General features: G+C 43.1%; 46 protein-coding genes and 1 tRNA gene (1 of these 47 running past the window's edge). 23 read left to right on the forward strand and 24 right to left on the reverse strand.

Features of this window, described 5'->3' with window-relative positions; genetic code table 11:
- From ABWP91_RS15190 to ABWP91_RS15215, 6 genes are all read right to left on the reverse strand, one after another.
- The coding region (locus tag ABWP91_RS15190) for a fimbrial biogenesis chaperone (protein WP_353243958.1) at positions 1-445 on the reverse strand (445 nt) is incomplete at its 3' end.
- Between the two features lie 57 nt (positions 446-502).
- Complete coding sequence (locus ABWP91_RS15195) at positions 503-1,033, reverse strand: fimbrial protein (protein WP_353243959.1); 531 nt, start codon at positions 1,031-1,033, stop codon at positions 503-505.
- A gap of 604 nt (positions 1,034-1,637) precedes the next feature.
- Complete coding sequence (glnG, locus tag ABWP91_RS15200; RefSeq protein WP_353243960.1) at positions 1,638-3,104, reverse strand: nitrogen regulation protein NR(I); 1,467 nt, start codon at positions 3,102-3,104, stop codon at positions 1,638-1,640.
- 9 nt (positions 3,105-3,113) lie between these two features.
- Positions 3,114-4,163, reverse strand: coding sequence for a nitrogen regulation protein NR(II) (gene glnL / locus ABWP91_RS15205; RefSeq protein WP_353243961.1), 1,050 nt, complete (start codon positions 4,161-4,163; stop codon positions 3,114-3,116).
- A gap of 155 nt (positions 4,164-4,318) precedes the next feature.
- The gene (gene glnA / locus ABWP91_RS15210; RefSeq protein ID WP_219245394.1) at positions 4,319-5,728 is read right to left on the reverse strand and encodes a glutamate--ammonia ligase; all 1,410 of its coding nucleotides are present in this window, start codon (positions 5,726-5,728) and stop codon (positions 4,319-4,321) included.
- Between the two features lie 347 nt (positions 5,729-6,075).
- Complete coding sequence (locus ABWP91_RS15215) at positions 6,076-7,014, reverse strand: PadR family transcriptional regulator (RefSeq protein ID WP_353243962.1); 939 nt, start codon at positions 7,012-7,014, stop codon at positions 6,076-6,078.
- Positions 7,015-7,446: 432 nt separating this feature from the next.
- Here ABWP91_RS15215 and typA point away from each other — a divergent pair, with 432 nt between their 5' ends.
- A complete protein-coding gene (gene typA, locus ABWP91_RS15220; protein WP_353243963.1) occupies positions 7,447-9,270 on the forward strand; it encodes a ribosome-dependent GTPase TypA in 1,824 nt (607 codons plus the stop codon).
- Positions 9,271-9,318: 48 nt separating this feature from the next.
- Here typA and abgT read toward each other — a convergent pair whose 3' ends face one another.
- The 3 genes from abgT to ABWP91_RS15235 all read right to left on the reverse strand — a co-directional run bounded on the left by abgT (position 9,319) and on the right by ABWP91_RS15235 (position 13,687).
- Positions 9,319-10,845 (reverse strand): p-aminobenzoyl-glutamate transporter, encoded by a 1,527-nt coding sequence (abgT, locus tag ABWP91_RS15225; protein WP_225820126.1) that lies wholly within the window; start codon positions 10,843-10,845, stop codon positions 9,319-9,321.
- A 78-nt stretch (positions 10,846-10,923) separates the two neighbouring features.
- Entirely contained in the window at positions 10,924-12,372 is a 1,449-nt protein-coding gene (locus ABWP91_RS15230; RefSeq protein ID WP_353243964.1) for a M20 family metallopeptidase, read from the reverse strand.
- Positions 12,365-13,687 carry a M20 family metallo-hydrolase gene (locus ABWP91_RS15235; RefSeq protein ID WP_353243965.1) on the reverse strand — a complete coding sequence of 441 codons (1,323 nt, stop codon included), beginning with the start codon at positions 13,685-13,687 and terminating at the stop codon, positions 12,365-12,367. The genes ABWP91_RS15230 and ABWP91_RS15235 overlap by 8 nt, the downstream gene beginning before the upstream one ends.
- 263 nt (positions 13,688-13,950) lie before the next feature.
- On the opposite strand from ABWP91_RS15235, the gene ABWP91_RS15240 reads away from it, so the two are divergent.
- The 4 genes from ABWP91_RS15240 (at position 13,951) to fabY (ending at position 17,094) form a co-directional block, all read left to right on the forward strand.
- A complete protein-coding gene (locus ABWP91_RS15240) occupies positions 13,951-14,862 on the forward strand; it encodes a LysR family transcriptional regulator (RefSeq protein ID WP_353243966.1) in 912 nt (303 codons plus the stop codon).
- Between the two features lie 180 nt (positions 14,863-15,042).
- A complete protein-coding gene (gene yihX / locus ABWP91_RS15245) occupies positions 15,043-15,657 on the forward strand; it encodes a glucose-1-phosphatase (protein ID WP_353243967.1) in 615 nt (204 codons plus the stop codon).
- Between the two features lie 61 nt (positions 15,658-15,718).
- Positions 15,719-16,156, forward strand: coding sequence for a D-aminoacyl-tRNA deacylase (dtd, locus tag ABWP91_RS15250; RefSeq protein WP_353243968.1), 438 nt, complete (start codon positions 15,719-15,721; stop codon positions 16,154-16,156).
- A gap of 23 nt (positions 16,157-16,179) precedes the next feature.
- A complete protein-coding gene (fabY, locus tag ABWP91_RS15255; RefSeq protein ID WP_353243969.1) occupies positions 16,180-17,094 on the forward strand; it encodes a fatty acid biosynthesis protein FabY in 915 nt (304 codons plus the stop codon).
- 66 nt (positions 17,095-17,160) lie between these two features.
- Here the strand turns inward: fabY and ABWP91_RS15260 are convergent, their stop codons facing one another.
- Positions 17,161-18,933: a translocation/assembly module TamB domain-containing protein gene (locus ABWP91_RS15260; RefSeq protein ID WP_353243970.1), complete on the reverse strand. Its 1,773-nt coding sequence runs from the start codon at positions 18,931-18,933 to the stop codon at positions 17,161-17,163.
- A gap of 111 nt (positions 18,934-19,044) precedes the next feature.
- Positions 19,045-20,433 (reverse strand): uracil-xanthine permease family protein, encoded by a 1,389-nt coding sequence (locus ABWP91_RS15265; RefSeq protein ID WP_353243971.1) that lies wholly within the window; start codon positions 20,431-20,433, stop codon positions 19,045-19,047.
- A 236-nt stretch (positions 20,434-20,669) separates the two neighbouring features.
- On the opposite strand from ABWP91_RS15265, the gene gltS reads away from it, so the two are divergent.
- The gene (gene gltS, locus ABWP91_RS15270; RefSeq protein WP_353243972.1) at positions 20,670-21,884 is read left to right on the forward strand and encodes a sodium/glutamate symporter; all 1,215 of its coding nucleotides are present in this window, start codon (positions 20,670-20,672) and stop codon (positions 21,882-21,884) included.
- Positions 21,885-21,981: 97 nt separating this feature from the next.
- Here the strand turns inward: gltS and recG are convergent, their stop codons facing one another.
- Genes recG through gmk form a run of 5 tightly spaced genes read right to left on the reverse strand, consistent with a single transcriptional unit; the run spans position 21,982 to position 27,891 of the window.
- Positions 21,982-24,063 (reverse strand): ATP-dependent DNA helicase RecG, encoded by a 2,082-nt coding sequence (gene recG / locus ABWP91_RS15275; RefSeq protein WP_353243973.1) that lies wholly within the window; start codon positions 24,061-24,063, stop codon positions 21,982-21,984.
- 15 nt (positions 24,064-24,078) lie between these two features.
- Positions 24,079-24,792, reverse strand: coding sequence for a tRNA (guanosine(18)-2'-O)-methyltransferase TrmH (trmH, locus tag ABWP91_RS15280; RefSeq protein ID WP_353243974.1), 714 nt, complete (start codon positions 24,790-24,792; stop codon positions 24,079-24,081).
- Positions 24,793-24,797: 5 nt separating this feature from the next.
- Positions 24,798-26,915 carry a bifunctional GTP diphosphokinase/guanosine-3',5'-bis pyrophosphate 3'-pyrophosphohydrolase gene (gene spoT, locus ABWP91_RS15285; protein WP_353243975.1) on the reverse strand — a complete coding sequence of 706 codons (2,118 nt, stop codon included), beginning with the start codon at positions 26,913-26,915 and terminating at the stop codon, positions 24,798-24,800.
- 19 nt (positions 26,916-26,934) lie between these two features.
- Positions 26,935-27,210, reverse strand: a complete 276-nt coding sequence (gene rpoZ, locus ABWP91_RS15290; protein ID WP_004262665.1) for a DNA-directed RNA polymerase subunit omega — start codon at positions 27,208-27,210, stop codon at positions 26,935-26,937.
- 57 nt (positions 27,211-27,267) lie between these two features.
- Positions 27,268-27,891 (reverse strand): guanylate kinase, encoded by a 624-nt coding sequence (gene gmk / locus ABWP91_RS15295; RefSeq protein ID WP_353243976.1) that lies wholly within the window; start codon positions 27,889-27,891, stop codon positions 27,268-27,270.
- A gap of 323 nt (positions 27,892-28,214) precedes the next feature.
- On the opposite strand from gmk, the gene ligB reads away from it, so the two are divergent.
- Positions 28,215-29,921, forward strand: a complete 1,707-nt coding sequence (gene ligB, locus ABWP91_RS15300) for an NAD-dependent DNA ligase LigB (protein WP_353243977.1) — start codon at positions 28,215-28,217, stop codon at positions 29,919-29,921.
- Between the two features lie 24 nt (positions 29,922-29,945).
- On the opposite strand, the gene ABWP91_RS15305 is transcribed toward ligB, so the two are convergent.
- On the reverse strand, positions 29,946-30,560 hold the full coding sequence (locus tag ABWP91_RS15305) for a trimeric intracellular cation channel family protein (protein ID WP_353243978.1): 615 nt from the start codon (positions 30,558-30,560) through the stop codon (positions 29,946-29,948).
- Positions 30,561-30,703: 143 nt separating this feature from the next.
- On the opposite strand from ABWP91_RS15305, the gene ABWP91_RS15310 reads away from it, so the two are divergent.
- Positions 30,704-32,011, forward strand: coding sequence for a YidR family protein (locus tag ABWP91_RS15310; protein WP_353243979.1), 1,308 nt, complete (start codon positions 30,704-30,706; stop codon positions 32,009-32,011).
- A gap of 295 nt (positions 32,012-32,306) precedes the next feature.
- On the opposite strand, the gene ABWP91_RS15315 is transcribed toward ABWP91_RS15310, so the two are convergent.
- Entirely contained in the window at positions 32,307-32,627 is a 321-nt protein-coding gene (locus tag ABWP91_RS15315) for a YceK/YidQ family lipoprotein (RefSeq protein WP_353243980.1), read from the reverse strand.
- A 390-nt stretch (positions 32,628-33,017) separates the two neighbouring features.
- Between ABWP91_RS15315 and ABWP91_RS15320 the strand changes: the two genes are divergently transcribed.
- Positions 33,018-34,676: a putative transporter gene (locus ABWP91_RS15320; protein ID WP_353243981.1), complete on the forward strand. Its 1,659-nt coding sequence runs from the start codon at positions 33,018-33,020 to the stop codon at positions 34,674-34,676.
- A 345-nt stretch (positions 34,677-35,021) separates the two neighbouring features.
- Here the strand turns inward: ABWP91_RS15320 and ABWP91_RS15325 are convergent, their stop codons facing one another.
- Both ABWP91_RS15325 and ABWP91_RS15330 read right to left on the reverse strand, forming a co-directional pair.
- Complete coding sequence (locus tag ABWP91_RS15325) at positions 35,022-36,278, reverse strand: valine--pyruvate transaminase (RefSeq protein ID WP_353243982.1); 1,257 nt, start codon at positions 36,276-36,278, stop codon at positions 35,022-35,024.
- 205 nt (positions 36,279-36,483) lie between these two features.
- The gene (locus ABWP91_RS15330) at positions 36,484-37,047 is read right to left on the reverse strand and encodes a DNA-3-methyladenine glycosylase I (protein ID WP_353243983.1); all 564 of its coding nucleotides are present in this window, start codon (positions 37,045-37,047) and stop codon (positions 36,484-36,486) included.
- Positions 37,048-37,249: 202 nt separating this feature from the next.
- On the opposite strand from ABWP91_RS15330, the gene glyQ reads away from it, so the two are divergent.
- From glyQ to ABWP91_RS15385, 11 genes are all read left to right on the forward strand, one after another.
- Complete coding sequence (gene glyQ / locus ABWP91_RS15335; protein WP_004262647.1) at positions 37,250-38,158, forward strand: glycine--tRNA ligase subunit alpha; 909 nt, start codon at positions 37,250-37,252, stop codon at positions 38,156-38,158.
- A 9-nt stretch (positions 38,159-38,167) separates the two neighbouring features.
- Complete coding sequence (glyS, locus tag ABWP91_RS15340; RefSeq protein ID WP_353243984.1) at positions 38,168-40,237, forward strand: glycine--tRNA ligase subunit beta; 2,070 nt, start codon at positions 38,168-38,170, stop codon at positions 40,235-40,237.
- A 220-nt stretch (positions 40,238-40,457) separates the two neighbouring features.
- Positions 40,458-40,534 (forward strand) — tRNA-Pro (locus ABWP91_RS15345).
- A gap of 241 nt (positions 40,535-40,775) precedes the next feature.
- Positions 40,776-42,341, forward strand: a complete 1,566-nt coding sequence (locus tag ABWP91_RS15350; protein WP_353243985.1) for a ShlB/FhaC/HecB family hemolysin secretion/activation protein — start codon at positions 40,776-40,778, stop codon at positions 42,339-42,341.
- Positions 42,342-42,946: 605 nt separating this feature from the next.
- On the forward strand, positions 42,947-44,554 hold the full coding sequence (gene dppA, locus ABWP91_RS15355; RefSeq protein WP_353243986.1) for a dipeptide ABC transporter periplasmic-binding protein DppA: 1,608 nt from the start codon (positions 42,947-42,949) through the stop codon (positions 44,552-44,554).
- 168 nt (positions 44,555-44,722) lie between these two features.
- Complete coding sequence (dppB, locus tag ABWP91_RS15360) at positions 44,723-45,742, forward strand: dipeptide ABC transporter permease DppB (RefSeq protein ID WP_353243987.1); 1,020 nt, start codon at positions 44,723-44,725, stop codon at positions 45,740-45,742.
- A gap of 10 nt (positions 45,743-45,752) precedes the next feature.
- Complete coding sequence (gene dppC / locus ABWP91_RS15365) at positions 45,753-46,655, forward strand: dipeptide ABC transporter permease DppC (RefSeq protein WP_353243988.1); 903 nt, start codon at positions 45,753-45,755, stop codon at positions 46,653-46,655.
- A gap of 12 nt (positions 46,656-46,667) precedes the next feature.
- Positions 46,668-47,648: a dipeptide ABC transporter ATP-binding protein gene (gene dppD, locus ABWP91_RS15370; protein ID WP_353243989.1), complete on the forward strand. Its 981-nt coding sequence runs from the start codon at positions 46,668-46,670 to the stop codon at positions 47,646-47,648.
- Complete coding sequence (gene dppF, locus ABWP91_RS15375; RefSeq protein WP_353243990.1) at positions 47,645-48,649, forward strand: dipeptide ABC transporter ATP-binding subunit DppF; 1,005 nt, start codon at positions 47,645-47,647, stop codon at positions 48,647-48,649. Before dppD ends, dppF begins: the two co-directional genes overlap by 4 nt.
- Before the next feature lie 197 nt (positions 48,650-48,846).
- Entirely contained in the window at positions 48,847-49,545 is a 699-nt protein-coding gene (locus ABWP91_RS15380) for a HAMP domain-containing protein (protein ID WP_353243991.1), read from the forward strand.
- Between the two features lie 169 nt (positions 49,546-49,714).
- On the forward strand, positions 49,715-51,199 hold the full coding sequence (locus tag ABWP91_RS15385) for a M16 family metallopeptidase (protein WP_353243992.1): 1,485 nt from the start codon (positions 49,715-49,717) through the stop codon (positions 51,197-51,199).
- 52 nt (positions 51,200-51,251) lie between these two features.
- On the opposite strand, the gene ABWP91_RS15390 is transcribed toward ABWP91_RS15385, so the two are convergent.
- Positions 51,252-52,253, reverse strand: a complete 1,002-nt coding sequence (locus ABWP91_RS15390) for a serine hydrolase domain-containing protein (RefSeq protein ID WP_353243993.1) — start codon at positions 52,251-52,253, stop codon at positions 51,252-51,254.
- A gap of 40 nt (positions 52,254-52,293) precedes the next feature.
- Positions 52,294-53,175, reverse strand: a complete 882-nt coding sequence (locus tag ABWP91_RS15395) for a LysR substrate-binding domain-containing protein (protein ID WP_353243994.1) — start codon at positions 53,173-53,175, stop codon at positions 52,294-52,296.
- Positions 53,176-53,260: 85 nt separating this feature from the next.
- Between ABWP91_RS15395 and ABWP91_RS15400 the strand changes: the two genes are divergently transcribed.
- Positions 53,261-54,322: an NAD(P)H-dependent flavin oxidoreductase gene (locus ABWP91_RS15400; protein WP_353243995.1), complete on the forward strand. Its 1,062-nt coding sequence runs from the start codon at positions 53,261-53,263 to the stop codon at positions 54,320-54,322.
- A gap of 43 nt (positions 54,323-54,365) precedes the next feature.
- On the opposite strand, the gene yhjD is transcribed toward ABWP91_RS15400, so the two are convergent.
- Both yhjD and ABWP91_RS15410 read right to left on the reverse strand, forming a co-directional pair.
- Positions 54,366-55,355 (reverse strand): inner membrane protein YhjD, encoded by a 990-nt coding sequence (gene yhjD / locus ABWP91_RS15405; protein WP_353243996.1) that lies wholly within the window; start codon positions 55,353-55,355, stop codon positions 54,366-54,368.
- 172 nt (positions 55,356-55,527) lie between these two features.
- Positions 55,528-55,932, reverse strand: coding sequence for a DUF1090 domain-containing protein (locus tag ABWP91_RS15410; RefSeq protein ID WP_353243997.1), 405 nt, complete (start codon positions 55,930-55,932; stop codon positions 55,528-55,530).
- Positions 55,933-56,166: 234 nt separating this feature from the next.
- On the opposite strand from ABWP91_RS15410, the gene ABWP91_RS15415 reads away from it, so the two are divergent.
- Positions 56,167-57,009: a 23S rRNA (adenine(2030)-N(6))-methyltransferase RlmJ gene (locus ABWP91_RS15415; RefSeq protein ID WP_353243998.1), complete on the forward strand. Its 843-nt coding sequence runs from the start codon at positions 56,167-56,169 to the stop codon at positions 57,007-57,009.
- A 138-nt stretch (positions 57,010-57,147) separates the two neighbouring features.
- Positions 57,148-57,671 carry the beginning of a glutathione-disulfide reductase gene (gene gorA, locus ABWP91_RS15420; RefSeq protein WP_353243999.1) on the forward strand. The gene runs 829 nt beyond the window's last position, so 524 of the gene's 1,353 nt are visible here — the first part of the coding sequence; the start codon lies at positions 57,148-57,150; its stop codon lies off the right edge, out of view.

Genomic DNA, 57,671 nt, shown 5'->3' on the forward strand with positions numbered 1-57,671 from the left:
ATGTCAGCTTTTTTTGTTGTTCTTCAAAGTTCACGTCTTTAATCGCGAAAGGGCGGTAAATCAATTTCATTTGTGTTTTAAAAGCAATTTGCAAAGAGTTTTCCGTGCGCTCAGTGGCAGGAATGGTTTTAATATTTAGCCAAAATAAAGATTCTTTATCTTTAGGTAAGGTATTGGCCGTCAAAAAAATACGCAGCGCATTGGTTTTATCGGCATTTAACCGGAATAGTGGCGGTGTAATAGTAAAATCCGATTGTTTTTTCTCGTCGATACCATCAATCCACGATTGAATTAAGTAGGGAATTTTATCGGGGTTTTCGACACTAATACTGACATCTTTATTCCCTTCATTATAAATAACGCGAGTACCGCCAATAATGACGCCAGCGTTAGCCGTTTGCATAAATAAGAATAAAGATAGAAAAAAACAAATTAAGCGTTTCATATTATCACCTAGTAATACAGGAATAAGGTTTAAGTCCGTTTAAACCTTAAAGTCCAATTAGTTATAATTGATTGTGAACGTTGCTGTTGAGTTTGCTTGGCCGACACCAACTGCGTCAGACATCGCAATATAGCGAGCCGTAAAGTCCAAATTGTTAACTGTATTTTCTTTTAATGCATAAGCACTAGACTCAGTAAACAGTGGAACGGTTGAACCAGTTACATCTTGAATTTGAATACCGACATTTTTAGCGGTTGTATTTGCCGTAGGGTCAGTTAACTGGAGCACATTGTTGTCTCCTGCGTAACTAATAGCATCAAATTTAACCGTTGCGCTTGTCACTGTTTGTGGGCAATTTTCTAATTTGATGGTGAATTTAGTTGCGGCAGCCGTACTTCCCGTACTTGGTAATGCGGTTTTTGAAACTTTGCCTAAGTTCACTGTAAATACATCTGAGCCTGTTGCCAGTTCACATGCTTGGTCAGTAATTTCACCAGTAAAATTAATAGTACCGTCAGCGGCTAATGCATTATTAATAGCAAAAATAGACGACGTCGCAATTAACGTTGCGATAATATTCTTTTTCATTTATGACTCTCCAAGGAAGATATTTTATTTGATGTTATTGAGGGGGATTTAAATATCGCCTTTCTCAATTGATATATTTTGTCGTTTATTTTGATAATAAACAATATGCGAGTAATTTAGGTTTAATTGTTTTGTTTTTTGGATTTACGGGAGGTTTGTTTGGTGTTCACATTATGGGTTGGGTGGTTTTTAACTAAGTTTTTTAAAAATCAAATTTGCTAAGGTTTGTTTTTAAAGTAGTAATGAAAATAAAAATTAAATGTTTAAACTAATTTTTAAATGGCGTTTATATTTTATATTTGACGCATAATGTGTTCGTGGGGGATTTAATAATCACGCTGGGCTAAATAAGATGTGCGATTTCCCTGGAAGGAATCATTAATGTATTGTATTAAATTGAATATCTTATTTCAATGCTCAATATAAGGAATAAAACTGGAGCTAGATTATCTAAAATAGAGGGTGTTTATTTTTTCTAATATGAAACCTTAATATATCTCGGTCGTGATTTTAGTTTTTAACTAATAAAAAGGCGTAGAGTTCTCCTCTACACCTTTTTAAATAATAGCCAAAATCAAGTGAAGTGAATTAATTTTATTGCGGGTTATTCAATACCCAATTCTTTTAATTTACGGGTTAGGGTGTTTCGTCCCCAACCTAATAGGCGAGCCGCCTCTTGTTTATGCCCGTCAGTGTGCTTCAGTGCGCAGTTAAGCAGAGTGCGCTCTAATAGCGGCACTGTTTGTGTTAATAAATCGTCTTTTCCAGCGGATAACGCGTGATCAGCCCACTTTTCCAATAATTCAAACCATTGTGTATCTGAGTTGGCTTGGTGCACAGGCAACGTTACGGGTTCATTGCTCTTTAGCTTATTGGCTTCCGTTTTTTGTATTGGGTGCTCTTCTAATAAATCATCGGGCAAATCTTGCGGTAAGATTTCTTGGCTTGCCGCCATGACAGTCAGCCAGCGGCAGACATTTTCCAATTGACGCACATTCCCTGACCAATAATAGCGTTGTAGAATTTTTTCACTATCTGGGTGCAATACCTTGCTTTCTACCCCTAACTCTTTTGCGGTATTTTGCAAAAAATAGTGGGCGAGGCGCGGGATATCTTCCGTGCGTTCCCGTAATGGGGGAAGTTGTACTCGAATCACGTTTAATCGGTGAAATAAATCCTCACGGAATAAACCTTCTTTCACCCGTTTTTCAAGATCTTGGTGGGTGGCGGCAATAATCCGCACATCCACTTTCACAGGGGTATAGCCACCAATGCGGTAAAATTGCCCCTCAGCAAGCACGCGCAATAACCGTGTTTGTACATCAAGGGGCATATCGCCAATTTCATCTAAAAATAATGAACCGCGGTTGGCTTGCTCAAAGCGCCCTTGGCGAACTTGGCTTGCCCCCGTGAACGCCCCTTTTTCATGACCAAAAAGTTCTGATTCGATGAGATCTTTTGGAATAGCCGCCATATTCAAGGCAATAAAGGGCTCATTAACGCGTGGGCTATGTTGGTGCAAAGCGTGGGCAACGAGCTCTTTCCCTGTTCCAGATTCACCGTTAATTAGCACACTGATTGATGAGCGAGATAAACGGCCGATAATACGGTACACCTCCTGCATTGCAGGCGCTTCACCTATCATGGTGGATGAAACAATCGGCGCTTTTTGCTTTGTTTCGCGCCCCGTGTGGTTCTGTTCACGGCTATGATTTAACGCACGTTCAACTAATGCCACGGTTTCATCGATATCAAACGGTTTAGGCAGGTAATCAAAGGCACCAGATTGATAGGCATTAACGGCAGCATCGAGGTCTGAGTGAGCCGTCATAATGATGATCGGTAAAAGGGGGTGTGATTGTTTAATGGTATTGAGTAGCTCAATACCATTAGTTCCGGGCATGCGAATATCGGATAACAAAACATCAGGGAGTGCGTTTTCCAATGCAGCAAGCACCGCATCAGCACTATCAAAGCAGGTACAGACAAATTCTGCATTGTTGAGTGCCCGCTCTAGAACCCAGCGAATGGAACTGTCGTCATCCACGACCCAAATTTTTCCCTGTGACATGGTTATCCCCTATTTTTTGATGGGTAGATAAATAGAAAACTCAGTGTGCCCCGGCCAACTGGTAAACTCGATTTTCCCTGCATGTTGATCCACTAAACTTCGCGCAATTGACAGCCCAAGCCCTGTTCCATCGGGCCGTCCACTCACCATTGGGTAGAACAGCGTATCTTGGATAGCCAGTGGAATACCTGGTCCGTTGTCTTCAATATCAATACGCGCCGCTAACCGATAGCGCTCCCCTTGTAGCATGACTTGAAATGCAGTGCGTGTGCGTAGCGTAATATGCCCTCCAGTATCTGAGAGAGCTTGCAGTGCATTACGGGTGACGTTCAGCAATACTTGCTCAATTTGGTCAGGGTAATATTCTAAATCGGGCAAACTCGGGTCATAGTCGCGAGTTAAGGTGACGTTATCGGGCTTTTCGAGGGAAACTAAGCGCGTCACATTTTCCATAATATGGTGAATACTTTGCTGGGTTTTGGGGCCCGGGTACTGCGGCCCAAGTAACCTGTCGACCAAGGCTCTTAAACGGTCGGCTTGCTCAATAATCACTTGAGTATATTCATTTAATTGTGGGTCAGGTAGCGCTTTGGACAACAACTGCGCGGCGCCTCGCAATCCCCCCAACGGGTTTTTAATTTCATGCGCCAGACCGCGGATCAATTCACGTGCCGCAAGCTGTTGTGCATTTTGTACCAGCTCTTGGCTAAGGCGTCGCTGGCTATCGAGTTGCGACAACTCGACTAAAATAAATTGTTCTGAAAATGGCTGTGCGCTGAACGACATCACATGGGAATGGTTGTTAAACACCAACGTGACTTCGTTTTCCGTAAAACTGTGGCCTTCTTTTAAGCTACTGAGCATCAATTCATCATTAAGCGAGCAATAGCTAAATAACAGTGGAAGGGGCGTCCCGTACAGTTTGCGCTGACTTTGGGTTAGGATTTGCAAGGCGGCATGATTGGCGTAATGGATAACCAAATCGTAATCCAAAATAAGCACGCTATTAATGAGGGAGTCGAGGATTTGTTCGGGTGCTGGCAAATGTTCGGTTTTCATGTAATGTTGCTCCTGCACTATTTTGGTGCATTATACCTGATAGACCAAACAACCGATATTTGATTTTGCATCTTTGGTGCAGTAGAGAGAAAAGGCCCCATCGAAAGATGGGGCAAGTGCTTCACGGCAACAAAGACTATCAGTGGAACGGCGTGTTACACACTGTAGTACATTTCAAATTCGAGAGGGTGCGGTGCCATACGCACACGTTGGATGTCGGCACGCGTTAATTCAATGTATGCATCGATAGCGTCATTCGTAAACACACCACCACGGGTTAAGAACTCGCGATTTTTATCCAGCTCAGCCAGCGCTTCGTCTAAAGAGCCTGCAACAGTTGGGATTTCTTTCGCTTCTTCCGGTGGTAAGTCATACAGGTTTTTGTCCATTGCATCGCCTGGGTGGATTTTATTGATGATGCCATCAAGACCTGCCATTAACTGCGCAGCAAACGCTAAGTATGGGTTAGCCGCTGGGTCAGGGAAGCGCACTTCAATACGGCGTGCTTTGGTGCTAGCAACCACTGGGATACGAATAGATGCAGAACGGTTACGCGCTGAGTAAGCCAGCATAACGGGTGCTTCAAAGCCCGGAACTAAACGTTTGTATGAGTTAGTTGTTGGGTTGGTAAATGCGTTCAGTGCACGTGCGTGTTTAATGATACCGCCGATGTAGTACAGCGCCATTTCAGATAAACCGCCGTATTTGTCACCCGCAAACAGGTTCACGCCATCTTTTGATAAAGACATATGGCAGTGCATACCTGAACCGTTATCACCCACTAATGGTTTCGGCATAAATGTCGCTGTTTTGCCGTAGGCATGCGCAACGTTGTGCACGACATATTTATAAATCTGAGTCTCATCCGCTTTTTTGGTCATGGTATTAAAGCGGGTAGCGACTTCGTTTTGGCCTGCGGTTGCCACCTCATGGTGGTGAGCTTCAACAACTAAGCCCATCTCTTCCATTGTGGTACACATTGCAGAACGCAGGTCTTGTGATGAGTCAACCGGTGGCACTGGGAAGTAACCACCTTTAACCGCTGGACGGTGGCCTTTATTACCGCCTTCGTATTTTGTGCCTGTGTTCCATGCTGCTTCGATATCATCGATATGGTAGTAGCTGCCGTGCATGTTATTGCCGAAACGAATATCATCAAAAACGAAGAATTCAGGTTCTGGGCCAAATAACACGATGTCAGCGATACCGCTTGAACGCAGGAAATCTTCCGCACGTTTAGAAATGGAACGCGGGTCTCTGTCATAACCTTGCATAGTACCCGGCTCTAAAATATCGCAACGGATAATTAAGGTCACATCAGCAAAGAATGGGTCTAACATTGCGGTAGATGCATCAGGCATCAGTACCATGTCAGATTCGTTGATGCCTTTCCAGCCACCAATGGATGAACCGTCGAACATCTGGCCTTCTTCAAAGAAGTCTTCGTCAACTTGGTGAGCAGGGATAGTGATATGTTGCTCTTTACCTTTAGTGTCGGTAAAACGCAGATCAATAAATCTTACATTGTGCTCTTTAATTAACGATAAAACATGTTCAGCGGACATTCTCGGCTCTCCTGGTCGGGTCTAATCAACAAATCGCATCATATTTTGCGTTTGTTGGTTTGTCTGGCGTGGCGGTGGTGATTAATCACGCTGCTCGCTCACTATGGATACTATTAAGCGAAAAGCATGCCAACTTTTAAAAGAAGAGTAAATACTGATTGTTACGAAGGAATGTCAATCGATTGAGTTAAAATTAGGTGTAAATTGCACTGTATTGGTGCGATATTGTAATGAGCTGCATTATTTTGGTGCATTCAAGTAAGGGGATAGAGAAAAAAGACCAGCTTTGTGCTTAATAATAAGCCCAAAGCTGAATTGGCTGACATTATTTAACGCGTGAGGATATGTTATTCATCATCACTGTTGGTTAGTAATGTATTTACTTCTTCAATTTGTTTCACTGCATCATTGATAATGGAAGCAATTTGACGCGTTTGTTCTTCATTCAGTTGCTTCAGAACCATTTTGTGGCGCAGCAGGGCTTTAAAACGGCTGACCGCCATTTCGATGTCTTCTGCTAAATTGCTGCCTTGCTGCATATCACGAGCTTTTGCTAGCTTGCGAGCAATCACTGCTTCCGTTTCTTTATTCTGTGCCAAGTGCGCAGCGCCTTCTGGCGTAATCGTAAAACTTTTGCGATTGCGCTCAACAATTTGAGACTCTAAAAAGCCTTGTTCTTCCAACAGTGTTAATGTTGGATAAATAACACCCGGGCTTGGGACATAGAGGCCATTTGAGGCTTCTTGGATGTCTTTGATAATTTCGTAGCCATAGCTCGGTTTTTTCGCGACTAATGAAAGCACCATGATGTGGAGATCGCCGTGGTCGAATAAACGACGCAGGCCTTTGCCTCTTCCTCGACCTTTTTGGCGTTCATCGCCGTGTCCATGACGGCCTTCGCCATGACAACGTTCGCCGTGTCCGTGTCCATGACGGCCTTCGCCATGACAACGTTCGCCGTGTCCGTGTCCATGACGGCCTTCGCCGTGGCAACGTTCGCCGTGCCCGTGTCCATGACGGCCTTCGCCATGACAACGTTCGCCGTGCCCGTGTCCGTGACGGCCTTCGCCATGACAACGTTCGCCGTGCCCGTGTCCGTGACGGTCATCACCATAATAATGGTCACCGTGGCTGCGATGCTCACCTCCGTGGCAACATTCATCATGGCCATGACGGCGTTCATTGTGACCGTGACGGCTTTCGCCATGGCAACAGCCATCGTGGTGGCCGCGCTGATTTTCGTCGTGGCGCGCATAATATACATGACGACAAGATTTAATTAGCATATAGTTACTCCTTAGTTTGTAACTTTAGATATATCGAATTCATTTTATGGTTTAACTATATTTAGATATATCTAATTAGTCAATTTAGATATATCTAAATAACATAAAAAGACATTAAAAATGGCGGTTAAGAAAGAAAGTCTATTTTTTGTTCTTTTTTTGGGCTGCTAATATTAAGTTTTTAGCGTATTATTCTGTCACTTCGTGGTTTCGCAGAGATGATGCTCATTATTTTGTGAGGGAATCTGGCACTGTTACGCAACTGAATGTTTTTTCGTTAAAAACTTTTTATACAGTGATGGGTTTCACATTTATTCCACTTGTGCGGAAAAACGTGTAAAATAACAGCAAATTAACGTAGAAAGTATGTTTGGGTAATTAGAATACCGCAAAAAACATATTCCTTTCCTGTCAATTAAACGGTAAAAATCCTTGTCAATTCAAAACTTAAGAAACATCGCCATCATCGCTCACGTTGACCATGGCAAGACAACACTGGTTGGTAAATTATTGCAACAGTCAGGTACGTTCGGTGAACGTGAAACTGTCGATGAGCGTGTTATGGACTCCAACGACTTGGAGAAAGAGCGTGGTATTACCATTCTTGCTAAGAATACTGCAATCCAATGGAATGGTTATCATATCAATATCGTAGACACCCCAGGCCACGCCGATTTCGGTGGTGAGGTTGAGCGCGTAATGTCTATGGTTGACTGCGTTCTGCTGGTTGTTGATGCGATGGATGGCCCAATGCCACAAACGCGTTTCGTAACGCAAAAAGCGTTCGACCACGGTTTGCGTCCAATTGTTGTTATTAACAAAGTTGACCGCCCAGGCGCTCGTCCTGATTGGGTTGTTGACCAAGTATTCGACTTATTCGTGAACTTAGGTGCAACGGATGAGCAACTCGATTTCCCTATCGTTTATGCTTCTGCATTAAACGGTATCGCAGGTCTTGACCACACTGAAATGGCTGAAGATATGACTCCGCTGTACGAAGCTATCGTAGAGCACGTCGCGGCACCAGCAGTTGATGTCGATGGTCCTTTCCAAATGCAAGTTTCGCAGTTGGATTACAACAGCTACTTAGGCGTTATCGGTATCGGCCGTATCAAACGTGGCGTGGTTAAACCTAACCAACAAGTGACTGTTATCGATAGCGAAGGTAAAACTCGCAACGGTAAAATCGGTAAAGTATTAACGCACTTAGGTTTAGAGCGTATCGATTCACAACAAGCTGAAGCGGGCGATATCGTTGCACTGACAGGTTTGGGTGAACTGAACATTTCTGACACTATCTGCCAAGTGGGTAGCGTTGAAGCATTGCCTGCGTTAGCGGTTGATGAGCCAACAGTTAGCATGTTCTATTGTGTTAACACCTCACCATTCTGCGGTAAAGAAGGTAAATTCGTGACTTCACGTCAAATCCTTGACCGCCTGAATAAAGAACTGGTTCACAACGTTGCGCTGCGTGTTGAAGAAACCCAAGACCCTGATGCATTCCGTGTATCAGGTCGTGGTGAGCTGCACTTATCTGTTCTGATCGAAAATATGCGTCGTGAAGGTTTTGAGCTGGCAGTATCTCGTCCAAAAGTTATCATTCGTGAAATCGATGGTCGTAAACAAGAACCATTCGAGCAAGTCACTTTAGACGTCGAAGAACAAAACCAAGGTGATGTCATGAAAGCGTTAGGTGAGCGTAAAGGCGACCTGCGTGACATGATGCCAGACGGTAAAGGCCGTGTGCGTCTTGACTACATCATCCCAAGCCGTGGTCTGATTGGCTTCCGTACTGAGTTCATGACAATGACTTCAGGTACTGGCTTACTGTACTCAACATTCAGCCATTACGACGATGTTCGTCCAGGCGAAATCGGTGGTCGTCAAAACGGTGTTCTGATCTCTAACGGTCAAGGTAAAGCAGTTGCTTACGCGCTGTACAGCCTGCAAGACCGCGGTAAATTATTCTTAGGTCACGGTGCTGAAGTGTATGAAGGCCAAATCATCGGTATTCACTCACGTTCTAATGACTTAACCGTTAACTGCTTAACCGGTAAAAAACTGACTAACATGCGTGCGTCAGGTACCGATGAAGCAACAACACTGTCACCACCAATTAAAATGACTCTGGAACAAGCGCTTGAGTTTATTGATGATGACGAATTAGTTGAAGTGACTCCGCAGTCTATCCGCCTGCGTAAACGTCACCTGACTGAGAACGATCGCCGTCGTGCAAGCCGTACTAAAGAAGACTAATTTTTAGATAAATTAGACAGTGAAAAGGCGCCTATAAGGCGCCTTTTTTTATGGATTGAGCTGCGGGTAAACTCCCGGCCCGATAGGTAGGCCAGCAAAGTACCAACCGACCAGTAATAGCATCCAAACAATAAAAAATACAATTGGATACGGCAATATTAAAGTGTAATAAGTTCCTAGCTGAGCATTTTTATAGTAGCGTTGCAAAAAGCCTAAAAAGAGCGGAAGGAACGGTGACATCGGCGCAAGGGGTAAAACAGCGGAGTCAGCGATACGGAACACAATCTGTGCGAAAGCAGGGTGAAAGCCAAGTAGCACAAACATCGGCACAAATATTGGCGCCAGTATTGACCAAATGGCAGAGCCACTGGCGATAAACATACACAGGAAAGCAGATAAAAACATTAAGCCGATAAATGCAGGTACACCCGTCATTCCCAAGTTTTCGAGCAAGTCAGTTAAACCAATCGCCATGAATTTCCCCATATTGCTCCAGTTAAAGAATGCAACGAACTGAGAAAGCGGGAAAACCATCACAATGAAACCTGCCATGCTCTTCATTGGGTCAACTAATAAGTCTGGAATATCATTTGGCTTTTTGATTTGTTTGGTTGATACACCATAGGTAATGGAAACGACGAAAAAGAAAATAATAATGACAGGAACGATACCCTTGATAAACGGCGAAGGGATCACGGTATCCGTCACTGGGTCACGCAGTGGTGCGCCTTCTGGGGCGACCATGAGCGCAACTAAACCGATAAAGATTAATGCAGACAAGCCACTCATCAATAACCCACGGTTTTGAATTGGCGTCAATTCTTCGAGTCGGTCATGTGACGTGCCTTCCCACACGGGTAAGCGGGGCTCTATAAATTTGTCTGTCAGTAGCGCACCTGCAATGGTTAATACAATCACTGATGTGGCCATAAAATACCAGTTATCGATAACGCTGACATGTAGATTCGGATCAATCATCATTGCCGCTTCTGTACTGATCCCTGATAACAGGACATCGGTGGTGACAATCAATAAGTTTGCGGTAAAACCCGAGGCGACCCCAGCAATTGCAGCTAATAGGCCAGCTACAGGGTGACGACCTACTGCGATAAAAATCAAGGCTCCCAGTGGTGGCATGACAACTAACGCTGCATCTGAAGAGATATGGCTGAAAAAGGCGATAAACAGCACCATATAACTGGCGTAGCGTTTATTAATACCTGATGCCATTTTGTACATCAATGCTTGGAGTAAACCGACTTTTTCAGCTAATCCAGCCCCAATAACTAATGCGAGAATGGCGCCGAGAGGGGCAAAGCTACTAAAGTTTTTAACGATATTGGGTAAAATCCATTGCAACCCTTCCACGCTTAATAAGTTTTTGACGCTGACCATCTCGTCATTGGCGGGGTTTTTAACGGATAAATCAAACCAAGATAATACTGCCGTTGCAATCATCAGCACGGCGATTAAATAAACGAACAAAATGAACGGATTTGGAATTTTGTTTCCCACGCGTTCTATCCAGCGAAAAATTGCCCCGGGGCTTTTGTGCACAGTTGTTGAGTCGCTCATAGGGTTTCCTTGTGTCTATCTTCATTGTTATTGTTATGACTTATGGGCGGGTAAACCCCGCCAGTATTAAGGAACTGCTTATTTTAATTTTGACGGTTTAATATCTTTGGGAATAGGGCATTGATAAGGGGTAGCTTGCCTTTGCTGCGCAAATTCAGCTTTTGCTTGTGCTAATAAATCGGGCTTCAAGAACAACTCAAGGGCGCTAGAAGCCATGATTTTCCCCGCAAGCAGCATCCCTTTATGGGCAATAGAGGTGCGCCCTTGTGCCACTAATTGCCAAGTATGCAGTGCGGTACCAAAGGCAAAGCAGGGGCTAAAGCATTGAACGGTAGGGACAACCCAACTGACATCACCCACATCGGTTGAGCCGTACATCAACTCTTTGGACTCAACATAAGGCAGCACTTCATCCGTGAGCACTTTATTGCCCTGTCTTTCACACCAACGTTCGCCTTCTTCACCGCCACTGCGGGCAGCATTGAGCTTGGCATTGCGTAAATCATCTTTCGTCAATGTATTGTGAATTTGCTCAGCAAATTGACGTTCTTTATCGGTATATTCAGGGATGCCAAATTCAGTAATGTGGTTAAACATGGCGTGTTCTAGCGTCCGATTAGGCACATAATTTGAGCACGCTTTATCAAAACGCACTTCTAACTGCGTCCCCGTCATCAGGGCTGCCCCTTGTGCAATATTAATCACACGTTGGTAAATATCTTGTGCTTCATCAAGTTGCGGAGCGCGGACAAGGTAGAGGGCTTCTGCATCAGCTTGCACGACATTTGGGGATGCGCCCCCCGTGTTGGTGACGGCATAGTGTATTCGAGCTTCTTGAATAATATGCTCGCGTAAAAACTGTACGCCAACATTCATCAATGTGACGGCATCAAGGGCGCTTCTACCAAGGTGTGGGGAGTTTGCTGCGTGGGAAGCAATGCCTTTAAAGCGAAAAGCCGTTTGAATATTAGCAAGGGATTGCACATTAAAGACGCCACTAAATGATTCTGGGTGCCATGTAATAGCGGCATCAATATCATCAAACAAACCTTCTCTGACCATGAATGTTTTACCTGAACCGCCTTCTTCCCCTGGGCAGCCGTAAAACCGTACCGTACCGGATAAATTATTGTCGCTCAGCCAAGCTTTGACGGCAAAAGCGGCCGATAATGCGGCGGTGCCGAGTAAGTTATGTCCACATCCATGACCATTACCATTTTCTACTAAGGGATTTGGTTCGCTGCAAGCTGCGTGTTGGCTTAACCCTGCGAGTGCGTCATATTCACCCAATAATGCAATGATAGGTGAACCGGAGCCATAGCTGGCGATAAATGCTGTTTCAATATCACCGACCCCTCTTTCAACGTGGAAGCCTTCTAACTCTAACGCGTCAGCCAGTAAATTAGCAGAATAGGTTTCTTCAAAACGGGTTTCAGGGTGATCCCAAATATTGTCACTCAGCGCCGTAAACTGGGCGCGGTGATTTTCAATATAATCACCAATAAATGATGTGAATTGTTTATCCATTTTTAGCTCCGAATTCAGGGAGATGCAGGGCGATGGTCGACAGCGTTTTTACTGCCGTTGTCATCACGTCTTCATCAAAATCAAAGCGCTCGTTATGGTGACCTGCGCTAAGGTTTGTGCCAAAAATCATGTAAGTGGCTTGGCCTCCATGCTCTTTTACGCGCTCCATAAAATAGGTCGCGTCTTCCGAGCCCGCAGCTTGTGGGCGGTTTTTGACGATAGAGGTTAATTCAGGAAGGTGGTTTTTTGTTAAATCACAAATAAAATCAACCCATTGTGTGCTTGGATGGCTGCTTTGTGCCGCGCCCATCAGTTTGACATCAAAGGTGACATCTTGCATTTTTGCGGCACCTTCAATGATATTCATCGCTTTTTTGTAGACAAACTCGTTGATTTCATTGGTTTCACCGCGCGTTTCAACTTTTAGCAACGCCGTATCTGGAATGACATTGCGGCCAATACCTGCTTGTAATACACCCACATTAATTCGTGAACTTCCTTCACTGTGGCGCGGGATACCATATAGGCCGAGGGTTGCATGAGCTGCGGCAATTAACGCATTTTTGCCATCTTCAGGTTTTGCACCCGAATGCGCTGCAACACCTTGATAGGTCACATCAAACTTTGTTGTCGCTAAAAAGTTTTTACTGCCGCAGACGACTTCGCCTTTTGGCACACCTGTACCGATATGGATAGCCACAAAGAAATCGACATCATCAACCACGCCTGCTTCCATCATGGATTTAGCGCCACGAGTACCTTCTTCCGCAGGTTGAAAGATAACTTTGATGCGACCAGACAGCTTCGCCTCATATTGTTTGAGAATACGAGCAAGCCCAAGGCCAATGGCGGTATGCCCATCGTGGCCACACGCGTGCATCATGTGCGGGTTACAGGACGCAAAACCTTCATTATGTGGACGGTGTTGGCATGAGTGTTCTTCATTTAAATCAAGGGCATCCATATCGACACGAAAGGCCAGTGTTGGGCCTGGACGACCAGTATCAAGTGTGGCAACGATACCCGTGAATCCCCCTGAAAAGTGGGGTAGCCATTGAGTTAAAGCGCCTTGTTCAATCGCTCTTTTTTCTTGTTCTGCTAATTTTTCTTCAGAGGGAAGCCCCATTCGCGCATCTGCTTTAACAACTTCTTTGCCCAATTGCAGTTGGTAACCTAGTTGATGCAGTTCTTCGGTAACAAGCGTTGCTGTACGAAATTCAAACCAACCTGATTCTGCATATTGATGAAAATCACGCCGCCATGCTTGTAATTGTTGTGCCATCTGCTGGATGGTGCTATCTAAGTCAGTATTCATTTTGTATCTCTTTTAGTTATCACAAGAAAAGTCAGTACAGGGATGTTGAAATAGGGGTGTGTATGGGTTTTGAAATTAAAATTCGTTTAATTTTAAAAAGTAGTATATTAATTTGCTTTAGTTATTTTAATTTATAAAAAATTGTTTAATTTACTGAATGTTAATTTTTTGTTTCTCTATTTTCTGACTGTACACAATCAAATTAGAGTAAAAAAGATACAATTATCTTTGGCTATATAACTAAAAGTTATCGAGGTATTGATATGGCACCACCCATAAAATTAAATCAGCTCAGGGCATTCGTTGAAATTAGCCGCCATGGCAGTATTCGAGCCGCCAGCCGTTTTCTACAGCTTTCTCAGCCTGCATTGACTAAATCCATTCGTGAATTAGAGAGCAGCTTGGGGGCTAAACTGTTTATTCGCAGTAACCAAGGGATTTATTTAACGGAATGTGGGGAGGGTTTTTTACGCCGTGCGAGTTTAATTCTTGAAGAATTACGGGTCGGGCAAGAAGAGATTTCACAGCGTATCGGGTTGATTGGTGGAACGGTGAATATCGGTGTTGCAGGCAGTATTGCTCGTTCGTTAATGCCAAAAGTGGTGACTCAATTTCATCGTGACTATCCCAATATCAAATTGCGCATTATGGAGGGGCAATTATTAACGATGCTAACTCAATTGAGGCAAGGGGAACTGGACTTCACGATTAACACTTATTACCCCGGTAGCTTGGATGCAGAGTTTAATTTTGAGCGGCTAATGCAAAAAGAATACAAAGTGATTATGCGCAAAGATCACCCCTTACGGCATGCTAAATCGCTTACTGAGCTCGTGGACTGTGATTGGACGATGCCTACCCCAAAGGGCACATATTACAAGCAGCTCGCCGATGTGTTTTCCATGATGGAGCAGCCCATGGATTTTAGTGTGACTTGTGAAACCTTAATTGGTTGCTTAAGTTTAGTCGCACAAAGTGATTTTTTGACCATTGTGTCAATAGATACGGTGGATGAACCTCTCTTTGAGCAGCGGTATATCGCATTGGATTTAATCGAAAAGTTACCTTATGCGACATTTGCCCTCGTGCAGCGTCGGGATGCAACGTTGACTCCCGCAGGGGAGCATTTAGCGCGGTTATTCCGTATTTATTGCCGTAATCACGAACCTGCATAAACGTGATAAATAGTTTCAGTATTGTATTTACAGTAAAAATAGTTAGATCAGCTGCGATTTTTTGGTTTAAGTGCTCAATCGATAAATTGACAAAATAACGTGAATTATCACCAATTAGGGCTGTTCAGTTGGACGAATAATGATTAAAGTAAATTTAGTGAATAACAAAGAGGAAAATTTATGCTGTATATCTTCGATATGGGTAATGTGATTATTGATATCGACTTTAATCGTGTGTTTGATAAATGGTCTGAACTGAGCGGGACGCCAAGTGAAGAAATCAAATCACGGTTTACTTTTGGTAATATCTTTCAATTACATGAGTGTGGGAAAATTTCAGATATAGAGTTTGCAGAGCTACTTTGTGAAGAAATGGGGATCACGCTGAGCTTTGAAGATTTTGCTGAAGGCTGGCACGCTATTTTTATTTCGTTAAGACCAGAAGTGATTGATATTATGGAACGCCTACGTGAGCAAGGCCACCGTGTTGTCGTCTTATCGAATACCAATCGTCTACATTTAGACTACTGGCCAGAACACTACCCAGAAATTGCAGCTTCCTCCGATTTTCTTTATTTATCCCAAGATTTAGGCATGCGTAAGCCTGATCCTGAAATCTTCAAATATGTTCTGCAATCTGAAGAGTTTGACGCGGCAGATGCGGTTTTCTTCGATGATGTAGAGGAAAATGTTAAGGCGGCTCAAGCCCTTGGTATCCATGGCGTTCATGTCGTGAATAAAGATACTGTTCCTGAATATTTCCGTACTTACGATTTTAGTGCTGAAGTTGAATAACATTTGATATTGATGATGGAGCAACGGTTAACGTTGCTCCATCTTTTTGTGCAGAGTAATCATGATTGCATTAATTCAGAGAGTCACTCACGCGAGTGTTGTTGTTGATGAACAAACGGTTGGGCAAATAGACACTGGTTTATTGGTTCTGCTTGGCGTCGAAAAAGACGATGACGAGCAAAAAGCAAAACGCTTATGTGAAAAGGTACTGGGCTACCGTATTTTTAGTGATGAACAAGGGAAGATGAACCTGAATGTTCAGCAAGCAGGGGGCAGTTTACTGGTTGTTTCACAATTCACGTTAGCGGCGGACACCAAAAAAGGCATGAGACCCAGTTTTTCTGGGGGGGCAGAGCCTGAAAAAGCCGATAAACTGTACCAATATTTTGTGGAACAAAGCCGTCAACAGGGCATCACAACCCAAACGGGGCAATTTGCTGCTGATATGCAAGTGAGCTTAACCAATGACGGCCCTGTGACCTTCTGGCTGCAAGTGTGATTCCATTTTAAAAGGGGGAGCCGATGTACCATTTACGTACACCGAAAGATGAAATTGAATTTGCGACTTATTACCACTTTCGTTGGGAAATGTTGCGAAAGCCCTTTAATCAACCCCTTGGTTCTGAAAAAGACGGTTATGATTTAACGGCTCACCACCAAATGGTGGTGGATGATAAAAACCGTATTTTAGCGATTGGCCGTTTATATATTAATGCCGATAACGAGGGTGCAATTCGCTTCCTCGCCGTGAACCCTGTCATGCAAAGTAAAGGGCTGGGTAAGCTGATTATTATGGCGTTGGAGTCGGTTGCACGGCAAGAAGGCGTAAAACGCATTGTTTCGAGCGTGCGTGAAGAAGCCGTTCCTTTCTTTAATAAGATGGGGTTTGAAAATAGGGGGCAAGTTGCAGGGCAACTTAAAACGCCTGTGCGTCATTATTTAATGATCAAGCCGATTGAAACCCTAGACCAAATTCTGCATCGCCCTGATTGGTGTGGTGAGTTACAGCAAGCATGGTATAAATACATTCCGTTAAGTGAAAAAATGGGTGTTCGCATCGAACAATACACAGGAACCCGTTTTATTACGACGATGCCAGAAGCGGGTAATCAAAATCCCCATGAAACCATTTTTGCAGGTAGCCAATTTTCACTTGCTACATTAACAGGCTGGGGGTTGATTTGGCTGTTAATGCAAGAGCACCAACTTGGTGGTGACATTGTGTTAGTGGATGCCAATATCCGCTATGGTAAGCCAGTGAGTGGTAGGCCAACAGCCATTGCAGACTTAGCGAATATGAGTGGCGACCTCGACCGCTTAGCGCGGGGTAGTAAAGCACGCGTAAAACTAAAAGTGGAAGTGAGCAACCCAGACAACCAGGTTGGTGCAGTGTTCGCCGGGGTGTATATGGTGTTGCCTGTCGAGAAAACAAAATAGAACATATTATTGTCGGTTGAATAATATGTAGAGGGCAGGTCATATGACCTGCCTCTTACTTGTTCGCTATTGAGCCATTAAAGCAGGAACTTGTGGTGTTGCATCTTGTGACACTGGCGTTGTTTCCATATTTGGTACGTCTTCTTGTGTTTCCACTGAAGAGGTCACAACCCCTTTTACTACCGTGCGATATGAGCGCTTACCTTGAAGTGGCACCGCCATCAGTTCGCCATTTAAACTTTTGGCAACTGAAGGTGCGAGGAAATCGCCCTGTAGTGTTGCATCAAAATCCCCGACAACTTGCGCTGGGAAACCTGACCATCCCCATTGATTTAAATCGATTAAATCAATATTAGTCCCTGAGGCACGCAATAAAAACGGGACTTTTTTCGGTTCTTGTTTCACTAATACACCAATCTTGCTGATGCCTCTTTCCGTACTGACTGTCAAACTCGCTGCCGCAGAAGATTTCCCACTTTGACGTATTTCTAAGAATGGGCGACGAACTAAAACTTGGTTAATTGTGCCGCTATCGGCGTTGAATGTCGCCTTTCCGCTCCAAACTCCCCATTGTTTTTGCTTGATGAGGTCAACATCTTCAATGTTGCCACTTAAGGCCGTGAATTCGAATGGGAACTCTGGCTGGATATTCATCAGCAATGATTGAGAGACCGTGAATTTTTTGATGGATAAGCCAGATAACCAAGATGGCGCGGGCTCAGCAAAAAAAGTGAGCCATGTTTCTGGTAAGGTATATAAAATGCCGCCTAGCTTACCTTCATTAATGGTAAGAAGTTGGTCATTACGTTGCCAAACACCACTTAAATTAAATACACCTTTGTTATAGTAACCTGAGAGTTTATTGATGTTGAGTTTGTCGCCATCAATGTTCAAGTCACCAATTAGCGTGCTGAGCTGCTGGTCTTTGATGACCAACTGGTCAACGTTAAAACTGGTTTTACTTTTGGGGCTTGTCCAACTGCCTCTGACCAAACTGAGTTGATCGATTTCTGTACTCAGCCCTGAAAGCGCCCAGTCTTTACCTTGAATATCAACATTGGTTAATTCAAGGTTTTTGATTTGAATGGTTTTATCGCTATTAATCACATCAAATAATGAATCGAAATCAACACTGTTTTCCCAGCCAACCTTATTCATTGCCAATGAGTCAATCGTAATTGCCCCATCAGCAAATACTTTACCTTCACCCGAAATATAGCCGTTATTTAGGTAGGCACTCGCTTTGCTGATTTCTGTGACTTGCTCTTGCAGCTTTCCAGTTAGCGCTACATTTTTAAACGGTAATTCATTGATGTTTAATTGATTGGAGGTAAAACGAAAATCACCATAGCCAAACGGGTGATTAACGGTGGGTTTCCATGGCGTGATCCCCCCCGTAAAGCCTGCGGCGGAAATGGTTTTATCGCCTTGTTTCAGGGTTAATTGGCTATTTTCAAATTGCAGTATACCCGCCGAAATAGGCAGCGGTGTTGACTCAGGGGATACGGTGGCTGAAAGTTCACCTTGTGTAATAACGAAGCGGTGAATTGCTGTGCCACTGAAAATATTGCGCCAATTCACATCAACCACGATTTGGCGTGCATCTAAGGATAAATCTTTGTTTTGTGAAGTTAATTTAACATCTTGGAAGATGAATTCCCCAGGATTGGAAAATTCATGACCCATAATCCCTACATGGATATCGTAGTCAGTAAATTTGCTAAGGAATTGGCTCGAATAGGAAGCGCCCCATCGCGTTTGTAACCCAATATAGGCGGCGATAAACAATAGCAGCAGTAGCAATAATGTATAGGTAACAAATTTAATTAACCATTTCACAGCTAACTGCTCCTCAAATTTGTGGGGAAATGCGTTTAATATCGCGACAATTTAAGGATAGCATACAGAAGAACCGCCAGAATATTCAACTCTAGCGGTTTAGATGAAAGATTATTTTTCGAGTGGGAAAACTAAATTCAGCACAATTGCGGTTAATCCGCCTGCGGCAATACCAGAAGAAAACAAGGTTTTCAGCCAATCAGGGGCAAATTGCAGAATTAACGGCTGTTGTGAAACGCCCATGCCAACAGCAAGGGACAGCGCGATAATCATAATCGCTCGGCGGTTGAGTGGCTCACGGGAAACAATACGCACGCCAGATGCTGCAATGGTACCAAACATCACAATAGTTGCACCGCCAAGAACAGGCTCAGGGATTTGCTGTACAAAACCCGCAACAGCAGGGAATAGCCCCAGCAAAACAAGCATTAATGCGACGATATAACCCACATAGCGGCTAGCCACACCCGTTAACTGAATAACCCCGTTGTTCTGACCAAAACAGGAATTAGGGAAAGTATTAAATACGGCAGAAACCATTGAATTTAAGCCATTTGCTAATACACCGCCCTTAATGCGTTTCATATAAAGTGGGCCGCGGACAGGTTGTTCAGAAACGTCAGAGGTTGCGGTGATATCACCAATGGTTTCCAAAGAGGTCACCATAAAGATTAAAATCAGTGGGACTAACAGATTCCAGTCAAATGACAGCCCGTAATAAAAAGGCTCTGGAACGGTAATAAAGGATTGGTTTGGCTCAGTCGGTTGTGCATTTGGCAACATATCCATCCACCACGCGGCAAGGTAGCCTACCGCCATTGCAATTACCAGCGAAGCAACGCGTAAATACGGATTTTTTTGGCGATTAAGCAAAATAATGACCGCAAGAACGATGCCTGCCAAAATTAAATAGTCGGGGGAACCAAAGGTGTTATCACTAATTGCGCTATAGCCACCGCCAATGGAGGTTAGCCCAACTTGGATCAGCGATAACCCAATAATCATCACGACGACACCAGACACCAGCGGGGTAATGACGCGGCGTGCTAAATGCAAGAAGCGAGATAAAATGACTTCAGTGAGTGCAGCAACTAATAACGTACCAAATAATGCCGCCATCATTGCCGGGATATCCGCTCCACCTTGTTTGAGTGCAACACCGCCCATGATTAAAGGTGCAACAAAGTTGAAACTGGTTCCTTGAATAGATAACAACCCTGAACCAATCGGCCCCCACGCTCTAATTTGAATCAACGAAGCAACACCAGAAGCAAATAGAGACATGCTAATAATGCGTTGCGTATCGTGTGCAGGCAAGCCGAGGGCTTGGCAGATGAGCATGGCAGGGGTGATGACAGCAACAAACATCGCGAGAAGGTGCTGCCCAGCAGCGAATAATGCTTGGGGAAGCGGTGGCCTATCTTCTAATTTATAGATGAGCTCGCTCTGGGTATTTATGGTTGATTCTGTATTTTGTTTTTCAGACGTTGCTGTATTCATTGCCTTCATTTCCCACCAACAAAAAACGCATTGTAAAGCGACTAAATTAAAAAGCAATCGTTTGCGCAAAATAAATATTGTAAATAGTTAAACTAAGTTCATCACATTTTTATATCTTTTAACTTGTATTTATAACAGTTTTTTTTTCTAATCTGTTCACCTGTTTTTGGCGTTTTAAGGAAGATATTAACGTCTTACTAATATTTTATAATTTTAACAATAGTCGAGGTACGTAAATGTATCATCTTGATGTCTACGGGACTTTGGTAGCAGCAACACTAGTACTACTGCTTGGGCGGAAACTCGTTAAAACCGTTCCTTTTTTAGAAAAATATACAATTCCAGAGCCTGTTGCAGGCGGATTGTTAGTTGCTTTTAGTCTACTTTTGCTGAAGCAAATGTTTGACTGGAGCTTATCTTTCGACTTATCACTGCAAGAACCGATGATGTTGGCTTTCTTTGCCACCATTGGTTTAAATGCCAACCTAGCGAGTTTGAAAGCAGGTGGTAAAGCCCTGTTTATCTTTATTTTTGTGGTTGTTGGTTTATTGCTTGTCCAAAATACAGTGGGGATTGCCCTTGCTAAACTACTGGGGCTAGACCCATTGATGGGGTTACTTGCTGGTTCAATCACTCTCTCTGGTGGCCATGGTACGGGCGCGGCATGGGGTAAAATCTTCTCCGAGAGTTATGGTTTTAAAAGTGCAACTGAAGTCGCAATGGCATGTGCAACATTTGGGTTAGTCTTAGGTGGATTGATTGGTGGCCCTGTTGCACGTTTCCTAACACGAAATATTCCAACGCCGGGTACCTTAGAAGACGATAAAGATGTACCAACAGCGTTTGAAAAACCACAATCAGGTCGCATGATAAGCTCAATGGTACTGATTGAAACCATTGCCTTAATCGCGATATGTTTATTGGTGGGTAGCTACCTTTCTGGTTTATTAGCGGAAACTGTTTTTGCTTTACCAAAATTTGTGTGTGTTCTTTTTGTTGGGGTGATCCTCAGTAATGGCTTATCCATACTAGGTTTTTATCGGGTGTTTGACCGAGCTGTTTCCGTATTAGGTAACGTCAGTTTATCGCTATTTTTAGCCATGGCATTAATGAGCTTAAAATTATGGGAATTAGCATCATTGGCGATTCCAATGATTGTCATTCTTGCGGTACAAGCCTGTGTGATGGCAGGGTATGCAATTTTTGTCACTTTCCGTGTGATGGGTAAAAACTATGACGCAGCCATCTTAGCAGCGGGGCATTGTGGTTTTGGTCTAGGTGCGACGCCAACGGCGATTGCCAATATGCAAGCCGTAACGGATAGATTGGGGCCATCTCACTTAGCATTCTTAGTTGTGCCAATGGTTGGTGCATTCTTTATTGATATTGTGAATGCTATTGTCATCAAATTGTATTTGATGTTACCCATTTTCCCGACAATTGCGGGATAATTTATATTCTAATCATTGATAGTAAAACAGGTATTGCCGTGAATAAGTTCACGGCAATTTTCGTTTAAAGGGAAGTATTCAGAAGGTTGATTGCAGCTTAAGCATGTCCATATTGCTCGCGCTCAGGCAGCCAGCGTTCAATAATTTGTTGAGCATTCTCAGGGTATTGTTGTTGAATATGGCGGGCGATCCGTTGCACTTCTGGCAACATATATTGATCACGAAGTAAGTCAGCCACTTTAAATTCAGCATTACCTGTTTGTCTCGTGCCTAATAACTCCCCTGGTCCACGAATTTCTAAGTCCTTCTGGGCGATGACGAAGCCATCATTGCTATCACGTAAAACTTGTAGGCGTTGTTTTGCAGTATGTGTGAGAGGCGTCTTGTACAAAAGAACACAGTGAGAAGCTATCGCGCCACGACCTACGCGACCTCTTAGCTGGTGAAGCTGTGCAAGGCCTAAACGTTCAGGGTTATCAATAATCATTAGACTGGCATTCGGGACATCAACTCCGACTTCAATAACAGTGGTCGCCACTAATAATTGAATTTCATTATTTTTGAATGCCGCCATAATGCTTTGTTTTTCCGCAGGCTTCATTCGCCCGTGGACTAAACCCACTTTAAGCTCAGGGAGCGCAAGCGCCAATTCTTCGCTGGTTACCTGAGCCGCTTGCGCTTCTAATAGCTCGGAATCTTCGATGAGCGTACAGACCCAATAGGCTTGGCGACCTTCATCAATACAGGCTTGTCGTACACGTTCGATAATATCATTGCGCCGTGTATCAGGAATGGCGACGGTCGTGACGGGCGTTCGCCCTGGCGGGAGTTCATCAATCACCGAAGTATCTAAATCTGCATAGGCGGTCATCGCCAATGTACGTGGGATTGGCGTAGCGGTCATAATGAGTTGGTGAGGGTGAAACCCTTGCTGTTCTCCTTTTTCACGCAGAGCAAGGCGCTGATGGACGCCAAAACGGTGTTGTTCATCAATGATAACCAACCCAAGAGCATGGAACTTAACTTGCTCTTGAAAAATGGCATGAGTACCAATCACCATCGAAACTTCACCATTTGCGATAGCCTCTTGCTGCTGTTCCCGTGCTTTGCCTTTTTGCTTGCCCGCAAGCCAACCGACTTTGATGCCTAATGGTTCGAGCCATTGTTTGAAGGTATTAGCATGTTGCTCTGCTAAAATTTCAGTGGGTGCCATTAAGGCGACTTGTTTACCATTCTCGATAGCACAGACGGCGGCTAGTGCAGCGACAAGGGTTTTCCCCGATCCCACATCCCCTTGAATTAAGCGCATCATTGGTGAATCTTTCGCAAGATCCGCTTCAATTTCCCCCACCACACGGTTTTGCGCATTGGTTGGTGAGAAAGGCAGCTGTGCGAGTAACTGTGCTTTTAGTTTGCCGCTAGAGGTTAGCTGCTGTGCATACAAACGTTCGTTACCTGCTCGAATCGCTAACATGCTTAAGTGGTGAGCTAACAATTCTTCAAGTATCAAACGCTTTTGTGCTGGGTGGTGGCCTTTTTCTAATTCACTGAGTGCTACATTCGGTGGTGGATTATGAAGGAGTCTTATTGCATCAGGCAGACTTATCATGCCACGGCTCAGCTCTTCAGGGAGTAATTCTTTAATCTTTCCGTTATCAAGCATCACCAGAGCTTGAGCCATTACTTTACGTAACGTAGCTTGGCGAACGCCTTCAGTTGTAGGGTAAACCGGGGTAAGGTTTTCTTGTAACGCGATGTTGCCCGTATCTTGGGAGACTTTATATTCAGGGTGAATAATTTCAGGGCCTGTATTACCTCTGCGAATTTCCCCATAGGCGGTAACTTGTCGGCCTTCTGCTAAGTTGTTTTTCATCGCAGCAGAGAAATTAAAAAAGCGCAATGTTAAGTTGCCAGTGCCATCAGTTATGAGGCAGGTCATCATGCGCTTTCGGCCAAAAACCACTTTTGTTTGGAGTACTTCACCGGTAATCGTGGCGGTTGTTCCGGGTAAAAGGTCTTTGATTTGGAACAAACGCGTATGGTCTTCGTAGCGTAGGGGAAAGTGAAGAAGTAGGTCTTGAACGGTATTCAAACCGATTTTACGCATTTTTTCTGACTGGCTTGCACCAATTCCATGCAAAGACGTCAGTAAAATGGTATCAAGTAACCCATTATTCATATTCTTTCCTTTTCCTTAACCAAACTGTTGTCTTTTCATTTTTTCGGTTAGTTGCATTTGTACCCACCAATCATCAATGGCTTCAATTTGCCCTTGTTCATTGATATAGGGGCGCGGTAAACCTTTGCGTTTAGCGACTTCGGCAAGCACGGGGTAACCCCCTTCAAACAGCCACTCCTGCTGCTCTTGTGCCGACAACGTACTGTGTTCGCGATCGTACATTCCCACTAACTGCCGTTGTCTTTGCGCTTCATAGAGTATTAAGGCAGAGGCGACAGAAACATTCAACGATTGCACCATACCTGCCATCGGAATGATGATGTGCTTATCCGCCAATGCGAGTGCTTTTTGCGAAATACCTTTTTTCTCTTGTCCCATCATAATACAGGTTGGGCGGGTGTAATCAATTTCACGAAAATCAACGGCATGATCGGACAAATTTGTCGCTAATATCTGCATGTTTTGCGATTTTATTTGTGAAATAGCTTCTTCAGTTGACTGATGAGAGATGACTTTTACCCAACTGTTACTGCCCGCGGCAGAAGAGACGGATAGCTTGACGTGTTGATCAGGCCAAATAGCATGGATTTGGTGAATACCAACAGCATCAGCACTACGGACTATCGCAGAAACATTATGGGGTTTATGGATTTCTTCAAGGCAAATTGTGAGGTCTGGCTGCCGCATCGCCATCATTTGGCAAATGCGGCGATAGCGGCGTTCATTCATATTCGTTAGTTACGGTTTCGGCTTACGCGTAGAACATCTGGCATGATACGTATTTTACGCATAACGTTTGCCAACTGAACACGGTTTTTAGTGGTAAGGCGGATAAAGGCACAGTACACACGACCATCTTTTTCCTCAGTATTCATACTCTGAATGCTTGAGTTGGCATCATTAATTGCAGCCGTGAGGTTTGCTAATGCACCTTGATGGTTAATCATGTCTACTTTGATTTCAGCAATAAAATCGGTGTCTGTTTCGTTATCCCATTCAACGGCCATAAACTTATCAGGCTCTTTTTGGTAGCCACGAATATTACGGCAAGATTCATGGTGGATAACCAGCCCTTTACCGGGGCTAATATGTGCCACGATAGGGTCACCAGGAATTGGGCGACAACATTTTGCAAAAGTGATTAAGACGCCATCCGCACCTTTAATAGAGAGCTTATTACGGCTTTCAACGACAACGTGGTCTTCTGGTGTATTCTGCGGGTTATTCTGCAAGTTACGCGCGACAACAACACTCATTGCATTGCCTAAGCCAATTTCAGCAAGTAGGTCATCAATAGAGTTGAGCTTCATACGCGCCAGTTCTGCATCGATATGACTTTGTGGAATATCGGTCAGTTTATTTCCAGCCCCCAGCGCATGGTTAAGCAGTCGGCGACCAAGGTTAATCGAGTCTTCGCGTTTTAAGTTCTTCAGTAATTGACGAATTTTGGCTCGAGCTTTTGAGCTGACGACAAAATTAAGCCAAGCGGCATTTGGACGCGCACCAGGTGCCGTAATGATTTCAACAGTTTGGCCACTTGTTAATGACTGCGAAAGTGGATACGGTTGGCGGTCAACACGTGCACCAACGCAGGCATGTCCAATATCGGTATGCACTGCATAAGCGAAATCAACAGGGGTTGCACCCGTTGGTAATTCAACAATACGACCTTCAGGGGTGAAAACGTAAATTTCATCAGGGAATAGATCTGATTTCACGCTTTCGATAAATTCGAATGAACTACCCGCACTTTGCTGTAATTCAAGCAGGCTTTGCATCCAACGCTGCGCCCTGACTTGGGCGGTCGTGCCTTGTTCACCTTGCTCTTTATAAGCCCAGTGAGCTGCAACTCCCATTTCTGCCATTTGGTCCATATCTTCTGTACGAATTTGGACTTCAACGGGCACGCCATGGGGGCCGATTAAGGAGGTATGGAGGGATTGATAGCCATTGGCTTTAGGGATGGCAATATAGTCTTTAATACGCCCCGGACGCGGTTTGTATAAGCTATGCATCTGACCTAAAACACGGTAGCAAGTATCTACGTCTTTAACGATAACCCTAAAAGCATAGATATCCATAATGGAATGGAAACGCTGCTCTTTTTGGTGCATCTTGCGGTAGATAGAATATAAGTGTTTTTCTCGACCACTGACACGACAAGGAACGCCTGCTTCAGTGAGCCGACCGTCAATCTCAGAGAGAATTTTTTGAATCATCTCTTTACGGTTACCACGAGCCGCTTTAACGACTTCTTTGATAACTCGGTAACGGTTAGGGTAAAGCGCTTCAAAACCAAGCTCTTCGAGCTCTGTTTTTATGTGATGTATACCCAGTCGATGTGCCAGTGGGCTATAAATCTCAAGGGTCTCACGAGCGATGCGGCGACGTTTATCTGGCCTTAGTGAGCCAAGAGTGCGCATGTTGTGAGTGCGGTCTGCCAGTTTTATCAAAATGACGCGAATGTCTTTGACCATCGCCATAATCATTTTGCGGAAGTTTTCTGCTTGAGCTTCTTTTTTGTCGCGAAAGTTTAGCTTATCAAGTTTGGAAACACCTTCAACAAGACCTGCGACGGTTGTTCCAAACAATTCTTCTATGTCCTGAAATGTTGCTGGAGTATCTTCAATCACATCATGAAGTAGCGCAGCCATTAGTGTTTCATGGTCCAGGCGCATCTCAGCAAGAATACAAGCAACAGCGACAGGGTGAGTAATATAAGGCTCACCACTTGAACGGGTCTGTCCTTCATGGGCATCCCGTGCGACAACATAGGCTTGTTTTAGTAATTCAATTTGCTCCTTAGGGAGGTACTTTTGAATAACTAAATTAAGGCTTTCAAACAGATACAAGGCAGACCCACCTTAGTAATTAGCGACGACCTTCAGCGATTGCAGAAACTGCCTGCATTTCAGCCGCTTCTTGCTCTTGCTGTTCTTGGCGTTCACGCACATCCAAAATGTGGCCGTTAATTAAACCTTCTTCTACTTCACGTAGCGCGATAACTGTGTATTTATCGTTTTCTTCAGGAACTAAAGGATCTTTTCCACCGGTTTGTAACTGGCGAGCTCTACGCGCTGCAACCAATACGAGGTCAAAGCGGTTACCAATTTTTTCTACTGCGTCTTGAACAGTTACGCGTGCCATAAGTGTGCTACTCCAAAAGAAATAAAAAAATGACCTGATATGATACTGAAACTATTCTCAGTCTGCTAGTAATTTGCTGATTAAAGCATCATGTCTCTGAACTTGACGCCCTAATCTTAAGCGTTCAGTGCGGATAATGGATTGTAAATCGCCTAATGCAGTATTGAAATCATCATTAACGATAAGGTAATCATACTCGTTGAAGTGTTCGATTTCACCTACTGCTTGTGACATTCGTTTTTCTATCACTTCATCGCTATCTTGGCCTCGGCCGCGTAATCTGCGATAAAGTTCGTCTTTTGATGGTGGGAGAATAAAAATACTGCGCGCTTCTGGCATTCTAGCCCTGATTTGTTGCGCTCCCTGCCAATCTATATCGAGAAAAACATCCACTCCGCTTTTTAAAACGTCCTCAATAATAGGTTTAGACGTCCCATAGTAATTTCCAAAGACACAAGCGTGCTCTAAAAAGTCACCATTTTCGACCATTTGTAAGAAATCAGTTTCTGATACAAAGAAGTAGTGCTCACCATGAACTTCGCCAGGGCGTGCGGCTCGTGTTGTATGAGAAACAGAAACTTGTGTGTCATACAACGGTTGTGTTTTCAATAGAGCCTGAATGAGGCTTGATTTACCGGCACCACTAGGCGCAGAAACAATATATAACGTACCTTGTATCATGATGATTTCTTGAATAGTCGAGGATTAAACATAAAAGATGGTGATAAACCCCACATAGTATACACATACTTCCATCAACAATGCAGCGATATCAATAAAACATGAATAACAGAGAATAGAAATTTGATCTATGAGTAATTTGCGAGCCGCTTCCAGAAATTAATTGTTTATTCCTGAAAATCTTATTTGTGTTGCGAAGCCTTTCGCAAAAAAACACATTTTAGTGTGAGGGTTAAGAAAAATACTTTCATGCTTAAAGGGATCAAAGGTAGTGGGAATATGGAGAAGTTAATTATTCACAAGGAATTGTTATGGCATATTTTATGGATACATTTAGGGGTAATTTAGCGTTTATTATAGGCTTTTGTGCTATTGGTTTTTTAGAGATTGGAAATATAGCCTTTGCTGTCAGTAATATTGAATTAGATGAGCGCTGCAAATTAGGTAGTATAAGTAAAACTGAGAGAGAAAGTGATCGGCTAGGCGCTCAGCTACAGCAATGGAATCAGGTTTATCGATTATCTGGAAATAGCCAAATAAGTGATGAAGCTTATGACCAATTACTTCATCAATGGCAATTTTTACGCCGCTGCTTGCGGCTCTCTGCAGAGCTTCCTGCTGTTGTACTATCTAAAAAAGTACAGCTGACTAAACACCCAATTCCCCATACAGGGTTGAAAAAACTCACAGAATCTAAGGTAGATGAATGGGTCGACTCTCGTCGTGAAATTTGGTTACAGCCTAAAGTTGATGGTGTGGCAGTTACCCTTGTCTATCAAAAAGGTTACCTCATTTCCATGATCAGCCGTGGAAACGGCACTGAAGGCCTCGAGTGGCGCGGTAAAGCAGACTTTATTTCGGCTATACCAAAGCAAATTGATTTACAAAACGAGGTTATTTTACAAGGTGAGCTTTTTTGGCAACTGAATGGACACATACAAGCAAGGGATGGAGGAATAAACGCTCGTAATAAAATAGCGGGTTGGCTAATGCGCAAGAAAAACCCTAAAAAAACTGAACCCAATATTGGAATTTTTATTTGGGCGTGGCCAGATGGTGAATCAGAACCTGAAAAGCAATTTGAGCATCTAGATTTGCTAGGGTTTCCCTTAGTAAAAAAATATAGTCACAAAATTGAAAACAAAGCCCAAGTAAAGCAATGGCGTGAGCACTATTATCAAAGTAATCTGCCTTTTGCTACGGATGGCATCGTACTAAAAAGTTATCCATTTCCAGATGTGTTTGCATGGCAACCAAATCAAAATAGCTGGGCTGTGGCATGGAAATACCCATTGCGTAGTGTGGTTTCAGAGGTTAAGCACTTACAGTTTAAAATTGGTCGAACAGGGCGGGTCAGTGTTGTTGCGACGGTTAGCCCAATCAACATTGAAGGAAAGAACATATCCAAAGTGAGTGTTGGGTCATTGGCATCATGGGAAAAAAAAGACTTACTTGAGGGGGATAAAGTGATGGTTTCCCTTTCGGGTCTTGGAACACCTAAAATAGACGATGTTGTTTGGCGACTTGAAACACGTGTCTACCCAGACCTTTCTGCTTTTAATCGTTTCAACTCGCTCAGTTGTCTCACCTATACAGAACATTGTCTACAACAATTTGCTGCTCGTTTAACTTGGCTGGGTAAAAGCTTAAAAATTAAAGGAGTGAGTGATGTTACGTGGCGGGATTGGGTTGAAAACCACCAGCTAAATGAGTTGACGACTTGGTTACGAGAGGATTGGCAAAATTCATTACCGAAAAACAAAAGAAATACCTCTTTAATAGAACAAATTCAATTGGTCAAATCTCAACCCCTTTCTTTATGGTTAAAAGGGTTAGGCATCCCCTTACCCAAAATAAAAATTGAGCAAATTATAGATTTAGAGTGGCTTTCTAATAGCGTTGAAATTGAGCGATTAATTCTGACTCGTAAGCAAAAGGAAAAGCTAGAAAAATGGTTAGCTGAACCTGAAATTCAATCTGCATTGCAGGATATACAGAAATTTCATGTAAATGAGCCATTAACTGAATGAATTAATGGCTAAATAAGATGGAAGTTAGTCTTGGTTTTCGTAGTTGAATATCGGTAATCCAAGTCGGTAACGAATCGCAATTAATCGCGCACTTAGCCCAACTACGAGGGTAATAATAACGACGACATCTTGGGGAAGTGGAGTTTGTAATAAGCCAATATAAATCCATGCGGCTGCAAAAGAGACTCCAGCATAGACTTCTTTTTGGAAAACCAAGGGAATGGTATTACACAGCATATCCCTAAGGACTCCACCAAATACACCCGTAATAACGGCAGCAATTGCAGCAATAATAGGGCTATAATTCATATCAAGTGCGATTTGAGCGCCAAGGATAGAGAAAACGATTAATCCTATAGCATCTAAAATAAGAAATAGACGGCGTAAGTGCTTCATCATTGGTGCTATCCAGATCGTGACAACAGCGGCACCTGCAACCGTTAGGATATATTCTGGGTGTGCGACCCAACCCAATGGGTAGTGTCCAAGTAAGATATCGCGCACAGAGCCACCGCCTATCGCGGTTGCAGAGGCAATAATAATGACACCGAAAACATCCATTTTACGTCTACCAGCGGCAAGTGCGCCAGTCATAGCTTCAGCGGTGATACCAATAATATAAAGCACACTTAATAACATAATGGTTTTATTCAATATTAAAGTTATTGCTAAAGGGTAATATTACTTTTGAAATTTCTCGACTGAAATTTTCTAGCACTATACAAAATAGATTAGTTAAAGTAATCCGATAGCTATATTAAATGAAGTGAAAGGATAACAGATTGAATAGTAAATTACCTTATAAAGAAATACGTTTAACGAATGATAAGCGCAGCCACCAACTCACAAATATTAATGTATGGACACCTGATAGTCAGTGGATAGCTTATGATGTGCGACCAAGTGGCAGTTCATTTACTGGCTTATCGATAGAAAAAATTCATGTAAATACATTGCAAGAGGTCGAAATTTATCGAGCTCGCCATGGTGCGCATGTTGGTGTTGTGACAGTGAGTTCACAGCAACCTCCTCAATATGCATTTATTCATGGTCCAGAATATCCTGATGAACAATGGCATTATGATTTTCACCATCGTCGCGGTGTGTACGTCCATGATGATCAACTGAATGTGGCTTACCCTATTGATGCGATGTGTATTTCTCCCCCTTATATTGTCGGAGCTCTTAGGGGAGGAACCCATGTCCATGTGTATAGCCCTGACGGTGAATGGCTAAGTTTTACGTATAACGATCATGTGATGCATGAGTTAGATGTGAAGCTGGATCAGCGAAATGTCGCGATTGCGATACCCGCTGGGGCTGTTAATGTTGAGCCGAAAAAACATAGTCGTGAATATAATGGTGACTACTTTTGTTGTGTTGTTACTCAGACAACAGCGGAGCCTAAGCCTGATAGCGATGAAATTAGCCGTGCATATGAGGAAGGCTGGGTTGGGCTACGAGGTTACCAAAAACAAGATGGTCAATGGCAAGAAAGGGCGCTTGTTTTTATTGGGGATACACATACTCATGATGGTGAGGTAATTCCAGAAATTTTCATTGTGGATTTATCTTCACAGCTTCAACGTTACATGATTGCAGGGGAAAAACCACTTCAGGGAACAGAATCGACTTTGCCAGCTCCACCAAAAGGTGTACACCAAAAGCGGCTTACTTATACGCATCAACGTAAATATCCGGGGTTAGCAAAACAGCCGAGGCATTGGTTACGTACATCACCAGATGGTAAATCAATCGCTTGCTTGATGCATGATGATTTTGGCAATGTGCAGCTATGGTTAGTCGATATACTAACGGGAAAATTAAATCAGCTTACTTATGGTGGTTCTTCGATACAATCTGCGTTTAATTGGGATAGCCAAGGTGAGCATATTTGTTTCATTTACGAAAATAGAGTGACCATTTGCCATATTGCGACAAAAAAGTTAATTAAATTAACTGAGCATACTGAGCCAGCACCTAGCGCTGATGCAGTTGTATTTTCACCGAATGGCAAGCTTATTGCCTTTATGCGGGATGTTGATGGGTTCAGGCAAATTTATACTGTAGAAACAGGACTACCTTGTTAGGTTTTTATCAGTGGTTCACTATCGTTATGAATAAAAGAGAAGTTGTAAGCTCTTTTATTCATAAATAACTTTATTTTATTCTGAATGGTATTCTAATTATTTTAGGTTTTAACAATATAATTTTAAAAGCTGGATATTCAATGTGGGGGTATTTTAGTTAAGTTATAGTGGTGTATTGTTTTTTCGAAAAAATAACGCTAAAAGCGCGTATAACTAATAAATAGAAACTAACTCAGGTACTATTTATTCCACATTTAAATTAGTGAATAAGATAAATTTTTATTCTGAATGGATACTATTCTTTCATTTCTGTTTTTTCTTTTTTATCAATATCTTCTAAACGTTTTTTAGGGGAGTCTTCTTTCCCGTCATCACCTGATCTTGCATAGTCTAAAGGAATTAGAAGTGTATCCATAACGACAGAAAATGGGAGGTCAATTGCAAGAAGTGGCCTAACTACCCAGCCAGTCTCATCATCTTTAATCATTTTAATGCTGTTTTTAGAGCCAGGGTAATAGCCATCGGAAGGGCCAGCATGAGTCATAATACTAGAACAACCGCTTAAAAATAGCGGTGTGATGAAAGCAATTAATCGTGCAGTATTTAAACTCGGCATACGGTGGTTAACCTATAATTTGCTGGTTGTTCCTAACTTCGTTCATCATATCGAAAAACAAAAAATTCACAATCGCAGTGTTGAATTATTATTTAATTAAATGACATACATTTTTTAAATTAATATTTAATTATATCTTATTAAGAAAGATTGTTTCTTTTTTGTGTTTATTTTCATGAGTTGTGAAGGATTTAAAAAAAGAAAGAATGATTATATTGAGATTTGTTATCAATCTGAAAATTCAAAGACATAGAGATTTTAATTCATTCTAAAGTGTGCTCTATGGCACATCTTACTCTTACTCTATTTGGCATAATCGATTCAGTAGTATGTTTTATCGCCGATTTAGGCTTGGTTTATGGGTAACTTATCGTCAAAAGGATGCGGTCTATGAGTGAATTAGCTCTTACTGTAAGTTTGTTGGCGTTGGCTGCCGCTCTAGGGTTATGGATAGGCAACTGGAAAATCCGCAATGTTGGGCTGGGGATTGGTGGTGTCCTTTTCGGGGGGATCATTGTTGGGCACTTTGCCCAAAGTTATGGCTTGCAACTCAATAAGGATATGCTGCATTTTATTCAAGAGTTCGGTTTAATCTTGTTTGTTTATACTATTGGTATTCAAGTTGGTCCTGGTTTTTTCTCCTCACTTCGTGTTTCAGGGCTGAAACTTAACGGTTTCGCATTAATGATAGTGGCTTTAGGCGCGATAGTAACAGCCATTATTTATAAAGTTGCTGATATTCCACTTCCCATTATTCTTGGTATTTTTTCTGGTGCAGTCACAAATACGCCATCACTCGGGGCGGGTCAGCAAATTCTGACCGATTTAGGCTCTGACCCAAACCTTGTCGGCCAAATGGGGATGGGGTATGCAATGGCCTATCCAATGGGGATCTGCGGAATATTGTTGGTGATGTGGCTGGTACGGATTATCTTCAGAGTTTCAGTAGATAAAGAAGATTCTGCCTTTAATAGTACCAATTTCCAACAGCGCGATACATTGCAAACCATGAATATTGCGATCCGTAATGCCAACCTTGATGGCTTAATGATGCAAGATATTCCATTACTCGGTAGTGAAGCGATTGTATGTTCAAGGTTAAAGCGTGGCGACATGTTAGTTGTTCCTCAGCCAACGACAGAAATTCATTTAGGTGATTTACTCCATGTTGTTGGGCAAAAAGATGACCTAAATAAAGTGCGCTTGATATTAGGGGAGGAGGTTGACGCTTCTTTATCTACATCAAGCTCTATTTTACATTCTGTTCGCGTGGTGATTACGAATGATGCTGTGTTAAGTAAAAGACTTAAAGACCTGAACTTAAAACAAAAATATGATGTTGTTGTCACTCGGTTAAACCGAACAGGGATTGATTTAGTTGCGAACAATAATTCAGTACTGCAATTTGGTGATATTTTAAATATTGTTGGACGGCCCGAATCTATTGAAGCTGTCACCGCATTGCTGGGAAATGCCAAACAAAAATTACAGCAAGTACAAATGCTTCCTGTCTTTTTAGGTATAGGGCTTGGTGTCGTTCTTGGCTCAATCCCAGTTTTTGTCCCTGGTTTTCCTGCTGCATTAAAATTGGGGTTGGCTGGAGGGCCGCTGGTTGTTGCACTTATTTTAGGGCGGATTGGTACGATTGGTCGCTTGTATTGGTTTATGCCACCAAGTGCTAACCTTGCATTAAGGGAACTTGGTATTGTGATGTTCCTCGCGGTTGTTGGGTTAAACTCAGGGGGAGATTTTATTGAAACCCTGATCAAGGGTGATGGACTCACATGGATTGGCTACGGCTTACTGATTACGTTCGTTCCCTTATTTATTACCGGTATCGTTGCAAGGGTATTTGGTAAAATGAACTATTTGAGTTTATGTGGCGTATTGGCAGGTTCAATGACTGATCCACCAGCACTTGCATTTGCCAATAATATTCACCCAACAAGTGGTGCCCCTGCACTGTCCTATGCCACAGTGTACCCATTAGCGATGTTTTTGCGGATTATTTCCCCGCAACTACTTGCGATTCTATTTTGGACAATTTAAGCCTTACAAAGAATAACGCTCTCTATTTTTGCTGGTGAGCGTTTTTTTTCGTTTGATCTGGTTAAAATATTTAATATTTCAAATGGATAGTGAGTTGTAGGTAGGGTGGGGAATAAGACAGAGAAATGAGGTATCCGAACATATAGCGGCTAAAAGTACTTTTGTTCAAGCTATAACCAAACAAAAAAGATGTTCTAATAGATTTGAATGATATTCGTATTGAAAAAGTTATTTGATTTCAATTACGGAGTTCTCGCTAATTTTTCGCCCTTTCTATTTGAAAGGGCTTTTTTTTACTTCAAATTCACGGGTTAAAGGCAATCTATGCATTATTCTTCTACAAAACTAGCAAGTCACTTCTTGATATGCCTTTTCTAACTCTTCCGCTAATATTTTTATCCCTTGTTCAATTATTTCTGGTTCAGGAACGTAATTCATTCGCATGCATTGGTGTGCATGTGGCCAATCTTGCTCAATACCCGGGAAGAAATAATGGCCAGGAACCATTAGAACACCACGCTTTTTCAAGCGTTGGTATAACTCTAAGCTATTAATTGGTAAATCTTTAAACCACAACCATAAGAAAATAGCGCCTTCCGGTTTGTGAATAAGGCATTTATCTTCCGGTATATAACGGCGAATAATCTCGATAGCTTCTTCAACACGTTGCTTGTAGAAAGGGCCAATGACATTCTTAGAAAGTGAGATTAAATCATCCCTTTTCAGCATTTCGAGCGCTAATGCAGGGCCAACTCCCCCAGGGGCAAGGCTAATAATACCGTTCATATTACTAACAGCTTCAATGATTTCTTCATTGGCAATAATGATACCGCAACGTGTACCAGGTAAACCAAGTTTAGATAGACTCATGCAAAGAACGACATTTTCATTCCAAAATGGTGTCGCCTCACTAAAGATAATACCTGGAAAAGGAACGCCATAAGCATTATCTATCAGTAGCGGGATGTTATGTTGTTTGGCTAATTTATCTAAATGCTCAACTTCTTCATCCGTAATCACATTTCCTGTCGGGTTGGTTGGGCGAGAGACGCAAATAACACCAATATCATCAGTGACTTCTAATGTGTTGAAGTCAACACGATATTTAAATTGGCCATTAGGCAAATGCTCGATTTGCGGTTTATTCGCAACAAACAAGTCATCATCAAGGCCTGAATCTGCATAGCCGACATATTCAGGGGCGAGAGGAAAGAGAACTTTACGAGTAATACCATCTTCAAAGCGACCGGCTAGCAAGTTAAATAGGTAGAAAAAAGCACTTTGGCTGCCATTTGCTAGCGCGATATTTTTCGCACTGATATCCCAGCCTAGTTTTGCTTTTAGCGTTGCCGCAAGCGCTTTCAACATGGCATCTTTGCCTTGAGGACCATCATAGTTACATAAGGTGTCCGTCAATTGACCGTTAGCACACATTTCAGTTAATAATTCTTGGAAGTATTTATCCATCTCAGGAATATGAGCTGGATTACCACCACCAAGCATAATTGAGCCAGGGGTTCTGATGCCCTCATTCAGGTCTTTCATTAATAATGAAATCCCTGAATTTTGAGCGAACTTATTACCAAATTTAGAAAATATCATTGCATTTATTCACATATGTCTATTAGGTTGTTAATGGAATTTAAAACATACTCTGCCTAATCCTAGAGTTCAATCGCTTATTTTTATTTGTTTTTAGTTTAAAATATTGCAAATAAAGGAACAAATAGACATATAGCTTTAATTGTTAATGTTTTGATAGTTTATTTTTCTTTTCCAGCAGCATGAACCATCTATAAATTCTGAATCATTTAAATTGGTGACAGTTAATTAAGTGGTCATTTATCATGCCAGTCGCTTGCATGAAGGCATAGCAGGTGATTGAACCAACAAATTTAAACCCCCGTTTTTTGAGTGCGTTGGAGAGTTTTTTTGACAGTTCGGTTTCTGCGGGTACTTGGGATGGGCTTTCCCAGCGGTTGATTATCGGCTGCCCGTCGACAAATTCCCATAGAAAAGTTGAGAAATCCTCTCCACTTTTCTGCATTGCTAAATAAGCGTTTGCATTTGCAATTATCGCATTGATTTTTAAACGGTTTCGAATGATGCGGGAATTTTGCATTAGGCGCTCAACATCGTCTTCATTCATAAGTGCAATACGTTGAGGATCAAATTGGTAGAATAACTCCTGATAGTTTTGGCGTTTTTTTAAAATTGTGTACCAAGATAACCCTGCTTGCTGCCCTTCTAAACAAAGCATTTCAAATAAATGCTGGTTATTATGGTTTGGTTTGCCCCATTCATCATCATGGTAGGCAATATATTCAGGATCCTGATTGACCCAATGACAACGTGTCGGTGATGTATCCATTTTTCATCCTTTTTCCAATCACAATCAACTTGCCGCAAATAACACAATACTTATACTGTATAAATAACCAGTTTAAAAGGGATGGAAGGATATTTTTTTATTCTTAGAATAAATACAGACATATTCAATGCTGTATATCTGTCGGTCAAAGGGTATACTGGCGTACTTTCATTAAATTTAACGTATCGCGTGCGGATCTAACATGCAAAAGTTTGATACCAAAACCTTCCAAGGTCTTATCCTGACATTACAGGACTATTGGGCGCGTCAAGGCTGTACCATTGTTCAACCATTGGACATGGAAGTCGGCGCAGGAACCTCCCATCCAATGACGTGTTTGCGTGCATTAGGCCCTGAGCCTATTGCTGCGGCTTATGTCCAACCATCTCGTAGGCCAACCGATGGTCGTTATGGTGAGAACCCAAACCGTCTGCAACATTATTATCAGTTTCAGGTGATCATCAAACCATCACCAGACAACATCCAAGAACTGTACCTCGGCTCGTTGAAAGAGTTAGGGGTAGACCCAACTGTCCATGATATCCGCTTTGTTGAAGATAACTGGGAAAACCCAACACTTGGTGCTTGGGGACTGGGTTGGGAAGTGTGGTTAAACGGGATGGAAGTCACTCAGTTTACCTACTTCCAACAAGTTGGTGGGCTTGAATGTAAACCTGTGACGGGTGAAATCACTTATGGTTTAGAACGTTTGGCAATGTACATCCAAGGTGTTGACAGTGTGTACGACCTTGTGTGGTGTGATGGCCCGTTAGGTAAAACCACTTACGGTGATATTTATCACCAAAATGAAGTTGAGCAATCTACCTATAACTTCGAGTATGCAAATGTTGATTTTCTCTTCAAATGCTTCGAAGAATATGAGAAAGAAGCACAACATTTGCTAGCATTGGAAACTCCTCTTCCATTACCTGCTTATGAACGCATCTTAAAAGCCGCTCATACTTTCAACTTACTGGATGCGCGTAAAGCTATTTCAGTTACTGAACGCCAACGCTATATTTTACGAATTCGTACCCTCACTAAAGGGGTAGCTGAGGCATATTATGCTTCACGTGAAGCGCTTGGATTCCCTATGTGTCATAAGAACTAAGAGGCTGTCATGACTCAACAGACTTTCCTTGTGGAAATCGGCACCGAAGAGTTACCGCCGAAGGCTCTTCGTTCATTAGCTGAATCATTTGCTACTAACTTTGCTGCGGAACTTGATGGGGCTGACATTGCTCATGGTGCAGTAACTTGGTTTGCTGCTCCGCGTCGTTTGGCGCTTAAAGTTGCTGATTTAGCAACATCGCAACCTGATCGCGAAGTTGAAAAGCGTGGCCCTGCTATTGCTCAAGCATTTGGTGCTGACGGCCAGCCAACTAAAGCAGCTGAGGGCTGGGCGCGTGGTTGTGGTATCACCGTTGCTCAAGCAGAGCGTTTGACGACAGATAAAGGCGAATGGCTACTGTATCGTGCACAAATGAAAGGCCAAGCTGTCAGCGAATTGTTGGTAGACATGGTCAGCCGTTCATTAGCGAAATTACCTATTCCAAAATTGATGCGTTGGGCAGATAAAGACACGCAATTTGTGCGTCCGGTTCATACCGTCACTCTGCTACTAGGCAGTGATGTTATTGACGGTGAAATCTTAGGCATCAAGAGTGCTCGTACCATTCGCGGTCACCGTTTTATGGGTGAAGCTGAATTTACGATTGATAATGCTGAGCAATATCCGGCTATTTTACGCGAACGCGGTAAAGTCATGGCGGATTACGAAGAGCGTAAAGCGGTTATCAAAGCAGGCGCAGAAAAAGCGGCACAAGCGCTAGGTGGTAAAGCTGACTTAACAGAAAGCTTATTAGAAGAAGTTGCTTCATTGGTTGAATGGCCAGTGGTATTAACGGCTAAATTTGAAGAGAAATTCTTAGACGTTCCTTCAGAAGCGCTGGTTTATACCATGAAAGGCGACCAAAAATATTTCCCTGTTTATGATAACGCAGGCAATTTGATGCCGAATTTCATTTTCGTGGCGAATATTGAATCTTCTGATCCACAACAGATTATTTCAGGTAACGAAAAAGTTGTTCGCCCTCGTTTAGCCGATGCGGAGTTTTTCTTTAAAACTGACCGCAAGCAACGTTTAGAAGATAATTTACCCCGCCTAGAAACCGTTTTGTTCCAAAAACAATTAGGGACATTGCGTGATAAAACGGATCGTTTAGAAGCGTTAGCGGGTTGGATTGCAAGTAAAATTGGTGCGGATGTTAACCATGCAACTCGTGCAGGGTTATTAGCGAAATGTGACCTAATGACTAACATGGTCTTCGAGTTTACTGATACACAAGGTGTCATGGGGATGCACTATGCACGCCACGACGGTGAATCAGAAGATGTTGCATTAGCACTTAAAGAACAGTACCAACCACGTTTTGCGGGTGATGAGCTGCCTTCTACTGATGTTTCTGCGGCGTTAGCGCTCGCGGAGAAAATGGATACATTAGCAGGCATCTTTGGTATTGGTCAGCACCCGAAAGGGGATAAAGACCCATTCGCTCTGCGCCGTGCCGCATTAGGTGTTCTGCGTATTATTGTTGAAAAAGGTTATCAGCTTGATTTAGTTGAAATGACTGAAGAAGCGGCACGTTTATACGGTGATAAATTAACCAACAAAGACGTAGTCAATGACGTGGTTGAATTTATGCTGGGTCGCTTCCGTTCTTGGTACCAAGAATTAGGTTACAGCATTGATACAATCCAAGCGGTATTAGCACGTCGCCCAACGCAGCCGGCGGATTTTGATGCGCGTGTGAAAGCGGTAACTCATTTCCGTACATTGGAAGAAGCACAGGCACTTGCAGCAGCAAACAAGCGTGTTTCAAACATCCTAAGCAAATCAGATGAAAAACTCTCTGATACTGTTTTAGCCTCCGTGCTAAAAACACCAGAAGAAGTGAAATTAGCGACACACGTTGTTGTTCTACAAGATAAACTGGCGCCAATGTTTGCGGAAAGAAACTACCAAGAAGCACTCGCTGAGTTAGCTTCTTTGCGTGAGGTTGTCGATGAGTTCTTTGAAAATGTCATGGTAATGGATGAAGACCAAGCGGTTCGAGTAAACCGTTTAACGCTATTAAGCCAGTTACGTGAACTATTTTTAAAGGTGGCAGATATTTCTTTACTGCAATAAGACTAAATTGTGCGTTTAACACTCAATTAAATGTCTTTTTATAAAAGTTAATCTGTTTGATAAATAAGCGCTAAATTGTATTTAGCGCTTATTTTTTTAGTAAATTTTACCAAACAGCAAAGAAACCTTACCATTTTGGTGGTTTTATCAGCAAACGAGCTGAATTCGATAAAAATGGGTTGACGATCCCCATTCTTGGCAGTATTATTCACACCGTTTTCGGCGAGTAGCGCAGCTTGGTAGCGCAACTGGTTTGGGACCAGTGGGTCGGAGGTTCGAATCCTCTCTCGCCGACCAAATTCCAAAACCCACCTCATTGAGGTGGGTTTTCTCGTTTTAGCGCCCCGCAATTTTAAACTTTTTGAACGTTATTTTTTCAGACTAACTTTGGTTGTAACCTATTTCTGTATTTGGTGTTATACACACCTACGGTTTGAGTTTTTCTCATGGATTACGTATTGGCTACAGTAAAGCTTATTTATTAGCTCGAGTTGTTGATGGCGCTAATAAAGGTACTTTTCATGACAAGGACCCGTTAATGAAAACCAAATATATTAACCCCTCTATTTTCCTTATCGTTTATTTAGCTGCATTAATAGCGGTGATGCCGAAGGGGCTTGCGACGGCAAATCAGCAAAACACGGATATCAACCAGATCACGCCTCAGCCCTGTATCGTTATTAATGTATTAAATTTAAGGGGCATGGAACGGTTGCCCAAGATTAAACCTAAACAAATAAAAGCATGGCGTGGAATAATTGAAGGCCAATGCATGACTCAGCCTGAGTTACTTACCTATGCAGATTATATAAATACAGAACTCATTCAAGCTGGCTATTTAACGTCTTATTTATCCTACCCAGCACAAGCATTATTTTTGGGTAGTTTACAGGCAGAAGTCATTACAGGGACAATTTCGAATATTTATTATCAGGGAGTGACCAATATTCTTCCTTTCGAAATTGGTGATGTTCTAAATTTACGACATATTGAACAGGGTTTGTACAATCTACAAAATGCAGCCTTGGTTCCTTATCGTATTGAGTTAGCACCTGATACTCTGAACCCTCAGGCGACTGAGGTTATTATCGTTGGCGGGAATCGACGTGAACAAAGGGGAATACTGTCTATTGAATATCGGCCCTTTGATGAACAACCTAAAGCTGTCATCTCCCATGATGCTATTTTTGCAAATTCATTACAGATAAATGACCTGCTTTATTTAAATGTAAATCATTCTTTAGGTTCTTTGAAAAGAAATAAACTACAAGCTATTGCACTTGGTTATTCAGCACCATATCGTTATTGGTTGTTTTCTGTTTATAGCCATTATCAAAATAATCAAACAAAGATAGCAATTAATGGTATCGCTCTGGATATGCTACAACGTCAGCGAGCATTATTACTCACCGCACAATATATTCTTAATCGTACCGAGAATAGCGTTACTTCATTCAGTGTTAACTCGAAAATTCAAACCCTTGATACTTTTTTAGCAGGGCAACGGTTGATGACGCAAAGGCGGTTAGCGAGTTATTTGTCTGGTGAGTTTGTCTACCAGCAGTTTTTTTCACAAGGTCAAACGGCAGTATCTCTGAAATATAAACGAGGGAACAGCCGGTTTGGTGCTAATGCGACACAAATTACAGGGCTAGAACGGCCTCAAATTTACCAATTATCATTTTCATCATCGTGGGGAAGCTCACCTGTTTATTATCAGAATAGTTTAGATATTCAATTGAGCCGTTCTAAACTCGATGGGTTGTTAGAGCGAGAAGCCTTTACTGGAAGACATGGTGTGCAGGGCTTTCTAAGTACAGATGGCATTGAGATGGGAGACAATAGCTTAAAGCTGCACAATGAGGTGAGTTGGGATATGCCATGGAAACTCATTCAGTTGTACAGTTCGATTGGGATGGGAGTAACGGGAAATGATAGAGCAACATTTTGGCGAAAAAATGCCTTATTGGGCTGCAAAGTTGGTGTGAGGGGCACGGCAGGGGCAATTAATTATCACGCTTTCTTTGAAGTGCCTGTTTGGCAGGATAACCAGGTTGTTGCGAATAACCTCCATTCAGGCTTCCAAGCCAGTATACGTTATTAGTCAATAGCTTCAAAGCAGTATGAGAGGGCGTGTTGAGCGTCTCAGCCAATTGTAGCTTTTATCAACAATATCATAGGATTTTATGTATACAGCCTAATTGATTAAAAAGGATAGATAGAAATTATTTTATTCTTTAAGTTATCAGTTAGTTAAAATTATGTTTAGTGCGAGCAGGCGAATGTTTTTAATATGGATAAAAAATAAACTAAATAATAACATGCTAAAATAATTTCAAACCACATTTCCTTTAGTGTTTTATTTCAGCTGCTGTTGGATATAACGCTATATTCGTTCAGTAATTCAGCACTTAATCACAAATATAAAAATAAATAACCCCAACATAAAATACTAATCATTAATAATAATATGGTTATAACGCCTGCTTATTGAGCCATCTATTGCTATTTTAGCCTAAGTTAACATGCTAATTGTTTCTAATATGTTACGAGTTTTGTGTGTGCTACGTTAATGTGGCTATTGACGAAGTGGGTGACAGTTGATTAATTGCTCAATGAATAACAAAAAATACAGATACTACTTCTGTCATTTTAATGACGGGGCTAGGCATCGAGCAAAAACAACATGAACACCACAGGAGCATACAGATGCGCTCTATTAAAAAAACAGGTCTACTTTCTGTAGGATTAACGCTAGCAGCATTAGCCGTGTCGGCATCAGTACAAGCTAAAACATTAGTATACTGTTCAGAAGGTTCGCCAGAAGGTTTTAACCCTCAGTTATTTACGTCGGGCACAACATATGATGCAAGCTCAATTCCACTGTATAACCGTTTAGTTGAGTTTAAACTAGGTACAACTGAGATTGAGCCAGGCTTAGCAGAAAGCTGGGAAGTGAGTGATGATGGCAAAGTGTATACCTTCCATCTGCGCAAAGGCGTGAAATGGCACTCAAACAAAGAATTCAAACCAACCCGCGATCTTAATGCGGATGATGTAATTTACACATTCATGCGTCAAAAAGATGCAAACCACCCATACCATAAAGTTTCTGGCGGTAGCTATGAATACTTTATGGGGATGGATATGGACAAAATCATCGATAAAGTTGAGAAAGTCGATGATAACACAGTGAAAATTACACTGACCCGGCCAGAATCACCATTCTTAGCGGATATGGCGATGGACTTCGCTTCCATCCTGTCTGCGGAATATGCTGACCAAATGTTGAAAGCGGGAACGCCAGAAAAAGTTGACTTAAACCCTATCGGTACAGGCCCTTTTGTTCTGCAACAGTACCAAAAAGACTCCCGTATTCTGTATAAAGCCAATGATCAATATTGGGGAACTAAGCCAAAACTTGATCGTTTAGTGTTCTCAATCACGCCAGATGCGTCTGTGCGTTATGCAAAACTGCAAAAAAATGAATGCCAAGTCATGCCGTATCCAAATCCGGCTGACTTAGAGCGCATGAAACAAGATAAAAACATTACCTTGTTAGAGCAGCCTGGTCTGAACGTGGGTTACCTCTCTTATAACGTAGAGAAAAAACCACTGGATAACCAAAAAGTTCGCCAAGCACTGTCAATGGCCGTGAACAAAGATGCAATCATCGAAGCGGTTTACCAAGGTGCAGGCCAAAAAGCGAAAAACCTGATCCCGCCAACCATGTGGGGCTACAACGATGCAGTGCAGGATTACGAATACAATCCTGAAAAAGCAAAAGCATTGTTAGCAGAAGCAGGCTTCCCGAATGGTTTTGAAATTGACCTGTGGGCGATGCCAGTTCAACGTCCGTATAATCCAAATGCACGCCGCATGGCAGAAATGATCCAAGCAGACTGGTCAAAAATTGGCGTGAAATCAAAAGTTGTTAGCTATGAGTGGGGTGAATATCTCAAGCGTGCTAAAGACGGTGAGCCACAAACGGTCATGATGGGTTGGACGGGTGATAATGGGGATCCAGACAACTTCTTCGCGACGCTATTTAGCTGTGCCGCGAAAAAACAAGGCTCTAACTACTCGAAATGGTGTAACGAAAGCTTTGAAAACTTGATCCAGCCTGCTCGTATGACTGCAGATCATGACAAGCGTGTTGAACTGTACAAACAAGCGCAAGTCGTGATGCATGACCAAGCTCCGGCTCTGATCATTGCTCACTCAACTGTGTTTGAACCAGTACGTAAAGAAGTGAAAGGCTATGTGGTTGATCCACTGGGCAAACACCACTTCGAAAACGTCGACATTGAGAAGTAATCGTATCTAATCTGTCTATGCCCTTCGTTGCTGGTTTGGAGCGAAGGGCGTTTTCTTCTTTAAAAGAAGCAGAGAAGTTCAGTTGTTTGTGAGCACCCGGAAAAGTGATTTTCTGAGTAGCCAAACGGACTAAGAGCCGTCAACGGCATTATTAAAGAGATTCAGGATATGTTGCAATTTATCCTCCGACGATTGGGGCTTGTGATCCCCACGTTTATCGGTATTACATTACTCACATTTGCTTTTGTTCACATGATCCCAGGCGATCCGGTCATGATCATGGCGGGCGAAAGAGGGTTATCCCCTGAGAGACACGCCTATTTAATGGCTGAATTAGGGCTCGATCAGCCACTTTGGAAACAATATCTACATTATATCAATGGCATATTCCATGGTGATTTAGGGATTTCCCTGAAAAGCCGTATTGGTGTTTGGGAAGAATTTGTCCCACGCTTTTTAGCGACCGTTGAATTAGCCACCTGTGCCATGATTTTCGCAATTTCTGTCGGGATCCCTGTCGGGGTATTAGCCGCAGTTAAACGTGGTTCAGTTTTCGATCACACCGCGATAGGCCTTTCCTTAACGGGTTACTCAATGCCAATCTTCTGGTGGGGGATTATGCTCATCATGTTGGTGTCGGTACAGCTTGACCTAACCCCTGTTGCAGGACGGGTGAGCGATACCGTGTTCCTTGATGATTCTCTGCCACTCACGGGCTTTATGCTTATTGATACCCTAATTTGGGGTGAGAGCGGCGATTTTATCGATGCGTTAGAACACCTTATCTTACCATCCATTGTACTAGGAACAATTCCATTAGCCGTTATTGTGCGAATGACGCGCTCATCAATGTTAGAAGTGTTGGGTGAAGACTACATCCGTACCGCAAGAGCGAAAGGTTTAGGGCGTGCGCGGGTTATTCTTATTCACGCTCTGCGCAACGCCTTGTTGCCTGTCGTCACGGTTATTGGTTTACAGGTTGGGGTTATGTTAGCTGGCGCGATTCTGACCGAAACCATATTCTCATGGCCGGGGTTAGGGCGTTGGTTAATCGAAGGGCTGCAACGCCGTGATTACCCTGTGGTTCAAGGTGGTGTGTTGCTTGTCGCCACATTGATTATCTTCGTTAACTTAGTGGTCGACGTGCTGTACGGCATTGTAAACCCAAGAATTCGTCATAAGAAATAAGGAGCGCTAAATGTCTCAATCTACTGAGCCAACCGTTGTCAGCGCCCCGCAGCCGATGACGCCATTACAAGAATTTTGGCACTATTTTAAACGCAACAAAGGGGCCGTTGTTGGGATGTTTTATATCGTCCTGATGGTGCTAATTGCGATTTTTGCAGGCGTTCTAGCCCCTCATGCCCCAGATGAACAATTCCGCGACTTTTTACTTGCGCCGCCAGTTTGGCAAGAGGGCGGAACGTGGCAATTTATTTTAGGTACGGATGACGTTGGGCGCGACTTATTATCCCGCTTAATGTATGGCGCGCGGCTATCACTGTTAGTTGGTTGCCTTGTTGTCGTGCTTTCGCTGATCATGGGGGTAACAATCGGTGTGATTGCGGGTTATTTCGGTGGTGTCGTTGATGCGCTGATTATGCGTGTTGTCGATATCATGCTGGCGTTGCCAAGCCTGCTATTAGCCTTAGTGCTGGTGGCCATTTTTGGCCCTTCCATTGTGAATGCCTCTATTGCGCTGACATTCGTGGCACTGCCTCACTATATCCGTTTAACGCGAGCTGCGGTGTTGGTTGAAGTGAATCGCGATTACGTGACGGCTTCGCGTGTTGCGGGTGCAGGAGCCATTCGCCAGATGTTTGTCAATATTTTACCTAACTGCTTAGCTCCCCTGATTGTTCAGGCATCGTTAGGGTTTTCGAATGCTATTTTAGATATGGCTGCTTTGGGTTTCCTCGGCATGGGGGCTCAGCCTCCAACGCCAGAGTGGGGAACAATGCTGTCTGATGTGTTGCAGTTTGCACAGAGCGCATGGTGGGTTGTGACGTTCCCGGGATTAGCAATTTTATTAACTGTGTTAGCGTTTAACCTGATGGGCGATGGTTTACGTGATGCATTTGATCCAAAACTCAAGCAGTGATGAGGTAATCTAATGGCACTGTTAAATGTAGAACAACTTTCGGTACATTTCGGCGACGAAAAAGCACCATTTCGCGCTGTTGACCGTATCAGCTATAGTGTTGAAAAAGGCCAAGTCGTCGGTATCGTCGGTGAATCAGGTTCAGGAAAATCGGTTAGCTCTTTAGCTATTATGGGGTTAATTGACTATCCCGGAAAAGTGATGGCAGACTCATTAAAGTTCGATGGTCGCGATTTATTGTCTATCCCTGAAAAAGAGCGCCGACAAATTGTCGGTGCCGATGTTGCGATGATTTTCCAAGACCCGATGACCAGTTTAAACCCATGCTTTACGGTGGGTTATCAAATTATGGAAGCGCTAAAGGTCCATCAAGGTGGTAACAAAGGCACCCGTAAGCAGCGTGCGGTTGACCTGCTTGATTTGGTAGGCATCCCTGATCCTGAGTCGCGTTTGGATGTATACCCGCATCAGCTATCGGGTGGGATGAGCCAACGGGTGATGATAGCGATGGCGATTGCATGCCGTCCTAAATTGTTGATTGCGGATGAGCCAACAACTGCATTGGATGTGACTATTCAGGCACAAATCATTGAATTACTGTTGGAATTACAGCAGCAAGAAAATATGGCTCTGGTGCTTATCACCCATGACCTTGCATTAGTTGCGGAAGCAGCTCACCACATTATCGTGATGTATGCAGGGCAAGTGGTTGAATCAGCAAAAGCGAGTGATATCTTTAAACACCCTCGTCATCCTTATACACAAGCGTTATTACGTGCACTCCCTGAATTTGCGACGAATAAATCACGTTTAGCCTCACTCCCCGGCGTGGTTCCCGGCAAATATGACAGGCCAACGGGTTGTTTGCTCAATCCGCGTTGTCCGTATGCCACAGAGAGATGCCGCCAAGAAGAACCAATGTTACAAACCGTTGGTGATCGCCAAGTTAAATGCCATATGCCGCTGGATGATATGGGGAGGCCAACATTATGAGTGACAAACATGCAGCACCACTACTAAAAGCGGTGGATTTGAAAAAGTACTACTCCGTTAAAAAAGGTGTTTTCGGCGCAGAAAAAACGCTAAAAGCGCTTGATGGTGTTTCATTTGAACTTGAAAGGGGCAAAACATTAGCCGTTGTGGGTGAGTCTGGTTGTGGTAAATCCACATTAGGTCGCTTGCTGACAATGATTGAGCAACCTTCAGACGGGGAGTTGTATTACCAAGACCAAAACTTGTTAATTAAAGACAAAGCAGCTGAAAAATTACGTCGCCAAAAAATTCAAATTGTTTTCCAAAACCCGTATGGGTCTTTGAATCCACGTAAAAAAGTGGGGCAAATTTTGGAAGAGCCATTAGTGATTAATACATCGCTTTCGAAAGAGGCGCGAAAAGAAAAAGTATTATCGATGATGGCTAAAGTCGGTTTGAAAACAGAGCACTATAGCCGTTATCCGCATATGTTTTCAGGTGGTCAGCGCCAACGTATTGCAATCGCCCGTGGCTTGATGCTTGACCCTGATATTGTGGTGGCTGATGAACCTGTCTCTGCACTGGATGTTTCTGTGCGTGCGCAAGTATTAAACCTAATGATGGACTTGCAACAGGATTTAGGTTTGTCTTATGTGTTTATTTCCCATGACTTATCAGTGGTAGAGCACATTGCGGATGAGGTAATGGTGATGTATTTGGGGCGTTGTGTTGAAAAAGGGACGAAAGAGCAGATTTTTAACAATCCTCTACATCCTTATACACAAGCGTTACTTTCCGCAACCCCAAGGTTGAACCCTGATTCGCGCCGTGAACGCATTAAATTAACAGGGGAATTACCAAGCCCGCTGAACCCGCCGCCAGGCTGTGCTTTTGCGGCTCGTTGCCGCCGTGCATTTGGTCAATGTACGCAATTTCAGCCTACGCTGAAAGAGTATGACCAACAGCTTGTCGCGTGTTTTGCTGTTGATGAGGATGAAAAACAAACGGTTGTTGTAAGTTAACCTTTTGAATGGCAGAAAGTCTCTCTTTCTGCCATTTTATTTGTGGAGTTAGTGTTTAATTCTCTTCAGGCTATAGCTTATCCTAAATATCCAATCTTTCTTTTTAAATTGCTCTTTTGCAGATAAAATCAAGTATACTGACGGATGTCTTTCGTTCTTACTTTAAAAAGCGGCTTGATTAGGAAGGTTGTGGCCAAATGAACACGCGAGTCCAACGCTCACTAACATTAAAAAGTATGGTTGCATTTTTTGCGATTACATTACTCTCACTTGCGCTTTTTTTAGCTATTCAATTCAGCTACTTACTAGATCAGCGTAAGCAGGATTACTTAGACCAACTCAGTAATGCTGTTGTGCAAATTCAAAAACCGTTGACAGATTCTCTGCTAAGCTCAGATCTTAACGAAGCGAAAAGGTTGCTTGTGAGCTTAAAAACCTCCGGCATTATGGGTAAAGCGATTGTCACGGTTGATAACGCAACTGTTATGAATTTAAGTTTTGCGACGCCGAAGCCGATACCTGAATGGGCAGAGTATATTGTGGGCATTCCTGTGGAAATGACCGTGCCACTATATGCGTATGGCAATGTTGTGCTACAAGCCAAGCCTCAAGGTTATTTAACATTGCAGGTCGATTCGAACCGTGTTTATCGGTTTGCGTTAAATACGCTTGCCCTGATGACGACCACCTATTTATTGTTGGTATTGATTATTGCCATTGCGATGACATGGTGCGTCAGCCGGATGATTGTGAGGCCATTACGTAAAATTGCGATTGAATTGCAGACGAACGAATCTGTTAATCAGGTGGCGGTGTCTAGCTATCATCACGATGATGAGCTTGGTTTATTGGCAAAAGGTTATAATCGTCAAAGAAAACAACAAAATTCAGACTAAGCCATGAACATGCTCTCAGCTTTATGGTCTAATATCGTTAGAGTGGTGACAATGACAGATTGGATAAAGCCATACGGTATCATTTAACCCAGTAAGTTCGCGTTTTTGGTTAATTTATTCGTCGTAATTTGCGGTTAAATATAAAGATATAAAACACATAGGGGTTTACATGCAGGGCTTGAAAGTTCGGTATATTATCAGTGTTGTATTACTGTCAGTGGCGCAATTTGCGCAGGCTGAACCGTTGCAACCCGATCCAGCATGGCAGCAAGGAAAGCTAGAAAATGGCTTTAGCTGGCAATTATTACAAACACCACAGCGCCCGAATGACCGTATTCAGCTCAGATTAGCCATCAAAACAGGCTCATTATCCGAAAAAGCGAGCGAAAAAGGCTATAGCTATTTAATCCCTAAAATGGCGTTGCTTCACCAAACAGAAGCATTTCCAGCTGCCAATTTACAAGAATTTTGGCGTCAGGCGACAGACCCTGATATGCCAATTCCCCCTGCTGTAGTTTCCTATGACTACACGATTTACAGCTTAAGTTTACCGAACAACCGCCCTGATTTAATTAAACAGGCGCTGAGTTGGCTGTCGACGTCAGTGGCAGGTGCAACATACACCGAAGCCGCGTTGCATAATGGGCTTGAAGCGAAAAATGTGCCTGTTGCAACGCTGCCGTTAAATGCGAATGATCCAGTTTGGCGTGCGCGTTTGAAAGGATCTGCCATGATGGGCTATGACCCAGGCCAGAAGCCAAATGGAAATGTTGATCTTGCCGGTGTGAATGATTTTTACCAAAAATGGTATACCCCAGATGTGATGACGCTATATGTAGCAGGGCACGTGGACTCACGGATGCTATCCGATACCATCTCACAAACGTTCTCAGGGCTGCAAGGCAGACGTTCAGAACCCGTTTCTGTTGCGGTATTATCCACCGTTAAGCCGCAGTCCATTGATATTCTGCAAGACCAACCTGCGCAAGATACTCTGTCCTTAATTTGGGATATCGATTGGTTACCAATTAATGATTCAAACGTTTTATTACGTTACTGGGCAAGCGATTTAGCGCGGGAAGCAGTTTACCGTACGTTGCAAAAATCATTTAACCAAAAATTCAATCAAGATGAGGTCGTTCCAGGCTTGGATTGCCGAGTGCAATACCAAAAGGCCACGTGTACGCTGACAGTAACGGCTGCACCAGAAAAAATGGCAGCAGTAACAGACCTTGTGGCAAGCGAACTTGCTGCGATTAATCAAAATGGGATTGCCCCTGAATTGTTTGATGAGATGATCAAAGAAAAACAGGTGCAGTTGTCCCAGTTATTTGCCGCGTATGCGCGCACCAGTACTGATGTGTTGATTAGTCAGAGGTTGATTTCCCAGCAAAATGGCGTTGTGGATATCGCACCAGAGCAATACCAACGTTTAAGACAGGCTTTCTTAGCAGCACAAAGCCTTGACCAAGTGAATATGGAAGCGAGACGTTTGTTGTCCCAAGAGGCCGCTTTTGTTCTAGCACAACCTAAAGATAAGCAAACCATGGATGCAGAGCAAATTCGCCAGAAATTCAATAAAGTCCTTTGGCCGCAAATCCCTGCAACGCCAGAGCCAACTGAGGTTGCACCTGCAACACCAGCGGCTCAATAACTGACAAAAAGATAGCCTGTGTAAATACATAGGCTATCTTGTTTCCCGCCAATTATTGTTCAGTTAATAACGTTTCGATCACGCTAATCAATGTGGCTCTTGAGTCTTTGTCATCCACAAAACCAGCCGCGCTGGTTTTAGTTGCTGGTGAATAGTAGGCGACAGATCCCCAAAAACCTAAATGTGAATAAAGAGTGATACCGTTGACTTCACTTACCATAATACCTAAGCGGTAGCTTTCGGCATCTTCATGAGGGCCTACACTTAGCATGGTTTCAAGTGTTTTAGGTGATGCAAAAATTTGCCCTTCAAATAAGGCCTCTAAAAATTGAGCCATTTGTTTTGAGGACATAATCAACCCACCACCACCATAAACATCCATAGAGGCGTGAATATGTGTTCCTTCGAACTTACCAAGGTATTGTTTTGCCCGTGGCGCTGCACTTTGTGGTGGTTGTTCTAAATACTCCCAGTAAGCATTTTCTAGGCCGATTTTATCAAAATTGAGCAACTCCCTAACAGATTGCCCAAGGGATTGACCCGTTATTCGCTCAATAATATCACCGAGTAAAATGTACCCAGTATCCGAATAAATAAAGGATTCAGAAGGGGAGATGAAAGGGAATTGTTTGTGCACATACATCTCAACCTGCTCAAGGCGGCTCCATTGGTAATCTGGGCGCTTAATCACCTCTTTAAGGTAATCTGCATCCGCGTGGTCAAGTAACCCACTACTGTGGTTGAGCAAATGGCGAACGGTAATTTGCTGGGTATCGTATTGCGTGCTCAGCAATGCGTCATATTGTGGGTCAATCAGCGTGAAGATTGCCTCATCAATATTAACTTTGCCCATTTCAGCTAAACGCAAAATTGCCGCAGCGGTAAAGGTTTTGCTGTTACTGGCAATGCGTAATGGCGTATCGACGGTAAGCGGGGCGTTATCCAGTGATGTGCCTCTGGCGCAAAATGTGCCCACACTATTTTTTAGTTGATTATGGTAGTAGAGAACCACCCCGCAGGATAAGCTTTCCAGTTGTTGGGCTACAGTTGTCATCAAAAGTCCTTATCAGGCTGCCAATTGGGAATTTCCTATCTTACCCATTACGCAAAGATGTGATGCACGCTTTAAATGCGCTAAATGCGGGGACGTGGTAATTTTCACGATAAATCAACAGTGTGTCACAGGTCGTGATTGGGATACGGCCTAATTGCAATGGCGAAATTGGCATTGAGTCGATGAGGTGTTTAGGCAACAGTGCGACACAACTTCCTGCCGTGACACAAGCAATCATGGCATGGTAAGAATTCATCTCCTGAATATTCCACTCTAAATTAGCGGGGATCCCTAACCACTGCTCAGCAATATTGCGGTAGCTGCATCCTTGGGTAAATGCGGCGAGTGAACGAGTCTTAATATCAGCATTCTTGTTCGCACTGCGGTCATGTTCAGGAAGCAGTAATTGCAGTTCTTCCTGCCAAATAACCTCTGTTTTGATGCCCATTTGTGAAAACTGGCTAGGCTCATAGAGCGAAGATGGCAGGGCAACAAAAGCGCAATCCAGTTTCCCTGTATGCACTTGGTCAAGGAGTGATAGTGAAGACCCTGTACGTAATAATAATCGTGTGTTTGGGTTTTGTTGATGGAATTGCGCTAGCGGTAAAGGCAACCGACAAGCGGCTGTGCTTTCCATGCTCCCAATACGCAATTGCCCTCCATCTTGACCGCCGCTGATCACATGGCGAGCCTCTTCTTCTAAAGCCAGCAGCCGCTGCGCATAATCGAGAAATTGCCTGCCTGCTTCAGAAAGTTCTAAACGCTTATTTTGACGAATAAAAAGTGACTCACCCAAATCTGCTTCTAACTGCTGGATGCGAGTGGTGATATTTGATGGTACGCGACCTAAGCGAGTTGCGGCACGAGTAATACTGAGTTCGGCGGCAACAGTGCAAAATATTTTTAACGATTCAGAGTTCATTTTCTTTTTATGTGAATGTTATGTTATGTTTATTCTTTAAATAAGAACATAAAGTGTACCCTGACATTGAGATAAAGGAAAGATAATGAATAACTCAAATGCATTTCTACAGCGATTAGGTTTGCGCTATCCAATCATTCAAGCACCGATGGCGGTTGTGTCAACACCCGCATTGGCTGCTGCGGTTTCAGAGGCTGGTGGTTTAGGTTCACTGGCGCTAGGGGCAAGTTCTGTTGAGCAAGCTCGCCAACTCATTGCACAAACCCAAGCATTAACGAATAAAGCTTTCAATGTGAATGTATTTTGCCATCTAACGCCAAAGCGCAGCCAGGCGAATGAACAATCGTGGGTGGATTATCTATCGCCGCAATTCTCCCTATTTAATGCTCAGCCACCTGAACAATTGGGGGAAATCTATCTCTCTTTCCTTGATAACCCCGAGATGTTGGCATTATTCCTTGAAATGAAACCCCCTGTAGTTAGTTTTCACTTTAATGTGCCATCGGTTGAGGTGATTAATCAGCTAAAAGCGCAGGGGATTTACACCATGGCGGCAGCAACCAATTTGCAAGAAGCTAAGGTGATTGAACAAGCAGGAATTGATGCGATAGTAGCCCAAGGGATTGAAGCGGGCGGGCACCGTGGGATGTTTGATGTACAAGCACCTGATGATGAACTCACGACGCAAGAGTTAGTGAAATTATTGGCGCAGCACATCCATCTACCTATTATCGCCACGGGCGGTATTATGAATGGCCAAGATATCAAAGCCGCATTAAGCAATGGCGCAGCTGCTGCACAGCTTGGCACTGCATTTTTGTTATGTCCAGAATCTGCAACCAATGCGAGGTATCGCGTCAAATTAAAACAGCAAACCGTAGATAACACGACATTGACGGCGGCAATTTCAGGGCGCCCCGCTCGGGGGATTGTTAACTCATTTATTAAAACAGGGGCACAGTATGATCTGAGCAAATTGCCAGATTACCCAATCGCCTATGATGTGGGTAAGCAGCTTAATGCCGCCGCGATAAAATCAGGGAGCGACGAATATGCGGCTCACTGGGCAGGGCAAAATGTCGCGAAGATACGTGAAATGCCAGCCGCTGAACTTGTCGAGATATTGGTTAAAGAGTTACAAGCATAGTTTGGTGCAGGGAAATCAGGGGGAAATCCCCCTGAATAAACGGCTAGAGCGTGGCTTCTTGCTGTGAATCCTTGGGCTCGTCTGTTGCAATCCACGCCGCGCAAAATAAGGTTAAGCGAGCAAAGAAGTAGAAAAACGCCATCAGACCCAGTACTGACCCAAATGCAGCACCGGAAGGTGATGAAGCCAAATTTGGTAAAATCCACGTCATGACGGATTTAATGATTTCAAAGCCTATCGCGGCTAATAATGTCCCTTTAAACAAGGAACGGCGACGGTGTTGCATGCGCGGTAGGATCCAAAATATCCATAAAAATAACAGGAAGTTCGCGGTGATGGATATCCCTAAACCAATTAGCGTCCACGCTGGTTTTAGCCACTCAATGCCATCTAAACCCAGCGTGCTGACGATGGTGGCTTGGGCTGAACCAGCAACGGATGTCAGCGTAATGGTGACAATCAACGCAATTAAGAGGCCAATTAGCGCAAAAAAGTCGCGAATGTAGCGAAAAACGATATTCTCTTGCTCGTCTTGATTCCGTTCCCAAACAGGCCGAGATTGCGCCAAAATCGCTAATCGCAAGTTATTAACCCAGTTAACCCCAGAATATACGGCTAATGCTAAACCCGTTAAACCGACGGTTGTCCGCTGGCGAATTGCGGTATCAATGGTTCTTTCCAACGTATTGGCGAGGGTAGGGTCAGTAATATTGGCTGAAATGCCCCGTACCAATTTTTCAAGGAGCTCGGGATTGCTGGCTAACACGAAACCCGCAGCCGCAAAGGAGAACATCAATACAGGAATTAATGAGAGAAAAGAGAAGTAAGTAATAGCGGCGCCAAACTGGTTGCCCATGCGGTCAGTAAAGCGCTGCGCGGTGCGAATTAAGTGCGCAATAAAAGGGATCGCGGTAATAAAATTCACTACACGCATTGAGAAAGTGAGGGCTTTTTTACTGCCATCGAGGCTTTTTGTCAGTGTTGCTTTCAGTTTGTTGGTTTCTTTTTGTTCGTCTTCCTGCATATCTGACATTGATGTCCCTCTTATTTTTACTGCTAAATTGATGCAGTATTTCGAGCAATTTGCTGTTTATTAACGATAACCTGCCATTACTATAGCGTAAATTTGGGGATAACTTTACTCCAACGCCTATTTTTCAATGAAAATAGGCATTGAAGTGCGGTTAATAATAAAACGAGAAAGACTAAAGTGCGTCTTTGTAGGTTTCTAATTCCGCTTGTGCTTGTTTCAGTTCCTCTTGCGCTTCGGCTAATTTACGTTCACGTTTTTCGATTTTACTGCGGTCATTGCCTTTGATTTTTTCTTCTTGTAATTCTGCTTCGCGTTCTTGGACTTTTTCGGTTTTCTCAGCAACATCTTTTTGGCTATCACGGTATAAAGACTCTGGTGTGCAATAACGATTTACATTATCTAACGCCTGTTCTAAGCCATTAACACGATATTGGTTGCCATGCTGTTTGGCGTATTTAATTTGTTCTTCAATATTTTGTTTTTTTATTTCGCAGCCATTTTGGCCTTTAGCCGCCATTGCTGAAGTGCTAGTAAAGAAAACAGCAGAAATTGCGGTGATGGTGAGTAACTTTTTCATTTTTTTTCCCTTAAATGTGTCAAAATTTGTGTTTAGGATAGCGTTTTATCGCATTTAGGTCATGCGGATTTTACTGATTTTATGACTGTGACAATTATGAGCAAATTTCGCTATAATGGCGCACAAGAATCAATACGGCCTATTTTTTATTCAAAAAGGCGCTCTTTTACGCATTTATTTAATAGTAACCACAATGGTGGTTAGTGTTGAATTTCCTCAGGAAATAAACGTTACATGTTAAGTTATCGTCATAGCTTTCACGCAGGCAACCATGCTGATGTGTTAAAACACACAGTACAGAGCTTGATCATCGAATCTCTGAAAGAGAAAGAAAAACCGTTTTTGTATTTAGATACGCACTCAGGAGCGGGTCGTTATCAATTAACGGGTGAACATGCAGAAAAAACCGGTGAATACCTCGACGGAATTGCACGTATTTGGGAGCAGCCGGATTTACCTGAAGAATTACTGCCGTATATGAATATCGTACGTCGTCTTAATGACGGTGGGCGTTTACGTTATTATCCGGGTTCGCCGTTATTAGCCAAATTTTTATTACGTGAACACGATAAACTAGTATTAACCGAATTACATACCAGCGACTATCCTTTATTACGTGGTGAGTTCTTAAAAGATGGCCGTGCGCAAGTTTCACGGGAAGATGGCTATCAACAATTGAAATCAAAATTACCCCCGCACAGCCGCCGTGGTTTTGCTTTGATGGACCCACCTTATGAGATGAAATCAGATTATGAAGCGGTAGTGAAAGCGGTTGCTGAAGGCTATAAACGCTTCGCAACAGGAACTTATGCGATTTGGTACCCAGTGGTATTGCGCCAGCAAATTAAGCGCATGGTCAACCAATTGCAAGCAACAGGCATTCGTAAGATTCTACAAATTGAGTTAGCAGTGCGCCCTGACAGCGACCAGCGTGGTATGACGGCATCAGGAATGATTGTGATCAATCCGCCTTGGAAACTCGAGCAGCAAATGAAAAATGTACTGCCATGGTTGCACAAAACACTGGTTCCAGAAGGAACAGGGCACACCTTAGTTGAGTGGATTGTGCCTGAGTAATTCACCTAATTAATAGGTCATGCCAATTGAAATAACAGGTGTGGCCTATCGCAAATCGCCATTTATCTCATGACAATGGGTAGCGACCTGCGAGAAAATGAATTAATAAGTCATTCAATAAATGGGAATAACCAAATTATGAGCAAACATTACGACTATATTGCAATTGGTGGCGGTAGCGGTGGTATTGCATCGATGAACCGTGCGGCGATGTATGGACAAAAATGTGCCTTAATTGAGGCGAAAGCATTAGGCGGAACATGCGTTAACGTCGGCTGTGTGCCGAAAAAAGTGATGTGGCATGCTGCGCAGATTTCAGAAGCCATTCGCAACTATGGCCCTGATTATGGTTTCGACACAACCATCAACCGTTTTGATTGGAAAACCTTAATTGAGAGTCGTACTGCTTATATTGATCGTATTCACCAATCTTATGACCGTGTATTAGGGAATAATAAAGTGGATGTGATCAGCGGTTTTGCTCGTTTTGTCGATGCACATACCGTTGAAGTGAATGGCGAAACCTATACTGCCGATCATATTTTGATAGCAACGGGTGGCCGCCCTGTGATCCCAGCGATCCCTGGCGCAGAGTATGGCATGACTTCTGATGGTTTCTTCGAACTGGCAGATTTACCAAAACGTGTGGCGGTGGTTGGCGC

This window comes from Providencia sp., from assembly GCF_040396775.1.
In the GTDB taxonomy this organism is placed as follows: domain Bacteria; phylum Pseudomonadota; class Gammaproteobacteria; order Enterobacterales; family Enterobacteriaceae; genus Providencia.

What these genes read in the sequence shown, in the direction of transcription:
- ABWP91_RS15195 (WP_353243959.1), bottom strand. Translation starts at nt 1,033, where the DNA reads ATGAAAAAGAATATTATCGCAACGTTAATTGCGACGTCGTCTATTTTT.
- glnG (WP_353243960.1), bottom strand. Translation starts at nt 3,104, where the DNA reads ATGTCACAGGGAAAAATTTGGGTCGTGGATGACGACAGTTCCATTCGC.
- glnL (WP_353243961.1), bottom strand. Translation starts at nt 4,163, where the DNA reads ATGAAAACCGAACATTTGCCAGCACCCGAACAAATCCTCGACTCCCTC.
- glnA (WP_219245394.1), bottom strand. Translation starts at nt 5,728, where the DNA reads ATGTCCGCTGAACATGTTTTATCGTTAATTAAAGAGCACAATGTAAGA.
- ABWP91_RS15215 (WP_353243962.1), bottom strand. Translation starts at nt 7,014, where the DNA reads ATGCTAATTAAATCTTGTCGTCATGTATATTATGCGCGCCACGACGAA.
- abgT (WP_225820126.1), bottom strand. Translation starts at nt 10,845, where the DNA reads ATGAGCGACTCAACAACTGTGCACAAAAGCCCCGGGGCAATTTTTCGC.
- ABWP91_RS15230 (WP_353243964.1), bottom strand. Translation starts at nt 12,372, where the DNA reads ATGGATAAACAATTCACATCATTTATTGGTGATTATATTGAAAATCAC.
- ABWP91_RS15235 (WP_353243965.1), bottom strand. Translation starts at nt 13,687, where the DNA reads ATGAATACTGACTTAGATAGCACCATCCAGCAGATGGCACAACAATTA.
- ABWP91_RS15240 (WP_353243966.1), top strand. Translation starts at nt 13,951, where the DNA reads ATGGCACCACCCATAAAATTAAATCAGCTCAGGGCATTCGTTGAAATT.
- yihX (WP_353243967.1), top strand. Translation starts at nt 15,043, where the DNA reads ATGCTGTATATCTTCGATATGGGTAATGTGATTATTGATATCGACTTT.
- dtd (WP_353243968.1), top strand. Translation starts at nt 15,719, where the DNA reads ATGATTGCATTAATTCAGAGAGTCACTCACGCGAGTGTTGTTGTTGAT.
- fabY (WP_353243969.1), top strand. Translation starts at nt 16,180, where the DNA reads ATGTACCATTTACGTACACCGAAAGATGAAATTGAATTTGCGACTTAT.
- ABWP91_RS15265 (WP_353243971.1), bottom strand. Translation starts at nt 20,433, where the DNA reads ATGAATACAGCAACGTCTGAAAAACAAAATACAGAATCAACCATAAAT.
- gltS (WP_353243972.1), top strand. Translation starts at nt 20,670, where the DNA reads ATGTATCATCTTGATGTCTACGGGACTTTGGTAGCAGCAACACTAGTA.
- recG (WP_353243973.1), bottom strand. Translation starts at nt 24,063, where the DNA reads ATGAATAATGGGTTACTTGATACCATTTTACTGACGTCTTTGCATGGA.
- trmH (WP_353243974.1), bottom strand. Translation starts at nt 24,792, where the DNA reads ATGAATGAACGCCGCTATCGCCGCATTTGCCAAATGATGGCGATGCGG.
- rpoZ (WP_004262665.1), bottom strand. Translation starts at nt 27,210, where the DNA reads ATGGCACGCGTAACTGTTCAAGACGCAGTAGAAAAAATTGGTAACCGC.
- gmk (WP_353243976.1), bottom strand. Translation starts at nt 27,891, where the DNA reads ATGATACAAGGTACGTTATATATTGTTTCTGCGCCTAGTGGTGCCGGT.
- ligB (WP_353243977.1), top strand. Translation starts at nt 28,215, where the DNA reads ATGGATACATTTAGGGGTAATTTAGCGTTTATTATAGGCTTTTGTGCT.
- ABWP91_RS15305 (WP_353243978.1), bottom strand. Translation starts at nt 30,560, where the DNA reads ATGTTATTAAGTGTGCTTTATATTATTGGTATCACCGCTGAAGCTATG.
- ABWP91_RS15315 (WP_353243980.1), bottom strand. Translation starts at nt 32,627, where the DNA reads ATGCCGAGTTTAAATACTGCACGATTAATTGCTTTCATCACACCGCTA.
- ABWP91_RS15320 (WP_353243981.1), top strand. Translation starts at nt 33,018, where the DNA reads ATGAGTGAATTAGCTCTTACTGTAAGTTTGTTGGCGTTGGCTGCCGCT.
- ABWP91_RS15325 (WP_353243982.1), bottom strand. Translation starts at nt 36,278, where the DNA reads ATGATATTTTCTAAATTTGGTAATAAGTTCGCTCAAAATTCAGGGATT.
- ABWP91_RS15330 (WP_353243983.1), bottom strand. Translation starts at nt 37,047, where the DNA reads ATGGATACATCACCGACACGTTGTCATTGGGTCAATCAGGATCCTGAA.
- glyQ (WP_004262647.1), top strand. Translation starts at nt 37,250, where the DNA reads ATGCAAAAGTTTGATACCAAAACCTTCCAAGGTCTTATCCTGACATTA.
- glyS (WP_353243984.1), top strand. Translation starts at nt 38,168, where the DNA reads ATGACTCAACAGACTTTCCTTGTGGAAATCGGCACCGAAGAGTTACCG.
- ABWP91_RS15350 (WP_353243985.1), top strand. Translation starts at nt 40,776, where the DNA reads ATGAAAACCAAATATATTAACCCCTCTATTTTCCTTATCGTTTATTTA.
- dppA (WP_353243986.1), top strand. Translation starts at nt 42,947, where the DNA reads ATGCGCTCTATTAAAAAAACAGGTCTACTTTCTGTAGGATTAACGCTA.
- dppB (WP_353243987.1), top strand. Translation starts at nt 44,723, where the DNA reads ATGTTGCAATTTATCCTCCGACGATTGGGGCTTGTGATCCCCACGTTT.
- dppC (WP_353243988.1), top strand. Translation starts at nt 45,753, where the DNA reads ATGTCTCAATCTACTGAGCCAACCGTTGTCAGCGCCCCGCAGCCGATG.
- dppD (WP_353243989.1), top strand. Translation starts at nt 46,668, where the DNA reads ATGGCACTGTTAAATGTAGAACAACTTTCGGTACATTTCGGCGACGAA.
- dppF (WP_353243990.1), top strand. Translation starts at nt 47,645, where the DNA reads ATGAGTGACAAACATGCAGCACCACTACTAAAAGCGGTGGATTTGAAA.
- ABWP91_RS15380 (WP_353243991.1), top strand. Translation starts at nt 48,847, where the DNA reads ATGAACACGCGAGTCCAACGCTCACTAACATTAAAAAGTATGGTTGCA.
- ABWP91_RS15385 (WP_353243992.1), top strand. Translation starts at nt 49,715, where the DNA reads ATGCAGGGCTTGAAAGTTCGGTATATTATCAGTGTTGTATTACTGTCA.
- ABWP91_RS15390 (WP_353243993.1), bottom strand. Translation starts at nt 52,253, where the DNA reads ATGACAACTGTAGCCCAACAACTGGAAAGCTTATCCTGCGGGGTGGTT.
- ABWP91_RS15395 (WP_353243994.1), bottom strand. Translation starts at nt 53,175, where the DNA reads ATGAACTCTGAATCGTTAAAAATATTTTGCACTGTTGCCGCCGAACTC.
- ABWP91_RS15400 (WP_353243995.1), top strand. Translation starts at nt 53,261, where the DNA reads ATGAATAACTCAAATGCATTTCTACAGCGATTAGGTTTGCGCTATCCA.
- yhjD (WP_353243996.1), bottom strand. Translation starts at nt 55,355, where the DNA reads ATGTCAGATATGCAGGAAGACGAACAAAAAGAAACCAACAAACTGAAA.
- ABWP91_RS15410 (WP_353243997.1), bottom strand. Translation starts at nt 55,932, where the DNA reads ATGAAAAAGTTACTCACCATCACCGCAATTTCTGCTGTTTTCTTTACT.
- ABWP91_RS15415 (WP_353243998.1), top strand. Translation starts at nt 56,167, where the DNA reads ATGTTAAGTTATCGTCATAGCTTTCACGCAGGCAACCATGCTGATGTG.